46 protein-coding genes are annotated in these 47,400 nt (G+C 72.2%); 21 read left to right on the top strand and 25 right to left on the bottom strand.

Annotation, left to right across the window (positions count from 1 at the left end; genetic code table 11):
* Both KBX34_RS25755 and KBX34_RS25750 read right to left on the bottom strand, forming a co-directional pair.
* Positions 1 to 559: lytic polysaccharide monooxygenase auxiliary activity family 9 protein (locus KBX34_RS25755; RefSeq protein ID WP_210927424.1), on the bottom strand; the 559-nt coding region annotated here is incomplete at its 3' end.
* A 108-nt stretch (positions 560 to 667) separates the two neighbouring features.
* On the bottom strand, positions 668 to 943 hold the full coding sequence (locus KBX34_RS25750; RefSeq protein WP_088946839.1) for an isoamylase early set domain-containing protein: 276 nt from the start codon (positions 941 to 943) through the stop codon (positions 668 to 670).
* Between the two features lie 154 nt (positions 944 to 1,097).
* On the opposite strand from KBX34_RS25750, the gene KBX34_RS25745 reads away from it, so the two are divergent.
* The 4 genes from KBX34_RS25745 (at position 1,098) to KBX34_RS25730 (ending at position 4,172) form a co-directional block, all read left to right on the top strand.
* On the top strand, positions 1,098 to 1,358 hold the full coding sequence (locus KBX34_RS25745; protein ID WP_099851461.1) for a Prokaryotic metallothionein: 261 nt from the start codon (positions 1,098 to 1,100) through the stop codon (positions 1,356 to 1,358).
* Positions 1,359 to 1,536: 178 nt separating this feature from the next.
* Complete coding sequence (locus tag KBX34_RS25740) at positions 1,537 to 2,478, top strand: DMT family transporter (protein WP_307871494.1); 942 nt, start codon at positions 1,537 to 1,539, stop codon at positions 2,476 to 2,478.
* 19 nt (positions 2,479 to 2,497) lie between these two features.
* Entirely contained in the window at positions 2,498 to 2,953 is a 456-nt protein-coding gene (locus tag KBX34_RS25735) for a GNAT family N-acetyltransferase (protein ID WP_210927422.1), read from the top strand.
* A gap of 118 nt (positions 2,954 to 3,071) precedes the next feature.
* Positions 3,072 to 4,172 (top strand): lytic polysaccharide monooxygenase, encoded by a 1,101-nt coding sequence (locus KBX34_RS25730; RefSeq protein WP_210927421.1) that lies wholly within the window; start codon positions 3,072 to 3,074, stop codon positions 4,170 to 4,172.
* Between the two features lie 92 nt (positions 4,173 to 4,264).
* Here the strand turns inward: KBX34_RS25730 and hemQ are convergent, their stop codons facing one another.
* Genes hemQ through hemE form a run of 3 tightly spaced genes read right to left on the bottom strand, consistent with a single transcriptional unit; the run spans position 4,265 to position 7,476 of the window.
* Positions 4,265 to 4,966, bottom strand: coding sequence for a hydrogen peroxide-dependent heme synthase (hemQ, locus tag KBX34_RS25725; RefSeq protein ID WP_088946835.1), 702 nt, complete (start codon positions 4,964 to 4,966; stop codon positions 4,265 to 4,267).
* Positions 4,963 to 6,372: a protoporphyrinogen oxidase gene (gene hemG, locus KBX34_RS25720; RefSeq protein ID WP_210927414.1), complete on the bottom strand. Its 1,410-nt coding sequence runs from the start codon at positions 6,370 to 6,372 to the stop codon at positions 4,963 to 4,965. The genes hemQ and hemG overlap by 4 nt, the downstream gene beginning before the upstream one ends.
* Positions 6,373 to 6,378: 6 nt before the next feature.
* A complete protein-coding gene (gene hemE, locus KBX34_RS25715; RefSeq protein WP_088946833.1) occupies positions 6,379 to 7,476 on the bottom strand; it encodes a uroporphyrinogen decarboxylase in 1,098 nt (365 codons plus the stop codon).
* A gap of 137 nt (positions 7,477 to 7,613) precedes the next feature.
* Between hemE and KBX34_RS25710 the strand changes: the two genes are divergently transcribed.
* Positions 7,614 to 8,186 carry a DUF3000 domain-containing protein gene (locus KBX34_RS25710; RefSeq protein ID WP_088946832.1) on the top strand — a complete coding sequence of 191 codons (573 nt, stop codon included), beginning with the start codon at positions 7,614 to 7,616 and terminating at the stop codon, positions 8,184 to 8,186.
* A gap of 21 nt (positions 8,187 to 8,207) precedes the next feature.
* Here the strand turns inward: KBX34_RS25710 and KBX34_RS25705 are convergent, their stop codons facing one another.
* Positions 8,208 to 9,071: a hypothetical protein gene (locus KBX34_RS25705; RefSeq protein ID WP_210927409.1), complete on the bottom strand. Its 864-nt coding sequence runs from the start codon at positions 9,069 to 9,071 to the stop codon at positions 8,208 to 8,210.
* 151 nt (positions 9,072 to 9,222) lie between these two features.
* Positions 9,223 to 10,467 (bottom strand): trypsin-like peptidase domain-containing protein, encoded by a 1,245-nt coding sequence (locus KBX34_RS25700; RefSeq protein WP_210927407.1) that lies wholly within the window; start codon positions 10,465 to 10,467, stop codon positions 9,223 to 9,225.
* 198 nt (positions 10,468 to 10,665) lie between these two features.
* On the opposite strand from KBX34_RS25700, the gene KBX34_RS25695 reads away from it, so the two are divergent.
* The 7 genes from KBX34_RS25695 to KBX34_RS25665 all read left to right on the top strand — a co-directional run bounded on the left by KBX34_RS25695 (position 10,666) and on the right by KBX34_RS25665 (position 17,907).
* Positions 10,666 to 11,985, top strand: coding sequence for a ribonuclease D (locus KBX34_RS25695; RefSeq protein WP_099851451.1), 1,320 nt, complete (start codon positions 10,666 to 10,668; stop codon positions 11,983 to 11,985).
* Between the two features lie 193 nt (positions 11,986 to 12,178).
* Entirely contained in the window at positions 12,179 to 13,375 is a 1,197-nt protein-coding gene (locus KBX34_RS25690; protein ID WP_088946829.1) for a thiolase family protein, read from the top strand.
* Positions 13,372 to 15,441, top strand: coding sequence for a 3-hydroxyacyl-CoA dehydrogenase NAD-binding domain-containing protein (locus KBX34_RS25685; RefSeq protein ID WP_210927406.1), 2,070 nt, complete (start codon positions 13,372 to 13,374; stop codon positions 15,439 to 15,441). Before KBX34_RS25690 ends, KBX34_RS25685 begins: the two co-directional genes overlap by 4 nt.
* 128 nt (positions 15,442 to 15,569) lie before the next feature.
* Positions 15,570 to 16,340, top strand: a complete 771-nt coding sequence (locus tag KBX34_RS25680) for a hypothetical protein (RefSeq protein ID WP_210792346.1) — start codon at positions 15,570 to 15,572, stop codon at positions 16,338 to 16,340.
* Positions 16,341 to 16,472: 132 nt separating this feature from the next.
* Positions 16,473 to 16,811, top strand: a complete 339-nt coding sequence (locus KBX34_RS25675; protein ID WP_210927404.1) for a helix-turn-helix transcriptional regulator — start codon at positions 16,473 to 16,475, stop codon at positions 16,809 to 16,811.
* The gene (locus KBX34_RS25670) at positions 16,808 to 17,284 is read left to right on the top strand and encodes an SRPBCC domain-containing protein (RefSeq protein ID WP_210792342.1); all 477 of its coding nucleotides are present in this window, start codon (positions 16,808 to 16,810) and stop codon (positions 17,282 to 17,284) included. The genes KBX34_RS25675 and KBX34_RS25670 overlap by 4 nt, the downstream gene beginning before the upstream one ends.
* A complete protein-coding gene (locus KBX34_RS25665) occupies positions 17,281 to 17,907 on the top strand; it encodes a dihydrofolate reductase family protein (protein WP_210792334.1) in 627 nt (208 codons plus the stop codon). Before KBX34_RS25670 ends, KBX34_RS25665 begins: the two co-directional genes overlap by 4 nt.
* Before the next feature lie 117 nt (positions 17,908 to 18,024).
* Here the strand turns inward: KBX34_RS25665 and KBX34_RS25660 are convergent, their stop codons facing one another.
* The 4 genes from KBX34_RS25660 to KBX34_RS25645 form a co-directional block, all read right to left on the bottom strand.
* The gene (locus KBX34_RS25660) at positions 18,025 to 18,444 is read right to left on the bottom strand and encodes a VOC family protein (RefSeq protein WP_210927402.1); all 420 of its coding nucleotides are present in this window, start codon (positions 18,442 to 18,444) and stop codon (positions 18,025 to 18,027) included.
* A complete protein-coding gene (locus KBX34_RS25655) occupies positions 18,441 to 18,848 on the bottom strand; it encodes a VOC family protein (RefSeq protein ID WP_307871493.1) in 408 nt (135 codons plus the stop codon). Before KBX34_RS25655 ends, KBX34_RS25660 begins: the two co-directional genes overlap by 4 nt.
* A 160-nt stretch (positions 18,849 to 19,008) precedes the next feature.
* Complete coding sequence (locus KBX34_RS25650) at positions 19,009 to 20,184, bottom strand: cell wall metabolism sensor histidine kinase WalK (RefSeq protein WP_210927399.1); 1,176 nt, start codon at positions 20,182 to 20,184, stop codon at positions 19,009 to 19,011.
* A complete protein-coding gene (locus KBX34_RS25645; RefSeq protein WP_088951539.1) occupies positions 20,181 to 20,849 on the bottom strand; it encodes a response regulator transcription factor in 669 nt (222 codons plus the stop codon). The genes KBX34_RS25650 and KBX34_RS25645 overlap by 4 nt, the downstream gene beginning before the upstream one ends.
* Before the next feature lie 142 nt (positions 20,850 to 20,991).
* Here KBX34_RS25645 and KBX34_RS25640 point away from each other — a divergent pair, with 142 nt between their 5' ends.
* Positions 20,992 to 22,140: a peptidase C39 family protein gene (locus KBX34_RS25640; protein ID WP_210927397.1), complete on the top strand. Its 1,149-nt coding sequence runs from the start codon at positions 20,992 to 20,994 to the stop codon at positions 22,138 to 22,140.
* Here the strand turns inward: KBX34_RS25640 and KBX34_RS25635 are convergent, their stop codons facing one another.
* Positions 22,141 to 23,424 (bottom strand): PQQ-binding-like beta-propeller repeat protein, encoded by a 1,284-nt coding sequence (locus KBX34_RS25635; RefSeq protein WP_210927392.1) that lies wholly within the window; start codon positions 23,422 to 23,424, stop codon positions 22,141 to 22,143. It lies immediately after the preceding gene.
* Positions 23,421 to 24,701: a PQQ-binding-like beta-propeller repeat protein gene (locus tag KBX34_RS25630; protein WP_210927391.1), complete on the bottom strand. Its 1,281-nt coding sequence runs from the start codon at positions 24,699 to 24,701 to the stop codon at positions 23,421 to 23,423. Before KBX34_RS25630 ends, KBX34_RS25635 begins: the two co-directional genes overlap by 4 nt.
* Positions 24,702 to 24,827: 126 nt before the next feature.
* On the opposite strand from KBX34_RS25630, the gene KBX34_RS25625 reads away from it, so the two are divergent.
* Entirely contained in the window at positions 24,828 to 26,717 is a 1,890-nt protein-coding gene (locus tag KBX34_RS25625; RefSeq protein ID WP_210927428.1) for a hypothetical protein, read from the top strand.
* Here the strand turns inward: KBX34_RS25625 and KBX34_RS25620 are convergent, their stop codons facing one another.
* Positions 26,718 to 28,520, bottom strand: a complete 1,803-nt coding sequence (locus KBX34_RS25620; protein ID WP_210927389.1) for a hypothetical protein — start codon at positions 28,518 to 28,520, stop codon at positions 26,718 to 26,720. It lies immediately after the preceding gene.
* The gene (locus KBX34_RS25615) at positions 28,520 to 30,535 is read right to left on the bottom strand and encodes a hypothetical protein (RefSeq protein ID WP_374223722.1); all 2,016 of its coding nucleotides are present in this window, start codon (positions 30,533 to 30,535) and stop codon (positions 28,520 to 28,522) included. The genes KBX34_RS25620 and KBX34_RS25615 overlap by 1 nt, the downstream gene beginning before the upstream one ends.
* Positions 30,536 to 30,690: 155 nt before the next feature.
* Here KBX34_RS25615 and KBX34_RS25610 point away from each other — a divergent pair, with 155 nt between their 5' ends.
* Positions 30,691 to 31,887, top strand: coding sequence for a hypothetical protein (locus KBX34_RS25610; protein ID WP_210927388.1), 1,197 nt, complete (start codon positions 30,691 to 30,693; stop codon positions 31,885 to 31,887).
* A gap of 64 nt (positions 31,888 to 31,951) precedes the next feature.
* Here KBX34_RS25610 and dxs read toward each other — a convergent pair whose 3' ends face one another.
* The 3 genes from dxs to KBX34_RS25595 form a co-directional block, all read right to left on the bottom strand.
* Entirely contained in the window at positions 31,952 to 33,898 is a 1,947-nt protein-coding gene (gene dxs, locus KBX34_RS25605; RefSeq protein ID WP_088946814.1) for a 1-deoxy-D-xylulose-5-phosphate synthase, read from the bottom strand.
* 81 nt (positions 33,899 to 33,979) lie between these two features.
* Positions 33,980 to 35,215, bottom strand: coding sequence for a class I SAM-dependent RNA methyltransferase (locus KBX34_RS25600; RefSeq protein WP_210927425.1), 1,236 nt, complete (start codon positions 35,213 to 35,215; stop codon positions 33,980 to 33,982).
* Between the two features lie 31 nt (positions 35,216 to 35,246).
* The gene (locus tag KBX34_RS25595; RefSeq protein ID WP_210927386.1) at positions 35,247 to 37,334 is read right to left on the bottom strand and encodes an APC family permease; all 2,088 of its coding nucleotides are present in this window, start codon (positions 37,332 to 37,334) and stop codon (positions 35,247 to 35,249) included.
* Positions 37,335 to 37,497: 163 nt separating this feature from the next.
* Here KBX34_RS25595 and KBX34_RS25590 point away from each other — a divergent pair, with 163 nt between their 5' ends.
* Both KBX34_RS25590 and KBX34_RS25585 read left to right on the top strand, forming a co-directional pair.
* The gene (locus KBX34_RS25590; protein WP_088946812.1) at positions 37,498 to 38,163 is read left to right on the top strand and encodes a TrkA family potassium uptake protein; all 666 of its coding nucleotides are present in this window, start codon (positions 37,498 to 37,500) and stop codon (positions 38,161 to 38,163) included.
* A 3-nt stretch (positions 38,164 to 38,166) separates the two neighbouring features.
* Positions 38,167 to 38,856, top strand: a complete 690-nt coding sequence (locus tag KBX34_RS25585) for a TrkA family potassium uptake protein (protein WP_210927385.1) — start codon at positions 38,167 to 38,169, stop codon at positions 38,854 to 38,856.
* A gap of 17 nt (positions 38,857 to 38,873) precedes the next feature.
* Here the strand turns inward: KBX34_RS25585 and KBX34_RS25580 are convergent, their stop codons facing one another.
* The 4 genes from KBX34_RS25580 to dut all read right to left on the bottom strand — a co-directional run bounded on the left by KBX34_RS25580 (position 38,874) and on the right by dut (position 41,302).
* Complete coding sequence (locus KBX34_RS25580; protein WP_210927383.1) at positions 38,874 to 39,557, bottom strand: DUF3159 domain-containing protein; 684 nt, start codon at positions 39,555 to 39,557, stop codon at positions 38,874 to 38,876.
* Positions 39,558 to 39,582: 25 nt separating this feature from the next.
* Positions 39,583 to 39,963 (bottom strand): OB-fold nucleic acid binding domain-containing protein, encoded by a 381-nt coding sequence (locus tag KBX34_RS25575; protein WP_088951536.1) that lies wholly within the window; start codon positions 39,961 to 39,963, stop codon positions 39,583 to 39,585.
* Between the two features lie 114 nt (positions 39,964 to 40,077).
* Positions 40,078 to 40,740 (bottom strand): DUF3710 domain-containing protein, encoded by a 663-nt coding sequence (locus tag KBX34_RS25570; RefSeq protein WP_210792317.1) that lies wholly within the window; start codon positions 40,738 to 40,740, stop codon positions 40,078 to 40,080.
* 25 nt (positions 40,741 to 40,765) lie between these two features.
* A complete protein-coding gene (gene dut / locus KBX34_RS25565) occupies positions 40,766 to 41,302 on the bottom strand; it encodes a dUTP diphosphatase (RefSeq protein ID WP_210792315.1) in 537 nt (178 codons plus the stop codon).
* 90 nt (positions 41,303 to 41,392) lie between these two features.
* On the opposite strand from dut, the gene KBX34_RS25560 reads away from it, so the two are divergent.
* A complete protein-coding gene (locus KBX34_RS25560) occupies positions 41,393 to 41,920 on the top strand; it encodes a DUF3093 domain-containing protein (RefSeq protein ID WP_210927381.1) in 528 nt (175 codons plus the stop codon).
* A 19-nt stretch (positions 41,921 to 41,939) separates the two neighbouring features.
* On the opposite strand, the gene KBX34_RS25555 is transcribed toward KBX34_RS25560, so the two are convergent.
* Positions 41,940 to 42,764 carry a hypothetical protein gene (locus KBX34_RS25555; RefSeq protein ID WP_088946806.1) on the bottom strand — a complete coding sequence of 275 codons (825 nt, stop codon included), beginning with the start codon at positions 42,762 to 42,764 and terminating at the stop codon, positions 41,940 to 41,942.
* Positions 42,765 to 42,880: 116 nt separating this feature from the next.
* Entirely contained in the window at positions 42,881 to 43,177 is a 297-nt protein-coding gene (locus KBX34_RS25550; RefSeq protein WP_007075406.1) for a DUF4193 domain-containing protein, read from the bottom strand.
* Between the two features lie 433 nt (positions 43,178 to 43,610).
* Between KBX34_RS25550 and KBX34_RS25545 the strand changes: the two genes are divergently transcribed.
* Positions 43,611 to 44,126: a LytR C-terminal domain-containing protein gene (locus KBX34_RS25545; RefSeq protein WP_210792392.1), complete on the top strand. Its 516-nt coding sequence runs from the start codon at positions 43,611 to 43,613 to the stop codon at positions 44,124 to 44,126.
* A gap of 24 nt (positions 44,127 to 44,150) precedes the next feature.
* On the opposite strand, the gene KBX34_RS25540 is transcribed toward KBX34_RS25545, so the two are convergent.
* Entirely contained in the window at positions 44,151 to 44,972 is an 822-nt protein-coding gene (locus KBX34_RS25540; RefSeq protein WP_088946804.1) for an inositol monophosphatase family protein, read from the bottom strand.
* A 288-nt stretch (positions 44,973 to 45,260) separates the two neighbouring features.
* On the opposite strand from KBX34_RS25540, the gene KBX34_RS25535 reads away from it, so the two are divergent.
* Both KBX34_RS25535 and KBX34_RS25530 read left to right on the top strand, forming a co-directional pair.
* On the top strand, positions 45,261 to 46,850 hold the full coding sequence (locus KBX34_RS25535) for an RNA polymerase sigma factor (protein ID WP_141908338.1): 1,590 nt from the start codon (positions 45,261 to 45,263) through the stop codon (positions 46,848 to 46,850).
* A gap of 245 nt (positions 46,851 to 47,095) precedes the next feature.
* Positions 47,096 to 47,329, top strand: coding sequence for a hypothetical protein (locus KBX34_RS25530; RefSeq protein WP_030489368.1), 234 nt, complete (start codon positions 47,096 to 47,098; stop codon positions 47,327 to 47,329).
* Positions 47,330 to 47,400: the final 71 nt, after the last annotated feature.

Genomic DNA, 47,400 nt, shown 5'->3' with positions numbered 1-47,400 from the left:
GCCGTGGGGTGGGGGTGGGGGTCGGGGTGGGGGTCGGGTTCGACCCGCCGCCGCCGATCTGCACGTCGATGCAGGAGTAGAAGGCGTTCGCCGTGTCGGAGATGTTCCACACCGCGAGGATCTTCTGCCGGCCGGAGAAGCCGCCGAGGTTGACGTTGTGCGAGACGGTGGCGCCCGGCTGCTGGTTGTTGCCGTTGACCACGCCGACACGGGTGTTGCCGATCCAGTACTCCCAGTTGCTGGTGGCGTGCCGGGCGGTGTTCACCCAGGTGAAGGTCAGCGAGCTGCCCACCGAGGTGGCCGGCCAGCCCCGGCTGTCGTCGTTGAGGACGGCGAACTGGGCGATTCCGGCGTTGCAGCTGCGCAGGCCCTTGGGGCCCTCGACGCTCTGCGGCTCGTACTTGATCTGCCCGCAGTCGGGCACCCGGCCCTGCGCGCAGAGCGCCTGCCGGCTGGGCGGGGCGGAGACGTAGCCGTGCGCCTGCGCGGGGGCGGCGACGGTGAGGGTGGCGGCGACAGCACCCGCCGCCACCAGCGGAATGGTCATTCTTCGACGCATCGGGGCAGCTCCTTCTTCAGGTACGGTGGGTGCCCCTCAAGGTAATTTAAACTTTGTTAACAGTAAAGACTCCCATCGATAAATCCATCGATGGTGGCGAGTTTTCCCTCAGATCCGGAGCAGGCTCCCCCGGTCGTCGACCTGGTCGGCTGACTCGTCGTCCAGCCAGACGCCGCCGGTGGCGAGGTAGCGGAACCGGTATTCACCCGGGGGAAGCTTCACGGTCACCGTTCGGGTGCCGTCGCGGCGGGTCACCATCTCGTGCCGGCCCGGCTCCCACCCGTTGAAGGAGCCGACCACGCTCACCGGGCCGGGCGGGGCGTCCCGGGGGAGGCAGAAGGTGACCCGGGTCTGGTTGCCGAAGAGCTTGTTGCGCTTGATCACTGTGATCCTCCGGGGTTGCGGCGGTTCACCCCACACAACGGACAACACGCCGACGCCGACACGCCGCCACGACTCCTGCACCTCGACATTTCGCCTCGCGAGCGGCCGAGCCGAGAGCAGTCTGTAGATACATGTCGTGATGTGGGAGGTTTCAGTGGCAACGTGCGAGGTCTGCGGCAACGACTACTGGATGGCGTTCGAGGTGCGCACCGTCAGCGGTGACGTGCATACCTTCGACTCGTTCGAGTGCGCGATCCACCGGTTGGCACCGATCTGCGAGCACTGTCAGATCAAGATCGTCGGGCACGGCGTCGAGGTCAACGGCCGCTTCTTCTGCTGCGGGCACTGCGCCCGTGCCGTCGAGGGCGACGTGGGCGCGGAGATCCGCGACGCCGTCGGCGCACGCCCGGCCTGACCGCGCCTGCGGTACGGTCGTCCCCATGCGGCCACTGCTGGGCGTCCTGCCCCCGCCGCGCTCCTGAGCGGAGCGCCGCGCCTCTCGCCGATCGGGTGACCTGACCCGACCCGGCTCGCCGCCGTACGCGCTCCGTCGACGTCGTCCCCGTCAACGGCTCATCCTTCGGAGCGCATCCGTGTCCGTTTCCCGTACCGTGCAACCGGCTGCCTCGGCGCCGGCCGTCGACCAGGCCCGCACCGGCCTGATCCAGATCACCGTCACCGGCGTGCTGTGGGGCACCACCGGTGTGGCGGTGCAACTCCTGCACGACAGCACCGGGCTCAGCCCGGTGAGCATCGGCTTCCACCGCCTCGCGATCGCCGCGCTCGTCCTGCTGGCGTGCACCGCCGCTCGGCTCGGCGCGATCCTGGCCACCCTGCGCGCGGCACCCGTACCCCTGCTGCTCACCGGCGTCGGCCTCGGCCTCTACCAGGCGCTCTACTTCGCGGCCGTGGCCTGGGCCGGCGTCAGCGTGGCCACCGTCGTCAGCCTGGGCCTGGCCCCGGTGCTCGCCGCGGCCTGGGAGTCGGCGCGCGCCCGACGGATCCCCGGCCCGCTGCGTCTCGCCACGCTGGTCGCGGCCGTGGTCGGTCTCGCCCTGATCACCGGGGCGACGGCGGACCCGACCGCCGCGGCGCCAGCGCCGCTGCTCGGCCTGCTCGCGGCTGCCGGCTCCGGCCTCGGGTACGCGGTGACGACCCTGATCAGCCGACAGGTGTCGCAGCGCGTCGCACCGATGACGCTGACCACCATCTCCACAGTTGTCGGAGCGCTGACTCTGGCGCCGTTCGCCGTGGTCGCCGGGGTGAGCGTGCCGGTACGCCCCGACACGGTGGCACTGCTGCTGCACCTCGGCGTGATCACCACCGCAGTGGCGTACGCGCTGTTCTACGCCGGGCTGCGCACCACCCCGGGCAGCGTCGCCGCCGTACTGACCCTGCTCGAACCGCTCACCGCCGCGGCGCTGGCGGTGGTGCTGCTGCACGAGCCGCTCCCGCTGCCGGTCGTCGCCGGCGGCGTCCTGCTGCTCACCGCCGTGGCCGCCACCTACCTGGCACCTCGACCGGGCACCAGGTGAGGCGGCCTACCATCGTCGAATGCCCTCGCAGACCACCGAGATCCGGACGGCCTCCTTCGCCGACCTGAACACCCGCACCTTCCACGACCTGCTCAAGCTGCGCATCGACGTGTTCGTGGTGGAGCAGAACTGCCCGTACCCGGAACTCGACGGGCGCGACGTCGAGCCGGGCACGTGGCACCTCTGGCTGACCGACGGCGGCGCGCCGCTGGCGTACCTGCGGATCCTGGCCGACCCGGACGGCACTGCCCGGATCGGTCGGGTGGTGGTGGCACCGGCGGCGCGCGGCGGCGGGCAGGCCGGCCGACTGATGACCGCGGCGCTGGAGGTGGTGGGCAACCGGCCCTGCGTGCTGGACGCCCAGTCGCACCTGGTCGCCTTCTACACCCGGCACGGCTTCGCGGTCAGCGGCCCGGAGTACGTCGAGGACGGCATCCCGCACACGCCGATGCGACGCGATGCCATTGACGTCTGACGATCGAGCTGGCATGGTGCCGGGTAGAGCCATCGCAGGAGCCAGCGAGTAGGCGCGGGAGTGGGCAACTCCCGTCGGTCCGGGTGTCGTCGTCCGACCTCATCCCCCCGGGGGCTCCATGTCCACTCTCATCCGATCACGACGCGTGTTCTGGTTGTTCGCCATCGCGACGGCCGCCGCGCTCCTGTTGACCACCGCGCTGACCACGATCCAGGCCAGGCCCGCCTCCGCGCACGGCTCGGTCGTCGACCCGGCCTCGCGCAACTACAGCTGTTGGCAGCGCTGGGGTGACGACTTCCAGAACCCTCGCATGGCCACCGAGGACCCGATGTGCTGGCAGGCCTGGCAGGCCGATCCGGCCGCCATGTGGAACTGGAACGGCCTGTTCCGTGAGGGCGTGGGCGGCAACCACCAGGGTGCCGTTCCCAACGGCCAGCTGTGCAGCGGCGGGCGCACCCAGAGCCCTCGTTACAACTCGCTGGACACCATCGGCGCCTGGAAGACCACCTCGGTGTCGAACAACTTCCGGCTCCGCTTCTTCGACCAGGCCAGTCACGGCGCCGACTACATCCGGGTGTACGTGACCAAGCAGGGCTTCAACGCGCTCACCGAGCCGCTCGGCTGGGACGACCTGGAGTTGGCCGGCCAGATCGGCAACACCCCGGCGTCGCAGTGGAACCCGGACACCGGTGGCGTCTCCATCCAGATCCCGGTCAACGCGTCGGGACGCACCGGGCGGCACATCGTCTACACCGTCTGGCAGGCCAGCCACCTGGACCAGTCGTACTACCTGTGCAGCGACGTCGACTTCGGCGGTGGGTCGACCACCCCGCCACCGACCACTCCCCCGCCGACGACCCCGCCGCCCACCACTCCCCCGCCCACCACCCCGCCGCCGACCACCCCGCCGCCGGCTGGGGCCTGCACGGCGACGTACCAGGTGACCGGTCAGTGGGCCGGTGGCTTCCAGGCCGACGTGAAGGTGACCGCGGGCGGTTCACCCACAAAGGGCTGGTCGGTGAGCTGGAACTACGGCAACGGCCAGCAGGTCACCTCGTCGTGGAACGCGACGGTCAGCGCCAACGGCACGCTGGTCACCGCACGTAACGCCAACCACAACGGCACCCTCGCCGCCGGAGCGAGCACCACGTTCGGGTTCCTCGGCTCGTGGAACGGCAGCAACCCGGTTCCGCTGGTCTCCTGCACGACGACCAGTTGACCCCCGTCCGGTGCCGCACCCGGGCGGGGGTGCGGCACCGGCCGGCGGGCCCGAAGCGTGCGTCCGGGCTCAGACCAGGCAGCGTCCCGGGCTCAGACCAGGCAGTTGACGATCTCGGCGACCGAGCGCCGGCGGCCGGTGTAGAAGGGGACCTCTTCCCGGACGTGCCGGCGGGCGCCGGACGCGCGCAGGTCCCGCATCAGGTCCACGATCCGGTGCAGTTCGTCGGCCTCGAAGGCGAGCATCCACTCGTAGTCCCCGAGCGCGAACGAGGCCACCGTGTTGGCCCGGACGTCCGGATAGCCGCGGGCCATCTTCCCGTGCTCGGCGAGCATCTCGCGCCGCTCGGCGTCGGGCAGCAGGTACCACTCGTAGGAGCGGACGAACGGGTACACGCAGATGTAGGGGCGGGCCTCCTCGCCGGCCAGGAAGGCCGGGATGTGGCTCTTGTTGAACTCCGCCGGCCGGTGCAGCGCCATCTGCGACCAGACCGGGGTCAACGCCCGCCCCAGCGTGGTGCGGCGGAACCGCAGGTACGCGTCCTGGAGCGCGTCGGGGGACGCGGAGTGCCACCAGATCATCACGTCCGCGTCGGCACGCAGACCAGCGACGTCGTACACGCCCCGGACCACCACGTCCTTGCCGGCCAGCTCGTCGAAGAGGGCCACGACCTCGCTGGTGACGTTGTCCCGCAGTGAGGGCAGCGGCGCGCTGGCCCGGAACACCGACCACATGGTGTAGCGGATGCTGTCGTTGAGCTCCCGCAGGCGGGCCGCGTTGGTCTGCTCGGTCATCTCGCCGATCCTCCCAGTGCTGTGACGATCTCCTCGGCCGCCGTCTCGCCGGAGCGGACGCAGACCGGGATGCCGACGCCGTCGTATCCGGCGCCGGCGAGGACCAGTGTGGGGTGCGCGGCCCGCAACGCCGTGCGCGCGGCGGCGACCCGGTCGGCGTGCCCGGGGGCGTACTGGGGCAGCGCCCCGCCCCACCGCTGCACGTGCCCGTCGACCGGGGCCGGCAGCGGGGTGCCGAGCACCGCCGAGAGCTCTCGATGCACGGTGGCCGCCAGGTCCGCGTCGGGGCGCTGGAGATACGCCTCCTCGCCGTACCGGCCCACCGAGGCGCGCACCAACGCCACGCCGTCCGGTCGGCGCAGGTGCCCCCACTTGGTGGTGAAGAAGGTGGCGGCCTTGATCAGCAGCCCTTCGGTGCTCGGCACCAGGAAGCCGGACAGCTCGGGCAGCTGCGGCTGCGGCACCGCGAGGGTGACCAACGCGACGCTCGCGTAGTCCAGCTCGCCGATGCCCGCTGCGGCTGCCGGGGCCGGGCCCGCGAGCAGCCGGGCCGCCGGTCGCGCCGGCACCGCCAGCACCACGGCGTCCACGTCGACCAGCTCAGGGTCACGGGTCGGGCCGACAGTGAGCCGCCAACCCGTGTCGGTCGGGGTCAACTCGCGCACGGCGGCGTCCCGTCGTACCGTCGCGCCGCTGGCCGTCACGGCGGCCTCGATCAGGGTGCTGAGCCCACCGATCAGGGTGCCGAAAACCGGGGTGCCGGGCGCGCGCGGCGCGGCGGCCTGCGCGGCCCGGACCGCACCGGTCAGGGTGTGCTCCACCCGGGCCGTGCGGGCCAGCGCCGGCATCGTCGTGACCAGGGAGAGGTCGTCGGCGCGGCCCGCGTACACGCCGCCCAGCATCGGGTCGACCAGCCGCTCGACCACCTCGTCACCGAAGCGGGACCGGACCAGCGCACCCACCGAGACGTCCGCGTCCGGCCCGATCAACGGCCGACCACCGTCGGTGTCGGCGCCCGCGAGGGGGCGGGCGACCGACGTCACCCGGTCCAGATCCCCGGGTACGCCCACCAGCGTGCCGCCCGGGATGGGGCGCAGCCCTCCGTCGACGACCAGCGCGGCCTGCCCCACCGTGGGGTGCACGATCTTCTCGGCGAGACCGAGCCGGCGGGCCAACGCCACCGCCACGCTCTCGGCGCCCGCCGGGTCGCGCATCAGGAACGACTCGGCGCCGAACTCCACCGGCTGGCCGGCCAGCTCACCGGTGCGCAGCTTGCCGCCCAGCGCGCCGGACTGCTCGTACACCGTGATCTCGGTGCCGGCCGGTGCGCGGTCGCGCAGGCGGACCGCGGCGGCCAGCCCGGCGATCCCGCCGCCGACCACCGCCACCCGCCAGGGCTGCCGCATCGCCGGTCAGCCCTGGTCGGCCCGGCGGCTGGACAGCTCGTGCACCAGCGCGACCACCCGGGTCAGCACATCCGGGTCGGTTTCCGGCAGCACCCCGTGACCGAGGTTGAACACGTGCCCGGGAGCCGCCCGGCCCTGCTCCAGAATCCGGCGCACCTCGGCCTCGACCACCGGCCACGGCGCGAGCAGCACGCACGGGTCCAGGTTGCCCTGCACCGCCTTGTCCGGGCCGATCCGGCCGGTGGCCACGTCCAGCGGGGTACGCCAGTCGACGCCGACAACGTCCGCGCCGGCCTCACCCATCGCGCCGAGCAACTCGGCGGTGCCCACCCCGAAGTGGATCCGCGGCACCCCGGCGTCAACAAGCCCGCTCAGCACGGCGGTCGAGTGCGGCAGCACGAAACGGCGGTAGTCGGCTTCGGAGAGCGCCCCGGCCCACGAGTCGAAGAGCTGCACGGCGGACACGCCGGCGTCGATCTGCACCCGCAGGAAGGCCAGCGTCACCTCGGCCAGCCGGCCGCAGAGCGCGTGCCACAGCTCCTCATCGCCGTACATCAGGGCCTTGGTCTTCGCGTGGGTCCGCGACGGCCCGCCCTCGACCAGGTAGCTGGCCAGGGTGAACGGCGCGCCGGCGAAACCGATCAGCGGGGTGTCACCCAGCTCGACCACCAACTGCCGGACGGCCTCGTCGACGTACCAGACGTCGTCGCGGGTGATCGGGCGGATCCGCTCCACGTCGGCGGCGGTGCGGATCGGCTCGGCGACGACCGGACCGGTGCCCGGCACGATGTCCAGGTCGACGCCGGCCGCGGCCACGGGCACCACGATGTCGCTGAACAGGATGGCCGCGTCCACCCCGTGCCGGCGCACCGGTTGGAGGGTGATCTCGGTGACCAGCTCCGGGCGGCGGCAGGACTCCAGCATCGGCACGGTCGCCCGGATCTCCCGGTATTCCGGCAGCGAGCGGCCGGCCTGGCGCATGAACCAGACCGGGGTGTGCGGGCCGGGCCGGCGTCGGCAGGCCCGAATGAAGGGCGAGTCGGCCGGTCCGCCGGGGCGGGATTCTCCGTCTCGGGCGACAGTGCCCGTGGTGTCCGTGGTCATCGCCGCAATCGTGCCACGCCCACCACCCCCACCCGGGTGGGGGTGAGATGAAGGGCACCGTTCCTTATGCCCGGCGCCCTTCATGAGCGTCGGCGCGCCGTCGAAGCGGGGGACGGGCGGCGGCATAGGCTGCCGACATGGCCCCCCCGATCGCGCTCCCGGAGACGTTCGCCCGCGCGGTCGCCGGGCTGCGGTCGGCGGCCCCCCGGCCGGAGATCACCCTGGAGGAGGTCGGCGCCCCCCAGCGGCTCGCCCCGTACGCGTTCGCGCTCTCGGCGGCCGTGCTGCGCGACGGCGACGAGGTGGCCACCGGCCGGCTGATCCTGCTGCACGACCCGGTCGGGCACGAGGCGTGGCAGGGCACCCTGCGGTTGGTCACCTACGTGACCGCCGAGTTGGAGGTCGACCTGGCCGCCGACCCGCTGCTGCCCGGGGTTGGCTGGACGTGGCTGACCGACGCGTTGGACGCCCAGGACGCCGGCCACCGGGCGATCGGCGGGACGGTGACGCAGACCATGTCGACCCGGTTCGGTGACCTCGCCGGCCCACCGACAGTCGGTGACATCGAGATCCGCGCCTCCTGGACGCCGGTCGACGACGACCTCAGCGCGCACCTGCTCGGCTGGTGTGCGCTGCTCGCCTCCACGGCCGGCCTCCCCCCACCCGGCGTGACGGCCCTGTCCGACCGCCGCCCCGCCGGCGCAGCCTGACCCGGCGAGGGGCGGCGGGGGCTACAGGTAGTTCTCCGCCTCGTTGCAGACCTTGTCGAGGCCCTTCATCGCCGCGTCGTAGGCGGCCTTGTTGCCGGCCGACGCCGCTCCCAGCGCGGTCGTCAGCTTGTCCAGGCAGCTCGCGATGACCGTCTTCTGCCGGGCCTGCTCGTCACGGTCGTTGCGGGTGCCGGTCAGGTCCTGCTCGGTGTTGTCGAGCTTCGCCTGCATCGTCCCCAGGTCGGCCTTCAGCCTCGTGATCTCGGTGGCGTTGGCGGCGATGGTGCCGTCGCGCTGGCTGACCTGACCGGTGAGACGCTTCTCGGTGCGGTTCAGCTCGTTGTTCTTCGTCACGAACAGCCCGGTCATCACGCCGCTGACGACGAAGAGCAGCGCGGCCACCAGGGCCAGCACCAGCACAGCGCGCCCCCGCCCGGCCGCCGGCGCACCGGGAGGGCCGTACGGCGGCCCGTACCCGGGGCCGGAGACCGGCGGCGCGGACATCGGCGGTCCGTACCCGGGGCCGGAGACCGGGGGCGCGGACATCGGCGGCGCGGACATCGGCTGGCCGGTGTACGGCGGGGCGCTGGCCGGGTAGCCCGGCGACCCCTGCGGCATGCCGTACTGGGGTGGCACGGGAGGGTTCGCGGGGTACTGCGGCGGGGCCTGTCCCGGCGCGTACGGCTGCGGGGCGGGCTGGGCGACCGGGTGCGGGACGGTCGGGTCGGCGTTGGTCGACTGCCAAACGGCCTGCTGTGGAACGGTCGGTTCAGCGCCGGACGGACCGGCCTGGGGACCTACGGCGTGCGCCACGGTCCGGTCGGGGTCGGGGAGCGTCGGAGAGGCCGGCGGGACAGCCTGCGACTCGGGCGATGGTTGGGACATCTTCATTCCTCCAGATGGGTGCGCCCGCCTCGGCAGGCGCGGTGACGTGCTGCGAAGAGATCGCCTGATGCCGGCTGATCAGCCGGGTCGGCGATGGGTCGGCAATGGCCGTGGGTGATGCGTGCGGCCGGCGGCGTCGCCGGTCACCGGTTCAGCAGATCTTGAAGCCGTCGCAGGCGACCTTGATCGGTACGGCCAGCCCGATGCCCTCGGCGTTGCGCGCCTTGGCGGTGGCGATGCCGACAACCTCCTTGCTGCCGTTGATCACCGGCCCGCCGGAGTTGCCCGGGTTGATCGGGGCGTCGAACTGGATCGCCGGGCCGGACCCGCCCTGGGCCGGCCGCAACGCGCTCACCACGCCGGTGGTCACGCTGTCCTCCAGGCCGAGCGGCGCGCCGACGACGACGATCTGCTGGCCGGACTTCGCCGCGGCGGGCGCGGTGACCAGGCCGCTGAACTTGCCGCTGGCACGCAGGTGCGCCACGTCGTTGGTCTTGTCGACCTTGACGATCGTCGCCGGGAAGCGCTGGCTGGTGCGCTCCAGGAACACTTCGCGGCCACCGCCGTCCCAGACCGCCTCGACCACGTGGAAGTTGGTGAACAGGTTCGTCCCGCCGCCGCTCGCCGGCTTGCCCACCGCGAACGCGGTGCCGGTGAACTCACCGGCCCGGACCCGGAACACGCTCGGCAGCACCGCGCTGGCCACCGCCTCCGGGTTGAACGCGGCACCCGCCTGCTTCTCCAACGTCTCTGCGCGCTTGTCCAGGCTGTCGAGGCGGGCGAGGTCGCCGTCCTGGGCCTGCGCCAGCCGGCGGTCGGTGTCGGCGAGCCGGTCGCCGACTCGGTCGAGCTGGTACGCCTGGAGCCCGGCCACCGCCGCGAGCACGACGACGGCCACCGTGGCGAGCACGGCCGGCCACCGACGACGGGTGGGCCGGTCGGCCGGCGGGGAGGCTGGCCAGTGCGCGGGGCCGCCGGGGTAACCGGCGGTCGTGGAGGGCCCAGTGCCGGCCGGACCGGACGGCGGATAACCGGCCACGCCCGGAAACCCGGGTGCGGCCGTCGGATAGGCGCAGGGGCCGGGGGCGGCCGGCGGATAGGCGCCGGGGCCGGGGGCGGCCGTCGGAGCGCCCGGGCCCTGGTGCCCGGCGCCGCCGAACGGGGTAGGCGGCGGGCCCCACTGCCCGGTGTTGGGCGGGACGGGACGCTCGGGGCGGGGTGCGGGGACGGGTCGGGCCTGGTCTGTGCCGCCCGAGGGGGGCGTGGACCAGGTCGAACCGGGTTGGGGCTCGATGCGCGGTGGCAGCGGACCGGGTCGGCCGGCCATCGACCCGCTCGCGTCGGCGGGTTCGGCACCCGCCGGTCGCCCGTCCCCCGAACCGAAGCCAGCCGTCATGATCGTCGTGCCTTTCCCGTGGTCTTCCCGCCGCCGTCGACTCGTCGTCCCGGCCGGCGGTTCGATGGAACGTACCTGTGCGATCGGGCTTTGTCTCCCCCGATGTCCGGCATCCGAAGGGACGCCTTGTGGACACCTGACCGACACACGCCGGACCGGCTGCACCCGCCGGATCATCGCGCGCACTAGGGTTGGCAGGTGACCGACGAACCACCCCTGCGCCGTCGGCCCACCGAAGACCTTCCGGGAAACGCACCCCAGCACCCGCCGTCGGCCCAGCCGCAGCTGGCAGGCGAGGGAGCCGACCCGGCCGACGGTGGGCCCGTTCCGCTGATCGCCCCGCGTGACGGCACCCCTGATCCGGTGGCCGCTCCGGCCGAGCTTGCCGAGGTCGTTGCCCGTTTCGCGGCGGGCACCGGCCCCGTCGCCCTGGACGCCGAGCGAGCCTCCGGTTACCGCTACAGCCAGCGCGCGTACCTGGTGCAACTGCGCCGGGCCGGTGCGGGTACGGCGCTGATCGACCCACTGCCGCTTCCGGACCTCAGCACGCTGGACGCGGCGATCGGCGAGGCCGAGTGGGTGCTGCACGCTGCCAGTCAGGATCTGCCCTGCCTGGCCGAGGTGGGGCTGCGCCCGCGCCGGTTGTTCGACACCGAACTGGCTGCTCGGCTGGCCGGATTCGAGCGGGTCGGGCTGGCCGCGCTGACCGAGCAGCTACTCGGGTTCACCCTGGAGAAGCACCACTCGGCGGCCGACTGGTCGAGCCGACCGTTGCCCGAGTCGTGGCTGACGTACGCCGCTCTCGACGTGGAGCTGCTCACCGACCTGCGCGACGCGCTCGACGCCGAGCTGACCCGGCAGGGCAAGTCGGCCTGGGCCGCGGAGGAGTTCGCCGCGCTGGTCCGCACCGGGGCGCGCCCACCGCGGGTCCGCGCCGAGCCCTGGCGGCGCACGTCCGGCATCCACCGGCTGCGGGGAGCGCGGGCTCAGGCCCGGGTCCGCTCCATGTGGTACGCCCGGGACCAGATCGCCTCCCGGCGGGACGCCGCGCCCGGTCGGGTGTTGCCCGACTCGGCGATCATCGCCGCGGCCGAGTTGGACCCGAAGGACGAGAAGACCCTGCTGACCCTGCCCGGTTTCGGCGGCCGGTCGGTGCGGCGGTTGGCTCGCACCTGGCTCGCCGCGCTCGACGACGCCCGGCAGCTCCCGGAGGACTCCCTGCCGGTCTCCCCGACCGTGGAGGGCCCGCCCCCGCCGCACCGCTGGGCCGAACGGGACCCGGTGGCGGCTGGTCGACTGGCCCGCTGCCGGGAGGTGGTGATCCGCATCGCCGGCGAGCACAACCTGCCGCCGGAAAACCTGATCACGCCGGATTCGGTCCGCCGGTTGGCCTGGACCCCGCCGGAGGAGCTGACCGAGGAGACGGTCGCGGAGACCCTGCGCGGTCTCAACGCCCGCGAGTGGCAGATCGGCCTCCTCACACCCGACCTGACCGAAGCCCTGGACCCCACCCCCTGACCCCACGCTCCCGCCCGGCGCTCGGGGGCGTGGGTCACCGGGCAGTGTGGGGTGGGCCACAGCGGGGGGTCGGGACGGGGTTGGTTACTGGCGAGTAGCATTTCGGGGGAACCTGCCCGTGTCGGCGACCCTTGGTTCAGTCCGCAGCGCCGCTCGGCGCGAAAGCCGGATCATGGTCGAATAGGAGGCTCAAGTGCCCCGTGAAGTTCGGGATGTCGTCTTCGTCGATGGCGTCCGTACCCCGTTCGGCAAGGCGGGTGGCATGTACGCCAACACCCGCGCCGACGATCTGGTGATCCGCTGCATCCGTGAGCTGCTGCGCCGCAACCCGCAGCTGCCCCCGGAGCGGGTCGAGGAGGTCGCCATCGCGGCCACCACCCAGATCGGTGACCAGGGCCTCACCATCGGCCGTACCGCCGCGCTGCTGGCGGGTCTGCCCAAGACCGTTCCCGGCTTCGCCATCGACCGCATGTGCGCCGGCGCGATGACCGCGGTGACCACCGTGGCCAGCGGCATCGCGATTGGCGCGTACGACATCGCCATCGCGGGTGGCGTCGAGCACATGGGCCGTCACCCGATGGGTGAGGGCGTCGACCCCAACCCGCGCATCATCGCGGAGAAGCTGGTCGACCCGTCCGCGCTGGTCATGGGCTCCACCGCGGAGAACCTGCACGACCTGGTCCCGCACATCACCAAGGCACGCACCGACGCGTTCGCGCTGGCCTCGCAGCAGAAGACCGCCAAGGCGTACGCCAACGGCAAGCTCCAGGACGACCTGGTGCCGATGTCGATCCGCGACGCGGAGGGCGGCTGGGGTCTGGCCACCGTGGACGAAGCCCCACGGGACACCTCGCTGGAGAAGCTCGCCACCCTGAAGACCCCGTTCCGCCCGCACGGCAAGGTCACCGCGGGCAACGCGGCCGGCCTGAACGACGGCGCCACCGCGAGCCTGCTCGCCGACGAGGCCACCGCCCGTGAGCTGGGCCTGCCGATCGCCATGCGGTTGGTGTCGTTCGGTTTCGTCGGTGTGGAGCCGGAGGTGATGGGCGTCGGCCCGATCCCGTCGACGGAGAAGGCGCTGCGCCTGGCCGGGCTCAGCATCGACGACATCGGCCTGTTCGAGCTGAACGAGGCGTTCGCCGTGCAGGTGCTCGCGTTCCTCGACCACTTCGGCATCGCCGACGACGACGCGCGGGTCAACCCGTGGGGCGGCGCGATCGCCATCGGTCACCCACTGGCCTCCTCCGGCGTACGCCTGATGACCCAGTTGGCCCGCCAGTTCGCCGAGCACCCCGAGGTCCGTTACGGCGTGACGGCGATGTGCATCGGCATCGGCATGGGCGGCACGGTCATCTGGGAGAACCCGCACTGGACGGAGGGCAACAAGTGAGCGCGCTCGCCGCAACCAACGAGGTCGTCACCAAGGCGCTGCTGCGCCAGGTGAACGTGCCGGGGCTGGACCGTCCGGCCGCCCTGATCACGCTGGACAACGGCTTCGACCACACCAAGCCGAACACGTTCGGCCCCGGTGGTCTGGCCAGCCTGGACGAGGCGATCACCGCCGCGCTCGCCGCCGACCCGGCGTTCATCGCGGTGACCGGCAAGCCGTACATCTTCTGCGTGGGCGCGGACATCGTCGGCCTGCCGCAGCTCGCCGACCGCGCGCAGGCGCTGGAGATCGGCCGGCTGGGTCACCGGGTCTTCGCCCGGCTCAAGGACAGCACCGTCCCCACCTTCGCGTTCGTCAACGGCGCGGCGATGGGCGGCGGCCTGGAGCTGGCGCTGCACTGCCACTACCGGACGCTCTCCGGTGGTGCGGCGGCTCTGGCCCTGCCCGAGGTCTCCCTCGGCCTGGTGCCGGGCTGGGGCGGCACCCAGCTGCTGCCGAACCTGATCGGCATTCCCGCCGCCACCCAGGTGATCATCCAGAACCCGCTCATGCAGAACAAGATGCTCAAGCCGAAGCAGGCCGCCGAGCTGGGCATCGCTGACATCCTGCTGGAGCCGGCCGACTTCCTGGAGCGGTCCCTGGAGTGGGCCGCCGGGGTGGTCCGGGGTCAGGTCACCGTGACCCGGCCCGAGGTCGACAAGGACATGTGGGCGGGCGTGCTCTACTTCGCCCGGGAGACGCTGAACCAGCGGCTGCACGGCGCGGTCCCGGCCGCGTACAAGGCGCTCGACCTGCTGGAGACGGCGAAGGACGGCGACTTCGCCGCCGGCACCGCCGCCGAGGACGAGGCCCTCGCGGACCTGGTCTTCTCCGAGGAGCTGCGCAGCGGTCTGTACGCCTTCGACCTGGTGCAGCGGCGGGCCAAGCGGCCGGCCGGCGCGCCGGACAAGGGCCTGGCCCGCACGATCACCAAGGTCGGCATCGTCGGCGCCGGCCTGATGGCCAGCCAGTTGGCGCTGCTGTTCGCGCGCCGCCTCCAGGTGCCGGTGGTGATGTCCGACCTCGACCAGTCCCGGGTGGACAAGGGCGTCGGCTACGTGCACACCCAGATCGAGAAGGCCGTCACCAAGGGCCGAATGGACAAGAACACCGCCGCCAAGCTGTACGGCCTGGTCAGCGGCACTGTCGACAAGAGCTCCTTCGCGGACGCCGACTTCATCATCGAGGCGGTCTTCGAGGACCTGGGTGTCAAGAAGCAGGTCTGGGCCGAGTTGGAGAAGATCGTCTCCCCGGAGGCGGTCCTCGCCACCAACACCAGTTCGCTGTCGATCACCGAGATGGCCGCCGAGCTGGAGCACCCGGAGCGGGTGGTCGGCTTCCACTTCTTCAACCCGGTGGCGGTGCTGCCGCTGCTGGAGATCGTCCGGGGCGAGCGCACCGACGACGTCACGCTGGCCACCGCGTTCGCGGTCGGCAAGCAGCTCAAGAAGTCGAGCGTGCTGGTCAAGGACGCTCCGGCGTTCGTGGTGAACCGGCTGCTCACCCGCTTCCTGGGCACCGTCTTCGCCGCTGTCGACCAGGGCACCCCGCTGGACGTGGCCAACAGCGCACTGGACCCGCTGGGCCTGCCGATGCGCCCGTTGGCCCTGCTCCAGCTGGTCGGGCCGGCCGTCGCGTACCACGTGGGCGGCACTCTGCACGCCGCGTACCCGGACCGGTTCGGTGTCAGCGAGAACCTCAAGCGGATCGCCGACTCGGGCCAACCGATCGTGGTCGACGACCAGGTCAACGACGAGGTGGCCAAGCTACTCGTCGTCGGTGACCAGCCGCTGACCGCCGAGCAGGTGCGCCAGAACGCGCTCGACGCGCTCGCGCAGGAGATCCGGCTGATGCTGGACGAGGGCGTGGTCGCCGAGGCGCAGGACATCGACCTGTGCATGATCCTGGGCGCCGGTTGGCCGTTCCACCTGGGTGGGGTCACTCCATACCTGGACCGGACCGGCACGTCCGAGCGGGTCACCGGTCAGCGGTTCCTGCCGCGCGGGGCGGCGAGCCTGCCGGCCTGACCGATCGCAGCACCACCGCGACTGTTTGTGATCACATGGCGGCTGGCAGGGGCCTGTGCAGGGACAACGCCGAGGTCCTCGGCGGGTTAGGATCACGCGCTTTGCACCCCCAACTTGGAGCTGACTGAATGTCCCAGCCGCCGGCCAACCCTTACGGCCCGCCGCACGATTCCCCCACCCCGCCGCAGCAGCCCGGTCAGCCGGGCCAGCCGCAGCAGCCCGGTGGTTGGTCCCCGCCGCAGCAGCAGGGATTCCCGCCCGCGCAGCCGGGTCAGCCGTACGGCGATCCCAGCCTTCTCGGTCCCCCGCAGCCGGCGAAGAAGTCGAAAGCCGGCAAGATCGTGCTGATCGTGCTGGCCGTGGTGCTGGTGCTCTGCGTCGGCGGCGCGGTGATCACCTGGCTCGCGGTCAAGGGGCCGGTGGGCGACGCCGTCGATGCCAGCAAGACCCGGCTGGTCGCGCCAGCCACCCTCGCCGGCCGGCCGAAGGTCACCGACGCGGAGCTCCAGACGGCCGCCGACCAGCTGGTCCGCGAGATGAAGTCGTCGGTGCAGAACGAGACCAGCACGGTCGGCGCCTTCTACGGCGACCCGACCAAGCAGGACCTCGTCATGATCGCCGGCGCTTCCGGCCTGATGTCCGACCCGAAGAAAGAGATGGACGAAGCCATCAGCGGGCTCTCCACCGAGCTGACGGTGACCAACATGGTGGCCGTCGATCCCGGCCCACTCGGCGGTGAGGCGAGCTGCGGCGACGGCAAGGCGGAGAGCGTGCCGCTGGGCGTCTGCGTCTGGGCCGACAAGGGCAGCCTGGGCATGGTGGTCACGTACTTCAAGTCCGCCGAACAGGCCAAGGCCGAGTTCATCACGATCCGGGGCCAGGTCGAGCAGCGCTCCTGACAGTCAGCGACGGGGCCCCGGCCACCCTCGGGTGGTCGGGGCCCCGTGCCGTGTCTGCCGAGCGTCGGGTTGCCCATCCTGGTAAATACTTTGCCCTTGCGCTAAGTGTCGTCTCACGCAATACTTAGCCACATGGCACAGTTTTCGGCGCAACTCGACGGCGTGTTCGTCGCACTCGCCGACCCGACCCGGCGCCTGGTCATTCGACGCCTGGGCCACGGCCCGACGAGCGTCGGCGATCTCGCCCGCGAGTTCCCGATGACCCTCCCCTCGTTCATGAAGCACGTGCAGACGCTCGAGTCGAACGGCTTGATCCGGACGACCAAGAGCGGCCGGGTGCGCACCTGCGTGCTCAACCGCGAGCGCCTCGCCCTCGTCGACGACTGGCTCGCGGAGCAGCGCCGGATCTGGGAAGAGCGCACGGATCGCCTCGAACGCCTCGTCACCGATCAGCAGGAGGATCAGCAGTGAATCCCGACCTGGACCTGACCATGGCGCGGGTCATCCACGCCCCCCGTGCCGCCGTGTGGAGCGCCTGGACCGACCCGTCCCGCTTCGCGAAGTGGTGGATCCCGGCGCCGTCCCTGTGCCGCGTCGATCGCCTGGACGTGCGGCCCGGTGGCGCGCTGGTGACCCGACTGAGCGATGACGGGGTGGAGTTCGTCCCACACCTCGACGCGTGCTTCCTCGTCGTCGACGATCATGAACGGATCGTGTTCACGAACGTGATCGACAGCGCCTGGCGGCCTGCGAACCCCAGCCCGGTCCCGATGACCGCCGAGATCACCATGAAGGACCACCCGGACGGCACGGACTACCGGGTCGTCGTCCGCCACGGTGATCCCGCCGCTCGTGACCTGCACGAGAAGATCGGCTTCGCGGACGGCTGGGGCTCGGTCACCGAACAACTCGCCGGGGTCGCCGAGAGCCAGGGTGCGCCGTGAAGCTCGTCCTTACCGAGTTCGTCACTCTCGACGGCGTCAGCCAGGGTCCCGGCTCGCCGACCGAGGATCCGAGCGACGGCTTCACCCGCGGCGGCTGGCTCGTGCCCTACCTGGATGAGGCCTTCGTCCGCCGCACCTCTGACTGGTTGGGTCTCGCCGACGGTCTGCTCCTCGGGCGGCGGACCTACGAGGCGTTCGCTCGCGACTGGCCGCAGATCACCGACCCGGACGATCCGTACACCGAGCGGATGAACTCACTACCGAAGTACGTCGTGACCAACACCCTGACGGAGGGCGTCTGGCACCCGACGACGGTGCTCCACGGCGACCCGATCAAAAGCGTCGGAAACCTCAGGGGCCAGCCAGGACGGGAGCTCCAGATTCACGGCAGCGCGCGGCTCGGCAGGGCCCTGTTGTCGGCCGGCCTCGTCGACACCCTCCGACTCGTCGTCGCCCCCACCGTGGTCGGTTCCGGACGGCGGCTGCTCGACCACCCGAGCGCAGCCACCGGCCTTCGACTCGTCCACCACGACGCAACCGCGAACGGCCTGCTCCTGCTCGAGTACGAGCATGTCGGCGCCGCCCCGGTGGCGGAATACGAGGGCGTGACGAACTTCGTCTAGTCACCGCGCTACGACACGGCCACCGCCTGAATCTTGCTTGCAAGTCCTGCCCCAGCAGCGTGGCGTGGGGCCCCGGCCACCTGAGGGTGGTCGGGGCCCCGTGCCGTCCGTGGACGGTCAGGCCGGTTCGGCAACCGCTGCCGCGGCCCGTGCCGCCGCTGCCGCCGCCCGTTCGGCGGCGTTGCCGAGCACGCAGAACTCGTTGCCCTCCGGGTCGGCCAGCACCACCCAACCCCCGCCGGTCGGGCCGACGTGGTCGGCGACGAGCGTCGCGCCGATGCCGAGCAGCCGCTCGACCTCCTCGGCCCGGGTCCGGTCGGCGGGTTGCAGGTCCAGGTGCAGCCGGTTCTTCACCGTCTTGCCCTCGGGCACGGCGAGGAAGAGCACCTCCGGGCCGCCTGGCGGCAGGAGCATCGCCTCCGGGTCACCGGGGAAGTCGTCGGGATGCCGGGGGCAGTCGAAGACCTGCGCCCAGAAGCCGGCCAGGGCGTACGTGTCGTGACAGTCGATGCTGATGTTGTGGATCGTCGAACTCACAGCTGGTCCTCCAGGGTGGTGGTGGCGAGACGTTCCCCAGCGCTGCGGACCACGCAGAACTCGTTCCCCTCGGGGTCGGCGAGCACCGCCCAACCCGTGCCGTCGGCACGCCGACGGTCGGCGACCACTGTGGCACCGAGGCCGAGCACCCGCTCGACCTCCTCATCTCTGGTCCGGTCGACGGGTTCCAGGCAGATGTGGAGCCGGTTCTTGGTCACCTTCTCCTCCGGCACCTCTTGGAAGAACAGGTTCGGGGTGGCGTCGTCCGGCGGCAGCAGGGCCGCCTCCGGGTCACCGGGGGCGTCCTCGGAGTGCCGGGCGTACCCGAGCACGGCGGCCCAGAAGCCCGCCAGGGCGTACGTGTCGTGACAGTCAAAACTGATGTTGCGGATCCGTGGATACACGGGTGTTCCCTCCGTACGGGATGGGACGCTCCGCTTCCGGGAGTCAGCCGGCGCACACCCGGGGTGCGGAGTCATGATTGGTGGACATCGACGCACCCCCCTTCGCTTCCTGGCTGACGCCGTGATCTTGCCACCGGCCGAACGCCGCGCGCAACCCCCGTCAGCCCTGGCCGGGCACCGACCCGTTGACCGCCGGAGCGTCCGCCGACGGGAGGGTGACAGTCACCTCCAGACCACCACCCGACTGCGCGATCACCCGTACGGTGCCGCCGTGCGCCGTGCAGACCGCCCGGACGATGGACAGCCCCAGGCCGGAGCCGCGGGCCCCGGTCCGTTCCCGGCCACCGCGACGGAACGGCTCGAACAGCCCCGGCACGTCGGCCTGGTCCACCTCGAAGCCGGTGTTGCCCACCACCAGCCAGGACCGGTCGCCGTCGGTGCCGGTGCGCACCCAGAGCCGGCCGTGCAGGTGGTTGTAGCGGACCGCGTTCTCGATGAGGTTGCCGGCCAACCGGTCGAGCAGCCCCGGGTCGCCGACCACCGGAGCGGACTCCAGTGACGTCTGGACCCGTAGCCCGATCCGTTCCACCTCCCGGCGCATCGCGGACAGCGCGTTGGCAGTGCCGGCAGCGAGGTCACACTCGGTACGCCGGCCCAACTGCCGCCCGGCCTGGGCCTCGCTGCGGGCCAGCACCAGCAGCGCGTCCACCAGGCCGTTGGCCCGCTCCGAGGCGTCACGGACCACTGTCGCCATCCGGCGGTACTCGGCGGCGTCCGCGTCGTCGTCGCTGAGCGTCACGTCGATCTCGGTGCGCATCACGGCGAGCGGGGTACGCAGCTCGTGCGAGGCGTTGGCCACGAAGCGCTTCTGCGCCTCGAAGGCGGACGCGATCCGGTCCAGCATGGCGTCGAACGTCTTGGCCAGCTCGGCCACCTCGTCGTCGGCGCCCGAGTAGCCGATCCGCTGGTCCAGGGTCGCCTCGCCGAGCCGCTGGGCGGTCGCGGTGACCTGGTGCAGTGGGCGTAGCGCCCGCCCGGCCACCGCGTACGCGCCGGCCACCCCGACGACGCTGATCGCCAACAGCGCGACGAGGCCCTTGGCCAGCAACTCCCCGGAGGCGGCGTCGACGAGTTGCCGCTGCCACTGGGCGGCGTCCATCGACTCGCCGTCGGCCAGCAGCACGACCGTGCCGGGCAGCAACTCGTCGGTGGGTCGCAGCGCGTCACGGACCAGCAGCCAGGCCAGCAACACCAGGATCGCACCGGCCCCGATCAGCAGCACACCGTTGAGCACTGTCAGCCGCAACCGCAGGGTGGGCCGCAACCGGCGGCTCATGCGCCAACCTCGGCGGTGCGGTAACCCGCTCCGACCACCGTCTCGATCAGCGGCGGGTCGCCGAGCTTCTTGCGCAGCGTCATCACGGTGACCCGGACGATGGTGGTGAACGGGTCGGTGTTGGCGTCCCAGACCCGTTCCAGCAGCTCCTCGCTGGACACCACCGCGCCACGAGCCTTGAGCAGCTCGCTGAGCACCCCGAACTCCTTGTTGGTGAGGTCGACGGGCACGCCGGCGCGGGTGGCCACCCGACGGGCCGGGTCGAGCACCAGGTCGGCCAGTTCGAGCACCGGCGGCGCGGCCGGGGTCGCCCGCCGGCCCAGCGCCTGCACCCGGGCGACCAGCTCGTCGAACGCGAACGGTTTGGGCAGGTAGTCGTCCGCTCCGAGCTGCAGCCCCTCCACCCGGTCGGCCACCGTGCCGCTCGCGGTGAGCATCAGCACCCGGGTCAGCGCGCCGGAGGCGGCCAGGTCGGCGCAGATCTGGTCACCGTGCACGCCCGGCAGGTCCCGGTCGAGCACCACCACGTCGTACCGGGTGACGAACGCCGCCTCGTGGCCGGCGTCGCCGTCGTACGCCACGTCGACGGCCATCCCCCGCTTGCGCAATCCTCGCGCGATCGCGTCGGCGAGGTTGCGCTCGTCCTCCACCACCAGTACCCGCATCCCGGCCTCCTCGCTGCTGACCACCGACAACCTAGTGCCGGTCGGCAACCATCGTCCCTCGCCGCCCGCACCGGTCGGCGTTGCGGACCACCTCGGCGTACGCGATGCTGGCCCGCGGCACCGAGGGACGGACGGACCTGGCATGACCATCGCGGCACCACCCACCGGGCGGGACATCGCCTACCGGGGTTTCCACCTGCCGGCCGACACGACGGCCGGCAACGGCGACGGCCTGCTCGCCACCGGTCGAGGGCTGGCCCTCGACGGCGTGAACCAGCAGGGCACCTGGACGTCGCCGCCGGTGCGGGTCGGCTTCCCCGTCAGCGAGGTGGTGCCGTCCTGGACCGCCGACACCCCGGCCGGCTGCTGGATCGAGGTCGAGCTGCGCGGCTGGAACGACGACGCGCCGAGCACCGGCTGGTACCGGTTGGCCCGCTGGGCGGCAGACGACCTGGCGGTTGAACGCACGTCGGTGCCCGGGCAGCGCGACGGCGACGCCCGGGTCGACACCGACACCCTGATCGTGACCGGCGCGACGGTCACCGGTTGGCAGGCGCGGGTCACCCTGTGCCGGCCGGCGGAAAGCCCGACCGGCCCGGTGCTGCGCAGCGTCGGCGCGGTCGCCACCGGTCCCACGGGCACCGCCCAGGGGTACGCGCAGCCCGCCTCGTCCGCCGCCTGGGGCCGGGTGCTGGACGTGCCCCGCTACTCGCAGCGGCTGCACGCCGGCCAGTACCCGCAGTGGGGAGGCGGCGGCGACTCCTGGTGCAGCCCCACCTGCACCTCGATGGTGCTCGCCCACTGGGGTACCGAGCCGGCCCCGGAGCACTACGCCTGGGTGGAGCCACCCGGCCCGCGTCCGGTGGTGGTGCACGCCGCCCGACACTGCTACGACCACGCGTACGCCGGGGCGGGCAACTGGTCGTTCAACACCGCGTACGCCGGCCGGTACGGGGTGGACGCGTTCGTCACCCGGCTGCGGTCGCTGGTCGAGGCGGAGGCGTTCATCGCGGCCGGCATCCCCCTGATCGTCTCCGCCGCGTTCCGGGCCGACGAGGTGCCGGGGCTCGGGTACGACACGGCAGGGCACCTGATGGTGCTGGTCGGCTTCACCGTCGACGGCGACCCGGTGCTCAACGACCCGTACGCCCCGGACGACGACGCGGTCCGCCGTACCGTGCCCCGGCAGCGGTTCGAGGCGGTCTGGCAGCGCGGCAGCGGCGGTGTGGCGTACGTGCTGCGGCCCCCGTCGGTGCCGCTGCCCCCGCCGCCCGCTCAGGCGAACTGGTAGTCAGTCCGGCAACTCCCAGATCCGGTACGCGCCGGCCGGGGCGGCACCGCACACCAGGTGATCGGTCATCGCCTGACATTCGCCGATGGCCTGGGGCAGTACGTCCAGGACCTGCACCTTCCCGGCGCGGACGTCCACCTCGCCAACGACCACCCCTCCGTCGGGATGCCGTCGTGTGCCGATCAGCCGACCACCGAGACTGAGTTGGTAGAGGTCCCACCGGCCCAGGTCGGCCAACTCCCGCCCGGTCAGCGGATCGAGCACGACGAAGTGCTCCGGCCCGTCTTCGCTGCTCAACACGTTGACCATCAGCCGACCGTCGTACGGCCAGGCCCAACCCCACCGGGTGTTGCGCCAGCGCAACGCGCCGGTTGCGGTGTCGATCGCCTGGAGTTCGTTGTTGCCGGTGCGCACGCACAGGACGGGGCCACAGTCCAGGGCGAAGTCCACGTTGACACCCGCGCGGCTCCAGCGTTGGTCGAGCTTGTCCAGCCCGTACGCGGCGACCGTGCCGGACCCTCTGTCGATGGCCAGCAGCAGGTCCTTCGTCAGGTCCACTCTGATCGGACCACCGTCGGGCGGGCGCAGGTCGGCGCGGGCCAGCACCGCGCCGGTGACCGCGTCGCGTACCTCGACCGGCCCGTCCACCTGGTTGAGCACCACGCGGTCCACTCCGTGCCCGGTGTCCCGAACGTTGATCTCGGCGGTGGTGGGGGGCAGCTGCCAACGCACCGTGCCGCAACACGGATCGACCACGCGCAGACCGGACGGCTGGGTCTCGCCTCCGGTACGCAGCAGCAGGTTGCCGTCGGTCAGCTCGAAGACGCTGCCCGGCTGCTGCCACCGGTACGTCCCGGTCGCCCGGTCCAGAGCGACGGTGCGTGTCTCCCGGCCCTCGGGGCCGATCTCGTACCCGGTGACCAGCATCATCCCGGCCAGCGGAGTCATTCCCCAGTACCGCGCCTCCGCCGACAGCGGCGCCTGCCAGACCGGCTCGCCGCCGGGCAGACGATACGCGGCCAGCCGCCCCTGCCGCCCAGGGCTGGTCGGCTCCATGACCAGAACGAGGTCACCGTCGACCAGGACGTCGGCCCCGGGCTGGGTCGGCAGCGTCACCGGGGCCCGCCGGGGTGGCGCCACGGCGGAGGCAGCGAGCGTGACCAGCGCGAGGAGCAGGACCAGCGCGCAGCGCAGCTGCCGGCCGTCGGCGCGGGGTGGGCGGGGTAACGGCTCCGGGTCCGTGCCGTGCCGCAGCTCGCCGAGGTCGATCACCGAGTCACTCACCGCGTCAACCGCCACAACGCGGTCGCGCCGTCGACACGCTGGCAGAGCAGGACCGGCAGGGACGCCTGGCAGCTGCCGGCGATGACCCGGAGCACGTCGAGGATCCGCGCCTTACCTGCCACCAGGTCAAGCTCGGCGACGACCATCCGGCCGTCGGCCCCCTGGCGCAGGCCGACCAGAGGATCGTCCGGCCCGAGCACCGGCAGCAGGCCCCACGCGCCCAGCTCGGTCCTTACCTGCCCGGTCGCCGCGTCCCGCACCTCGTACCCCTGGCCGGGCCTGGCCATCAGCAACCGGCCGTACCGGACGTCGGCCAGGTTGTCCTGGCCCTGTTCGGACCAGCGCACCGCGCCGGTGGCGGGATCGAGCACCTGGAGGCCACCGGTCTGCGGTACCGCACAGAGCAGACCGCCGCAGTCGACCACATGCGACACCAGCGTCACCTCGGCCGTCCATCGTGGCTCCAGCTCGGTCAGCCCGTAGCTCACCAGCCGGGTGCTGCCGGGCGGGACGAGCAGCAGCAGGTCGTCGACGACCTGCACCCGCTGGTACGCCGACCGGTCACCGGGCAGTGTGTCGATGCTACGCAGCAGGCGGCCGGTGCCGGCGTCGTGCACCTGCACCTCGCCGGTCGGTTGCAGGAGCACGAACCGGTCGACCTGGCCCTCGGGAGTGAGGTGGTAGGACGGGTTGGCGGCCGGCGGGACCGACACCGACCAGAGCACCCGGCCGGTGTCGGGCTCGACCCCGCTCACCGCGCCCGACCCGTCCTCCCGGCCGTCGGTCACCAGCAGAGCGCCGCTGGCTGTCAGCTGGGGAGCACCAGGATGCTGCCAGCGTTGCCGGCCCGTGACGGTGTCGAAGGCGGTGGTCTGGAACACCCTGTTCGGGGCGCTGACCGCCATCGTCAACACCAACCCTCGCTCGACCCGGACGTCCAGGTAGTCACCGGTGCGGACCAGCGGCGTCTGCCACCGCCGCCGCACGACTGTTCCGGATGGTGCCGGCTGGGCGTAGGCGGTCAGGTAGCGGTCCCCGTCAGGTGTCGGCGGGTCGATGACGAAGATGCCGTCCCCGGCCAGGTATGCCGTGGCCGTGGGCGACGCCGGCACGATGCTCACCGTTCGCTGCGGTGACGGCGTGGCGCCGGCCAGCACCACCAGGCTGAGCACCAGCACCGCCGCGCTGCGCAGCGGGCGACCGGCGGCGCGCGGGCGGCGGACCGCAGGCGCCGACGCCGGCTCCTCCCGGATTTCGCCCAGCTCGATGATCGACAACGATCGTCCTTCCGTCACCACTCAGGCTGACCGACGGGTGACCGTCCGGCAAACCGACCGTGAGCGCACCGGGCCGGCAAAAGCGACGGAACCCCGCCTGTACGATGGCGCGTCGTGGCTGTGCCGGTGGTAGACCCTTCGCTGAATCCCCTGACCGACGCCGACCCGGCCGAGGCCGAGTCGACACGGCGGCCTCGACGCCGCCCGGCCCGAGCCGACCTGTTGGCCCTCGGAGCCTATGTCCTGCTGGGCGTCTTCGTCTGCCTCAACTACTGGGGTGACGTCACCGGCCGGGTCTCCTCGCACCTGCCCACCGACCACAGCTGGTTCGAGTGGCTGTTCGCGCACGGCGCGTACTCGGTGCGGCACCTGGAGAACCCGCTGTTCACGGCCCAGCAGAACGCCCCGGACGGGGTGAACATGATGGCCAACACCTCGCTGCTCGGGGTGACAGTGCCGCTGGCCCCGCTGACCATGCTGCTCGGCCCGCAGGTGATGTACGCGCTCTACCTCGGTGCGGCGCTGGCCGCCACCGCCGGCACCGGCTACTGGATGCTCTCCCGCCACCTGGTGCGCTCCCGGGCGGCGGCCTTCGTCGGCGGCGCGTTCCTCGGCTTCGCGCCGGGAATCATCCACCACGCCAACGGCCAGCCCAACTTCGTGTCCAACTTCCTGCTGCCGCTGATCGTGGTGCGGGTGCTGCGCCTCGGCGAGCCCGGCCGGTGGCGGCGCAACGGGTTGGTGCTCGGGGCGCTGGTGACGTACCAGATCTTCATCAACGAGGAGATGCTGCTGCTCACCGCGCTGGCCTGCCTGGTCGTCGTGCTGGCGTACGCCGTGCAGCGCCCGACGGCCACCCGGGCCGCCGCTGGCACGTTCCTGGCCGGGCTCGGCGTCGCTGGCGGGGTGGCCCTGGTGCTCGCCGCGTACCCGATCTGGTTCCAGTTCAACGGCCCGCAGTCCTACCGGGGCCTGCAGGGTGGCGTCTTCCACAACTGGGGCGAGGACCTGGTCGCCTTCGTCACCTTCGCCCGGGACACCTGGGCCGGCGACCCGGCAGTGGAGAAGACGATCGGGTTGACCGAGCAGAACACCTGGTTCGGCTGGCCCCTGGTGCTGCTCTCGGTGGTCGCCCTGGTGCTGCTCGTACGCCGATCGTTGCCGGCCCGGATCGCCGCCGTACTGATCGTCGTCTTCACAGTGGCGTCGATCGGGCCCCGGGTGCGGTTCAACGGCGTCGAGACCGGGGTGCGCGGCCCGTGGTCGTACGTGCCGGACGACCTGCCGCTGGTCGAGATGATGATGCCGACCCGGTTGACGCTGGTGGTGGCCGCCGCGGTGGGCGTACTGCTCGCGCTGACCTGGGACGCCGCGCACCGCCAGGGGCGCACGGTGGCCGACCAGCGGCGGGTGCCGGCCCAGCGCGTCGGGGAGGCGGCCCCGGCGACGTCCGACGAGCCGAACCCGCCCGCGCCGGTCGCGGCGCGCCGCCGGTGGCTGCGCCCGGTGGGGTACGCGGCTGTCGCCCTCGCCGTTCTGCCGCTCTTTCCCCGGCCGCTGCCCGCCCAGCAGATCGACCCGCCACCGCACTTCATCAGCGCGGGCGGGTGGCGGCCGTACGTGCCGGAGGGTCGAACCCTGGTGCCGGTGCCGATCCCGAGCAACGTGCACGGCCTGCCGACGCTGCGGTGGAGTGCGCTGACCGGGCAGGAGTTCCCCGTCCCGGGCGGTTACTTCATCGGGCCGAACGAGCTGGGCGAGGGTGTCTTCGGCGCGCCGAACCGGCCCACCAGCACCCTCATCTACTCCACGATGGACGCTGGCGCGGTCCCGGTGCTCACCGACGAGAACCGCCGCCAGGCCGTCGAGGACCTGCGGTTCTGGCGGGCGTCGGTGGTGGTACTCGGGGCGCATCCCCGCGAGGCGGTGCTGCGTGAGCTGGTCACCGGCCTGATCGGGCCGCCCCAGCGGGTCGACGACGTCTGGATGTGGGACGTCCGCACCCTGGTGAGCTGATCAGTCGACCTGGTTCCGGACGTCCCACATCCAGCCGCCGTCGACCGGGCGGCCCGGGCCGAGCAGGTCGTCGACGGTCCGACGGACCGGGTCGCCGTTGGTCAGCTGGCCGAGCACCACCACGGCGGCCCGCCAGTGCCGCAGGTCCTCGACGGCCTGGCGGCGGTCGGCGTCGGTGAGCACCGGCGCCGTGCCGGTCTCGGCGACCCGCCGCAGCAGCACCGACGTGGGCCGGTCGGGCGCGCCCCAGCGGGCCGCCGGGTCGTCCGGGCCGCTCGGCCCGATGAAGTAACCGCCCGGCGTGGGAAACGCCAGACCGGTACGGGCGGACCAGAACATCGCCGGGCTCTGCGCCGCGCCGGTGACCGGCGGAACGGCGACCACCGTCCGGCCGGGCGGCACCAGCGGACGCCACCCGCCGTGGGCGACGAACCCCGGCACCGGCGTGACCGGCACCACCCGGATCGGCGTCGGGACCAGCGGCAGCAACGCGGCGGCCACCGCGCCGGCCCAGAGCAGCCGCACCGGCAGCCCGGGTGCGGTCGACAGCCGGCGCGCCGCCCGCACCCGGTCCAGGGAGAGCGCCACCAGCACACCCAGCACCGGTACGCAGACCAGCGCGAACCGGGCCGGCACCGCGAGGTCGAGCAGGGGCAGCCCGGCGACCAGCCGGTACGGCCCCGGAATGCCGGTGGCGGTGCCGTCGACCCGCAGCTCGGTGCCGAGGGAGAGCAGCGCGAACAGCAGCCCACAGCCGGCCAGCGCGCGGACCAGCGGCCGTCGCCACAGCCAGATCACGATCACCACGGCGAGCACCAGCAGCCCCGGGCCGAAGAAGGAGTTCTCCTCGGTCGGGTTCGGCGCGAGCAGGCCCGGCAGCCAGTCGTCGCCGAGCACGGTCTGCCGGGCCGACGCGGTGAACGACGCGGCGTCCAACTGGAAGGCGTGCGTGGCGAACGCCATCCCGGAGTAGTGCTGCGGGCCGTGGAACTGGAACCACAGCGGGTATGCCAGCGGCACCGCCGCCACCCCGGCCGCCACCGCCAGCCGGCCGAGGAGGGCCGGGGCGAGTTGCCGGGCGGCCACCCGGTCGGCGAGCGCGTAGCCCAGCGCGAACACCCCCGCCGCGAGCGCCAGGAAGACCAGCACCTCCTCACCGATGAAGACCTGCCAGACCAGCAGCAGCCCGAGGACGATGCCGGGCCGCCACACGCCGACGAGCCGGTGCGCCGGGTCCACGGCGGGCCGGAACACCAGGGCGAGGATCGGGGGCACCAGGAACTGCGCGGCGATGTGCAGGTGCGCGCCCGCCTGGGCGATCATTCCCGGGGCGAAGCCGCAGATCAGCCCACCGACCGCGGCGGCGGAACGAGTGGTGACCAGCCGGCGGCGCAGCAGCGCGTACCAGGCGGCGGCCGTGCCGGCGAGGCAGCAGACGACCGCCACGCAGAACGCCACCTGCGAGCCGAGGAGCAGGGTGACCGGGGTCAACGGGACACCCAGGCCGAGCACCGAGGTGTTCGCCATCAGGTTGACCCCGTCGGGCGCGTTCAACCCGGCACTGTGGAGGGGGTTGTCCCCCGCGACCACGGCGTGCGCCGCGTGGGCCAGCATCCACTCGAAGAGGATCTGGTCGCCCGCCTGGTGGAACAGCCGCCCCGGCTGGCCCCACTGGGCGCTGGTCAGCACCGCGGCCAGGCCCAGATAGCCGACCACCACCAGCAGGTCCCGCAGCCAGACCGGACGGGACGTCGGCACCACCGCCGAGGGCGAGGTGGCCGGGGACGTCGTCCCGGTGGTCATCAGACCGAACGGTCGGTCAGCGCCCGGACGTCCCACACCCAGACGTCCAGCTCCTGGCGGCCGGGGCCGACCAGGTCCTCGACGGTACGCCGCAACGGCTCGGCGTTCTGCTGACGGAGCGGCAGCACAAGGATCGCGGCCCGCCAGTGACGCAGTTCGTCGGCGAAGCGGCGGCGTTGCCGGTCGTCGAGCTTCGGCATCCGCCCGGTGGTCGCCACCTCCTCCAGCATCTGACCCACCCCGCTGGGTCGGCCACCGAACCGACCCGCGTCACCGGTGTTGCCGTTGCGCGGGGCGAGGAAGTAACCGCCGGGGATCTTGAAGTCGAGGTTGGTGGTCGCCGCCCAGCGCATGCCGTGCGTGTTACCCATACTGGGCACCGGGATCGGCACCAGCGTCTGGTCCGGCCCGACGTACGCCCGCCAGCGGTCGGCCGTGATGAAGTCCGGCACCGGCGGTCGGGAGACCATCCGCAGCGGCATCGGAGCGATCGGCAGCAGCGCGAACGCCAGGCCCGCCGCGGTGAGCGTCCGCACGGTGCGCCGGTCGGCCGGTCGCAACGCCCAGGCCCGCTCGACGGCGAGCGCGAGCAGCAGACCGATCACCACACTGGTGATCAGACCGAACCGGGTCGGCACCACCGCGTCCAGCAACGGCAGGTGGACCAGCAACTGCCACGGCCCGCTGACCAGCTCACGGTCCCACCAGGAGACCCGCTCACCGAGCGACAGGACGGCGAAGAACAGGCCGGTCACCGCGAGCGCCCGGACGATCAGCTCCCGGCGCAGCCAGACCACGATGCCGATGGCGAGCATGGACAGGCTCCAGCCGAAGAACGCGTTCTCCTCCGAGTAGTTCGGCGCCAGGTTGATGTTGGCTCGCTGGTTGCCGCCCAGGGTGGGCGAGCCGGGGGCGAAGAAGGCGGCGATGTCGTTGCCGTAGTCCTTCACGGCGTCGCTGAGCCCGTGGTAGGCCATCGGCCCGGCGAACTGCACATACAGGGGGTACGCCAGCAGCGCCCCGGCCAGCAGCGCGCAGGTCACCACGCCGATTCCGAGCGGTCGCCAGGCCGCCGACCAGCGGGCGGGTTCCTGCGCGAGCACGGCCAGCAGGAACACCCCGCAGGCCAGCGCAGTGAAGAGCAGGATCTCCTCATTGATGAACGCCTGCACGGTGACCAGCAGGGCGAGCAGCGCCCCGTCCCGGACCGGCCGACGGGACCGGGTGAGCACCAGCACCCGCCAGACGATGAACGGCAGCAGGAACTGGCTGATGATGTTCGGGTGCCAGCTGGCATGCGACAGCATCGCGGGTGAGAAGCCGCAGAACCAGCCGCCGACCGCCGCCGCCAGCGGCGTACGCACCAGGTGGCGGGAGAGCATGAGGTACCAGGCCATGGCGGTGCCGGCGAGGCCCAGTGTCACCAGCACCACGAAGGAGACCGCCGGCCCGAAGAGCAGCGTCACCGGGACCATCGGGATGCCCAGCGCCAGCACGGCCGTGTTGGCCATCAGGTTGACGCCGTCGGGGTAGTTGAACTGCTCGGTGTAGAACGGGTACTCGCCGTGCAGCACCACGCGCACCGAGTGGGCGAGGAAGAACTGCACCTGGGCCGGGTCACCGGTGTAGAGCGAGGCCACCCGACCGGACGGGTCCAGCCAGATCCGACTGGTCACCCAGAGCGCGGCGAGCAGGAACAGGCCACCCACCGCGAGGTGTTGCCGACGCCGGGTCCAGCGACGCCACCGCGCCCGCGTCGGTACGACCTCCGCGCCGTCGGCCACCGCCACGTCCTCCGCCGGCGCGTGCGGGGCCGCTGGCGCTGCGGGCTCGGACGGCGTCGCGGGCTCGGACGGCGCGTCCGGGTCCGTCGGTGCTTCGGGCTCGGCCGGGGCTTCGGCGGGGGCGGTGGCGGCGAAGAGGCCGCCCGGTGTGCGGTAGCTCACCATCTCGTCGGGGCCGGTTGCGGCCTCCGGGTGCGGCGCGGGCAGGGCGCGGGACTCGGCAGGCGTCACAGTCGGCGGAGTCTACCTGAGCAACGAAAACGCACTAAAGCCCCGGTGACGTCCATTGTGGTGGGCCTGACGGCGACCACCTGGGGTCCCGCACCGGACATCTCGTACTATGGCGCTTTCCGACAGCGACGGCGAGGCGATCGGGGGCGGACCAGGTGACTCCAGGCCGTCGGCACGGCAGGGCGCTTCCCGTCCTGCTCACCGGGCTGCTGGCCGCCACGGCCTGCGGTCCGGTGGCCGAGAGGAAGCCGCAGGATCTGCGGGTCGGCTACGACAGCCTGGACGGCGCGTTGGTCGTGTGGCCGCCCCGGGGCGACCTCTCGGGGGACGCCACGGCGACGGCAGCGGTCACCAGGACGGTCCGCGACTGGCGGTCACCGGCCGATGACCGCGCGCACCTGCCCTCGTCCGGCATCCTCTTCTCCGGCCGGGTCGACGGCGCGCCGGTGGCACTCGTGGCCGCCGACGTGCCCGGCGAGAGCGCCTCCTGGCTGCTGCAACTCACCCGTGACGGCGACCGGTACGCGGTGACCCGCGCCACCGAGTACACCGACCCGGGCTACCTCGTCTACTCCGACGTTCTGCCGGTGCAGACCGCCGCCGGCCGCCGCTACCTGGTCTCGGCGCGGGTGCAGACGCTGGTCGGGCCACAGGATCGGACGTTGCCCGTCACGGACGGCCTCAGCGCGCCGGTCGACGTGCCGTCCTGCACGGCGGTCGGAGTGACAGCGACCCTGCGGACCACCGAGTCGCTGCCCCGCGGGCGGGCCGCGGACCGGCTGCTCGACCTGGGCACCGGCACCGTCGACCCGCGCTATCCGCTGGTCCGCGACGAGTCCGGCACCGGCCGGAGGGCGCTCACCGGGCTGGACACCTGCGTGCTGGGCGGTGACCGGGGCCCGTTCGGCAGCATCCCCCGCCGGATCGGCGACCGGGACGCACCGCGCTCGGTGCCGACGTCCTGGCCGATGGCGAAACTAACCGTCCGCTCGCTCGGCGAGGTCGCCCTCGGCGGTGGTGAGGCAGCCGAGTTGCAGCAGCTCAGCTGGGACACCGACGCCGGCGCGATGACCGCTGTGGTCTACCGACCGGCCGACGGCAGCGCGCCCGTCGTCTCACCCGCCGACCGGGCCACCCCGTTGCAGGCGTACCAGTTGCCGGTGCCCGGCCAGCCGCTCGTGGTGCTGAGCTGGCGAGCCACCCGGGACAGCTCCCTGTCCGTTCCGCCGGGCACTCCCCTGCTGGTCGAACGCCCCGGCCTCGCGGTCATCCCCGGCCCGTCCCGTTCCCAGACCTACAGCCTCGCCAACACCGACAAGACCCACTACCGCTCGGTGAAGCCAACCAACTGACCCCGCTCGTGCGAACGACGACGGCGGGCGTCCCCGGGAGGGGGTGCCCGCCGTCCTCGTTTCGTCAGTTCTGCGCGGCCGCGTCGCTGGGGGTGAGGCGGTCCGGGGTGGCGTCCAGGCCGGAGATCCAGCCAGTCACGTTGCGCGCCACGTCCTGGGCGGTCAGGCCCAGGTCCGCAAGGATCTGCGCGCGGGTGCCGTGCGGGTGCCACTCGGCCGGTACGCCCAGGTCCTTGAGCGGCACCCGGACGTCGGCGTCGCGCATGGCCTGGGCGAGCGCGTCGCCCACCCCGCCGACCCGGACGCCGTCCTCGACGCTGACCACGAGCCGGTGGCGGGCGGCCAGGTCGACCAGCTCCGCCGGGACCGGACGCACCCAGCGGGGGTCGACGACGGTGACGCCGTAGCCCTGCTCGGCGACCCGGGCGGCCACCTCCATGCCCAGCTGGCCGAACGAGCCGACAGCGACCAGCAGCACGTCGGTACGCGCCGACTCGGCCAACACGTCGACCGGGCCCACCCGGCGCAGCGCCGGCAGGTCCGCGGCGACCGCGCCGGTCGGGAAGCGCACCACGGTGGGGCCGTCGTCGACGGCCACCGCCTCGCGCAGCTCCTCCCGCAGCGTGGCGGCGTCACGGGGAGCGGCGATCCGCAGCCCGGGCACCACCCCGAAGACCGACATGTCCCAGATGCCGTAGTGGCTGGGGCCGTCCGGGCCGGTGATGCCCGCCCGGTCCAACACGAAGGTCACCGGCAGTTTGTGCATCGCCACGTCCAGCAGGACCTGGTCGAAGGCGCGGTTGAGGAAGGTGGCGTAGACCGCGACCACCGGGTGCAGACCGCCGAGCGCCAACCCGGCCGCCGAGGTGGCGGCGTGCTGCTCGGCGATGCCCACGTCGTACACCCGCTCGGGGTACTTGCGAGCCAGCTTGGCGATGCCGGTCGGCTCGGCCATCGCGGCGGTGATGCCCACCACGTCCGGCCGCTCGTCGGCGACGGCCAGCAGCTCGTCGGCGAAGACGTGCGTCCACTTCACCGACGGGGCGGCCAGCAGCGCGCCGGTCTCGACGTCGAAGGCGCTGCTCGGGCCGTGCAGGCAGTCCGCCTCGTCCTCCTCGGCCGGGCGGTAGCCGTAGCCCTTGCGGGTGACCGCGTGCACGATCACCGGGCCGCCGAAGTTCTTCGCCGCGCGCAGCGCCGCCTCGACGGCTGCCACGTCGTGCCCGTCCACCGGACCCACGTACTTGATGCCCAGGTCCTCGAACATGGCCTGCGGGGCGACCGCGTCCTTGATGCCCTTCTTGACCGCGTGCAGCACCTCGTACATCGGCTTGCCGACCAGCGGCGTGGAGCCGAGGGCGTCCTTGACGGTGTCGAGGACCTTCTCGTAGCCGGGGTTGAGCCGCAGCGAGGAGAGGTGGTCGGCCAGCCCGCCGATGGTCGGCGAGTAGGACCGGCCGTTGTCGTTGACCACGATCACGAGGGAGTTGCCGGCGGTGGCGATGTTGTTCAGCGCCTCCCAGCACATGCCACCGGTGAGCGCGCCGTCGCCGACCACGGCCACGACGCTGCGGGCCTCACCACGCAGCGCGTACGCCTTGGCGAGGCCGTCGGCGTAGGAGAGCGCGGTGGAGGCGTGCGAGTTCTCGATGAGGTCGTGCTCGCTCTCCGCCTGGCTGGGGTAGCCGGAGAGGCCACCGCGCTGACGGAGCTTGTCGAAGCCGGCCTGGCGCCCGGTGAGGATCTTGTGCACGTACGCCTGGTGGCCGGTGTCGAACAGGAGCCGGTCCCGGGGCGAGTCGAAGACGCGGTGCATGGCCAGCGTCAGCTCGACCACACCGAGGTTGGGCCCGACGTGCCCGCCGGTGCGGGAGACCTTGGCGATCAGGAAGTCCCGGATCTCGGCGGCGAGGACGTCCAGCTCCTCGCCCGACATCCGCTTGACGTCCTGCGGACCGCGTACCGTCCCCAGCAGCCGGCCGTGGTTGGCCGTGTCCTCTTCAACACTCATGACCGGAGAGTCTATCGGCCGCCCGGTACTCCGCAGCCTGGGCCGAGAGGCCCGGGCCGTGCGGGTCGGCTGAGCCCCTGGTCAGAGCGCGATCCGCGGCGGGAGCAGCAGCCCCACCTGCTCGACGTGCTGTGTCATCGGGAACAGGTCGAAGCCCCGCAGCGCCGCCAGCCGCCAACCGAGCTCGGTGAAGGTGCGTACGTCCCGGGCGAAGGCCGCCGGGTCACAGGCCACGTACGCGACCGCTCGCGGGCCGGCGGCGACGATGTCACGCACCACCTGGGCGCCCGCGCCGGAGCGCGGCGGGTCGAGCACCACCACGTCGACCGGGCCGGTGATCCGTCGGCGGGTCAGCGCGGTCTCCACCCGGGCGGCGACCACCTCGACCTGGGGCAGGTCGGCCAGGTTGGCCCGGGCCGCGTCCACCCCGTCCCGGCTCGACTCGACCAGGGTGATCCGGGCGTCGCCGACCCGTCCGGCGAGGGCCGCGGCGAACAGCCCAGCGCCGCCGTAGAGGTCCCATCCGGTCTCGCCCGGCTGTGGATCCAGCAGGTCCAGCACCGCCGCGCAGAGGGTGTCCGCCGCGGCCGGGTGCACCTGCCAGAACGCGGACGCGGGCAGCGCCCAGTCCCGTCCGGCGGCCACCTCGCGGACCTCGGTCGGCCCGCTCACCAGGGTGGGCACCCCGTCGCGGATCTCCGTGACGGTCACGTCCCCGCCGGTGCTGGCGATCGTCTCGACCGCCTCGGCGGCCGGCCAGCGCTCGGTGAGCACCGGCAGCTGCTGGATGGCCGGGTGGGCGATCCGGCAGCGGTCGATCGGCACCACCTCGTGCGACCGGTGCTTGAGCAGACCGGCCCGGTCCGCGGCGTCCACGGCGTACCGGACCCGGGAGCGCCAGCCGAGCAGCCCGCCGGGCAGCGCCTCGACCCGGACGCCGAGCTTGTCCAGCTCGGCGTCGGTCAGCCCGCCGAGGCGGACTAGCTGCTCGCGCACCACTGAGGTCTTCCAGGCCAGTTGCGCGTCCGGGGCGACGTGTTGCAGGTCGCAGCCGCCACACGCGCCCGGCCTGGCGTACGGGCAGGGCGGCTCGACCCGGTCCGGTGAGGGGTCCAGCACCGTCACCGCGTCGGCCCGGACGAACCCCCGGTGCACCTCGGTGACCTCGGCGATGACCCGTTCACCGGGCAGCGCGTGCCGGACGAAGACGACCTGCCCGTCCACCCGTGCCACGCAGTGCCCGCCGGGGGCGACCGCGTCGACGGTCAGCTCGACCCGTTCCGCCTCGGCCAGCCCACGCTCGGGTGCCGGTGGCACCGGGGTTGTCGCGGTTAGCTGCCCGCCCGACTCAGTCACGGCCGTTTCCTTCCGTTGCGCGGTCCGCCGGGCCGCCCTCACCGGGCGGCGGCGGAGAAACCACCGGCGGTGCGGAGACCAGCGGCGGCACGGTGCCGCGCGGCCCCCGTGCCGGTGTCCGGGACAGTGTGGCGTCCAGCCGGTCCAGGTTCTTGCTCGCTGTCGACGCGAGCTGCCACGGCACGCTGACCACCATCACCCCCGGTTCGAAGAGCAGTCGGCCCTTGAGGCGCAGGGCGCTCTGGTTGTGCAGCAGGTTCTCCCACCAGCGGCCGACCACGTACTCCGGGATGAAGACGGTGACCACGTCGCGGGGTGACTTGCGGCGGGTGGAGGCGACGAAGTCCAGGATCGGGCGGGTGATCTCCCGGTACGGCGAGTCGATCACGGTGAGCGGGATGGCCATTTCCCGCCGCTCCCAGTCGGCCTGCAGATCCCGGGTGTCCTTGTCGTCCACGTTGACGGTCACTGCGGTCAGCGTGTCCGGCCGGGTGGCCCGGGCGTAGGCGATGGCCCGCAGTGTCGGCTGGTGCAGTTTGCTGACCAGCACGATCGCGTGGTTGCGGGCGGGCAGCGTGGCCCGGCCCTCGTCCGGCGGGGTCAGCTCGACGGCGATACGGTCGTAGTGCCGGCGGATGGCCAGCATCAGCACGTAGATCACCGCCATCGCGGCGATCGCGATCCAGGCGCCGAGCAGGAACTTCGTGACCAGGACGATCACCAGCACCGTGCCGGTCAGGCCCATGCCGAACGTGTTGATCGCCCGGGACCGGTACATCTTGCGGCGTGCCTCCGGGTCCCGCTCGGTCCGCAGGTGCCGGTTCCAGTGCCGGATCATGCCGGCCTGGGAGACGGTGAACGAGACGAAGACCCCGACGATGTAGAGCTGGATCAGCTTCGTCACCTCGGCCTGGAAGCCGACGATCAGCACGATCGCGAAGAGGGCCAGGAAGGTGATGCCGTTGGAGAACGCCAGCCGGTCGCCGCGGGTGTGGAACTGGCGGGGCAGGTAGCGGTCCTGCGCGAGGATCGAGCCGAGCACCGGGAACCCGTTGAACGCGGTGTTCGCGGCCAGGAACAGGATCAGGGCGGTCACCCCGGCCAGCACGTAGAGCAGGATCGACCCGGAACCGAAGACCGTCTCACCGAGCTGGGTGGTGACGGTCTTCTGCACGTACCCCTCAGGGCCGGAGACGATCTGCAGGGCCGGGTCCTCGACAAACTGCAGGTGGGTCAGCCGGGCCAGCCAGATGATCCCGACCAGCATGCTCACCGAGATGGCGCCGAGCAGCAACAGGGTGGTGGCGGCATTGCGGCTCTTCGGGGCCTTGAACGCCGGCACACCGTTGGAGATCGCCTCCACGCCGGTGAGCGCGGCGGCGCCCGAGCTGAACGTCCGCAGCAGCAGGAAGATGAGCGCGAACCCGGTCACGCTGTGCTCGGCCTGGATCACCAGGTCGGCGCTCGGTGCACGGAGGTCGTCGCCCAGCACGAAGACCCGGAACAGCCCGGTGAGCAGCATCCCGAGCATCACGATCACGAAACCGTAGGTGGGGATGGCGAACGCCGTGCCCGACTCGCGCAGCCCGCGCAGGTTGACAGCGGTCAGCAGCACCACCGCGATCACCGCGATCAGGACCTTGTGGGTGGCCACGAACGGCACCACCGAGCCGAGGTTGGCCACCCCGGAGGAGACCGACACCGCCACCGTGAGCACGTAGTCGACCAGCAGCGCACTGGCCACCCCGACGCCGAACTTCGGGCCCAGGTTGACAGTGGCCACCTCGTAGTCGCCACCGCCGGACGGGTAGGCGTACACGTTCTGCCGGTAGCTGGCCACCACGGTGAGCATCACCACGACCACTGCCAGCGCGATCCATGGAGAGAACAGGAACGCCGAGGCGCCGGCGATGGAGAGGGTGAGCAGGATCTCGTCGGGCGCGTACGCGACGCTGGACAGCGCGTCGGACGCGAACACGGGCAGCGCGATGCGCTTCGGCAGGAGGGTGTGCTGAAGCCGGTCGGACCGGAACGGTCGACCGAGGAGGAGCCGCTTCAGCAGCGAGGTGGGACTGGCCACGAACGCCAAGGGTACGACCACCACGGCGGGGGCGCGGGGGTGGGCGATCACGGCTGCTCACGACGACGGGGTACGGTCGGTCCCCGCTTCCCACCCGGACGTGGCAGGCTCGCACTCGGAGGCCACCGGAAGCGGGGGCGGTACGCACCTTGGGAGGGACAGCGTGCACGTCGTGATCATGGGATGTGGCCGGGTCGGGTCGACCCTCGCCCACAGCCTGGAGTCCCGAGGACACTCGGTGGCGGTGATCGACCAGGACGCCGACGCGTTCCGCCGGCTCGGCCCCGACTTCGCCGGGATCACGGTGACCGGGGCCGGCTTCGACGGCGAAGTTCTCCGACAGGCCGGCATCGAGCGCGCGGACGCCTTCGCGGCGGTGTCGAGCGGCGACAACTCCAACATCATTTCGGCGCGGCTGGCCCGCGAGACGTTCGGCGTGTCCCGGGTCGCCGCCCGCATCTACGACCAGCGCCGGGCGCAGGTCTACGAGCGGCTGGGCATCCCCACCGTCGCGACAGTGCGCTGGACTGCCGACCGGATGCTGCGGCACCTGGTGCCGGAGGGCAACGTGGAGATCTTCCGCGACCCCACGAGCACCGTGTCGATCGTCGAGGTGCCGGTCCACAAGGACTGGATCGGCCGGTCGTTGCGCACACTGGAGGAGGCGTCCGGCGCACGGGTCGCCTACCTGATCCGCTTCGGCATCGGCACGCTGCCCACCGGCTCCACCGTCGTACAGGAGGGTGACCAGGTGTTCATGCTGGTCAGCGATGACATCGTGGCGACGGTCACGTCGGTGGCGGCGGCGCCGCCGGAAGGGGGGCACTGAGCCATGCGGGTCGCCATCGCGGGCGCGGGCAACGTGGGCCGCTCGATCGCCCAGGAGCTGATCGACAACGGCCACCAGGTGATGCTGATCGAACGCCAACCCAAGATGCTGCGCCCGGACCGGGTGCCGGCGGCCGAGTGGGTGCTCGCCGACGCGTGCGAGGTGGCCAGCCTGGAGGAGGCCAACATCGCCGGGTGCGACGTGGTGGTCGCGGCGACCGGCGACGACAAGACCAACCTGGTGCTGTCGCTGCTGGCCAAGACCGAGTTCGCGGTGCCGCGCGTGGTGGCCCGGGTCAACCGGGCCGAGAACGAGTGGCTGTTCACCGAACAGTGGGGCGTCGACGTCGCGGTGAGCAAGCCGCGGGTGATGGCCGCGCTGGTCGAGGAGGCCGTCACCGTCGGCGACCTGGTCCGGCTGATGACCTTCCGCCAGGGTGAGGCGAACCTGGTCGAGATCACCCTGCCGCCGACCGCGCCCTACGTCGGTCAGCCGATCCACGCCGTGCCGCTGCCCCGCGACTCCGCGCTGGTGGCGATCCTGCGCGGCAAGCGGGTCCTGGTGCCCAGCCCGGACGACCCGATCGAGGCCGGCGACGAGCTGATCTTCGTCTGCACCGCCGAGGTGGAGGACCAGGTCCGTGCGGTGATCCTCGGGCCGGACAGCGTCGAGCGGACCCGCAGCTCACGCTGAGCCGACGGACCGTTCGGTCAGCCGCCGGGCAGCGGGGTCGGCGACGACTCCCGGGTGACCCGGCGCACCGTCCAGACCGTGATCAGCAGCAGCAGCGCGTACGGCGGGTAGCCCAGCGCCAGCCGGGCCACGCCCAGCGCGGTGTCCTGGTGGGCCAGGTAGAGCCCGGCCTGCACGCCCACCTTGGCCAGCCAGACCACGCCCCACAGCACGGTGAGCTGGGTGAAGGTGCGCACCAGCTTCGGGTCGGTGCGCCATTCCGAGCGGCCCTTGGCGACCAGCACCGACCAGATCCAGCCCACCAGCGGCTGCCGGATCGCCGCCGAGATCAGCAGGGCGACACCGTACCCAATGCCGTAGAGGATGCCGGGAAGGTAGAAATCGCGCTCGTCGCCGGTGCGCCAGGCGATGGCCGCGCCGACGCCGACGCCGAACAGCCCGTTGATGGCATGCCGGATCGGCCGACGCTGGGCCAGCCGCAGCCCGGCGATCAGCAGCGCGACGGAGACCGAGGCGATCACCGCCGGTCGCAGCTCGCCGATGACGTTGGCGAGAACGAAGACCACGACCGGGATGCTCGACTCGACCAGGCCCCGCCAGCCGCCGAGCTGGTCGGCCATCTGCTCGGCGATCGTCGGCAGCGGCTCCTCCTCCGGAGGGCCGGTGTCCGGCTGCGCCGCCCGGTGCTGTCCCGTCGTCATCGCCGGCCTTCCGTCCGCAACGCCGTCACTTCGGCGAGTCCAGCTCGTAGTAGGGGTTGTAGATCACCTTGCGCTCGTCGCGCACCGCCACCCGGCCACGGGCGGTCAGGTGCCGGCCCGGCTCGATCCCGGCGATGTGCCGTCGACCCAACCAGACCAGGGTGACCACGTCGCTGCCGTCATACAGGTCGGCCTCCAGGGTGGGCAGGTTGGTGCGCGGCGTATAGACCACCGTGCGCAGCCGACCGGCGACCGACACCAGCTGACCCCGGGAGCACTGCTGTGCCGGGATCCCGCCGCACTGGGCGCTCTCGCGCCGCAGCTCCTGCGCGTCTATCTCGGCCTCGCTGGCGGTGAACCGTTGCAGGATGCGCCGCAGCGACACCCGGCCCTCGTCGGTCGTCATGACCTCCGCGTCACCCTCTCCACGCTCGCCGTCCCCGGCCGGCACCGGCGGCGCCGGAACCGTGCCGCCAGCGTACGCCGACGGGGCTGGTTCCGGCGGGCCGGTGCGCGCGGGTCAGACCTGGCGCGGCTCGGCGGCGGCGGCGCCCGCCTCGGCCTCGGCCTGGTCGGCGATCTCGCGGGGCAGCCGCAGCGGCAGCGGCTCACGGACCGGCTTGGCCTCCTGGCCACGGTCGACCACCAGGCCGTCCAGGCACTCCACCAGCGGCCCGGCCACGGCCGGGTTGGTGGCCACCGGGCCCTGGAACACGCCGCGGACCATCCAGCGCGGCCCGTCGATGCCGACGAACCGCAGGTTCGTCGGGCCGTCCGGGGTGTTCACCTGGGCGTGCAGCTCCGGGCCGTACTCGCCCTCGACCTCCTGAGCGCTCGCGCCGTCGCGCAGCAGGGACTGCCGGATCTCCTCGCGCACCTCGCCCCAGATCCCCTCGGACCGGGGGGCGGCGAAGACGCCCAGCTGGAGTGCGTTGTCGCCATGCACCAGCACCACCTGCTGGACCACACCCTGCGGGTCGGCCTGCACCCGCACCTCGACGTCGGCGATCGCCGGGATGTGCAGGCTGCCCAGGTCGAGTCGCTGCACGTCGTCGTAGCTCTCGGAGATGTCGTACGGGCCGCGCTCCAACGTCGGCGCCGCATCGCCCTGGTCGGGGACCTGGGTGGCCCGCTCGTCACGGGTCTGCCGCTCGGCGTCGGCCCGCTTTCGGGAGAAGATCACTGCGCCTGCCCTCCGCTGTTCACACTCACCCTGCCACCTCTTCCGTCTGCCCGCGGCCCGGCTCATCTGGCCGCCGCTCGACCCGGTCCTGGCCCGTCGGCGACGGCACCAGCCCGGCGTGCCCGCCGGTCGACCCGTGCCCGCCGACCCCACGCCGGGACGTGGGCAGCTCGACCACCGGCTCGAACCGCACCCGTGCGACCTGCTGGACCACGAGCTGCGCGATCCGGTCGCCGCGGGAGATCTTCGCCGGCACATCCCGATCATGATTGATCAGGTTGACCAGGATCTCACCCCGGTAGCCGGCGTCGACCGTACCGGGCGCGTTGAGCACCGTCACGCCGAGCCTGGCCGCCAGACCGGAACGGGGATGGACCAGACCCACGTACCCCTCCGGCAGCGCGATGGCCACGCCGGTGGGCACCAGGGCACGGCCACCGGGCGGAAGTTCCACGTCCGCGGCCGCCACCAGGTCGGCCCCGGCGTCGCCGGGATGGGCGTACGTGGGCAGCGGCAGCTCGGAGTCGAGCAGCTGCACGGGCACGGGTACGACGTCGGTCACGGGTCCCCTCTTCCGTCCGGTTCTCGGGGTGACCCTGCCATCCTGCCGGTTCGCCGAGCCGCCGTGCGCCGTACCCTCGCAGGAGTGAGCATGTCGCCCTCTCCCTCCGCCGATCAGCCGCCGGTCGACGCCCGCCCGGCGTACGCCGAACGGTTGGATCTGCCCTGGTGGTTGTGGCTGGGCGGGCTGGTGGCCGCCGCGCTGCTGGCCGTCGAGATCTGGATGGGCGCCGCCGGCGTGCGCGCCTGGCTGCCGTTCGTCGTGCTGCTGCCCCTCACCGCGGCAGGGTTGTGGTGGCTCGGCCGGATCCGGATCGGGGTCGCCGACTCCGAGCTGCGGGTGGACGACGCCCGCCTGCCGGTCCGCTTCGTGGCCGACGTGGTGCCGCTGGACGTGGCCGGCCGCCGTGAGGTGCTCGGGGTCGGCGCGGACCCGCTCGCCTTCGTGGTGCAGCGGCCGTGGATCGGCGGCGCCGTGCAGGTGGTGCTCGACGACCCGGCCGATCCGACCCCGTTCTGGGTGGTGAGCACGCGGCACCCCGTCGAGCTGGCGGAGGCGGTGCTGGCCGAGCGGGACGCTCTGGCGCTCTCCCGACCCACCACGGGTGAGCAGGGCTGATCCGACGCCGCCGACCCGGTCAGGTGCCGGTCGGTGGGCCGGGCAATGCCGCCGGTGGCGCGGGTCGGGCGATGCCCCGCCGGCGCAGGTCCACCTGAAGCTGCTCGGCCATCTGCTGGGTGGCCCGGCGGTTGAGGAAGCTGGCCACAGCCGCGCCGGTCAGGAACGGCCCGAGCGTGGTGAGGTTGCGACCGAAACGCCGCAGCAGCATGTCCCGCAGTTCCTTGCGGGCCGCGGTGCCGAGCACCGCGCCCACCCCCACGCCGGGCACCATCGGGTTGACCCCACGCTGGGTGGCCCAGGAGTGCACCAGGGCGACCGCCCGTTGGCTGCCGCCCTCCGGTAGCGCCACGCCGTGGACCTCGTGCAGCTCACCGACCAGTTTCAGTTCCACCGACACCACGGCGACGGTCTCGGCGGCGAGCAGCACCGGCGCGGAGAGCAGGGTCGGGGCGACCGTCCACTCGACGGCGGCGACTCCCCCGCCGGCCGCGCCGATCGCGGCGGTGGCCCGGGACGCGTTGCGGATGAGCCGGTCGGCCAGCGCGGCGTCGTCCAGGCCGGGGAAATGGCGGCGCAGGGTGGCCAGGTCCCGCACCGGGATGTGCGGGGCGACCTCGGTGACGGTGTCGACCATCCAGCGCACGGCGGCACGGGGCTTGAACAGGTCGGAGATGCCCCGGGCGCGGGCCTGCCCGACCATCCGGGTCAGCAGTTGGCGGCGACGGGCCGGAGCGAGGTCGTCCGCGGTCAACGCCGCGACGGTGGCGCCGAGGTCGTCCGTGCCGCCGGTGGCACCAACGCTGCCCGTGCCATCGTCGGTGGTGCCGCCTCGATCGCTCATCGGACCTCCCGGTGCTGTGGCTACCCGCTACGAGTCAAGCAGGTACCCACTACCGGCGCACGCCTACACCAGCAGCGGCGGCCCCGTTCAGGAGGCCGCCGCCGGTGTCGTGGTTGTCAGACGCACTCGCGGCAGATCAACTCGCCGTTACGCTCGACTGCCAGCTGGCTACGGTGATGTACCAGGAAGCAGCGGGCGCACCGGAACTCGTCCTGCTGCATCGGAAGCACCTTGACCGTGAGCTCCTCGTCGGCCAGATCGGCACCGGGCAGCTCGAAGCTCTCGGCCACCTCGGCCTCGTCGACGTCCACCGCGCCCGACTGTGAGTCGACGCGCCGTGCCTTGAGCTCTTCCAGGCTGTCCTCGCCGAGGTCGACCTCGTCGCGACGCGGGGCGTCGTAGTCGGTGGCCATCGGTTTCACTCTCCCATATCGATGTTGTCGCTTCCGGTTGTAACGCCGGACGACGCTGTTTCGGTTCCGCTGGCCGGCCACCACTTGTGTCGGGCACCCGACCCGAGGACCGAACGGGTCGAGCTCGCTGGGGCGACTCCCCTGCGAGCGCGGAACCTTACCCCCCCTTGGGCGAGGCATGTATACCGCCCTTGCGGCTGAGATGTACGCCCCCGCACGCGAAGTTGTTCCCAATGTGATTCAGGCGACACGAAGATAGGGGTAGTAGTACCCGGTTCGCGGTCGGCGCGCCGGCATGTCGGGCTGTTTCCACGCGACGGCCGGACAACCGTTAACCTCAGCGGCGTATTCGACGGCCGGCGGCCAGTCTGATCGTTGCCGGCTGCCGCCACCCACCTGAGGTCCCGGGAGTGCCCAGATGAGTTTTGCGCGAGTGCGAGCACTCGTCGTCGTCGGCCTGCTCGGGGTGCTGGCCCTGGCGTTCGTGGTCACCGCGATCATCCGGGACACCCAGGGGAAGGCGGGCACGGCCGAGGGCTGCCCGGAGGGTTGGCCGCTGGCCGACGTGACACTGCACGAGCCCAAGGACGTCAAGATCAACGTGTTCAACACGACCGAAGAGCCCGGCCGGGCCGGCAGCGTCGCGGACGACTTCCGCAACCGCAAGTTCCAGGTGAAGAAGGTCGGCAACGACCCCAAGGAGATCGACGACGTGGCAGTGCTGCGCTACGGCCCGAAGGGCGTCGGCTCCGCGCACCTGCTGCAGGCGTACTTCCTCAACAACGCCGTGCCGGGCTACGACCCGAAGCGCACCGACGACGTCGTGGACGTGGTGCTGGGCAACGGCTTCCAGCAGCTCGCCACCACGACCGAGGTCAACCAGTCCCTCGGCGACATCGGCGCGCCACGGGCACCCAAGGGCTCCTGCCCGTCCCCCGTCGCCAAGTGACGGCCTGACCGCCCTGACGGCCGCTCAGGGCCCGCCAGCGGCATCCAGCTCGGCCAGCCGGTCGTGCAGCGGCCCGAAGAGCGCGGGCGGGGCCGCGACCACCAGATCGGGCCCCGGCGGCCCACCGGCCAGGCCGGCGACACGCACGCCCGCCTCGGCGGCCACCAGCCCGCCGGCCGCCAGGTCCCAGGCCGCGAGGCCCTTCTCGAAGTACGCGTCGAGCCGACCCTCCGCGACCAGGCAGAGATCCAGCGCGGCGGCACCGAGCCGACGGATGTCCCGGACGTGTGCGATCAGCCCAGCCACCACCTGGGCCTGGTGCGTGCGGCGTCCGGCGTCGTAGCCGAAGCCGGTGCCGACCAACGCCTGCCCCAGGTCAGTCTCGCCGGAGCAGCGCAACCGGACACCGTCGCGCCAGGCCCCGCCCCCGACCGTGGCCGTCCACTCCTCGCCGGTGCTCACGTTGCGCACCACGCCGGCGACCACCACCCCGTCCACCTCGGCGGCCAGCGACACCGCGCTGTACGGCAGCCCGTAGAGGTAGTTGACGGTGCCGTCGATCGGGTCGATGATCCAGCGCACCCCGCCCGGCGCGACCGGCCCGGTGTCCCGAATGCCGTATTCTTCGCCGAGCACCGCGTCGTCCGGCCGCAACTGCTTCAGCGCGTCGAGCACCTGCCGTTCGACCGCCCGGTCCGCCGCGGTGACCACGTCGGTGACAGTGCTCTTGGTCGCCGCCACCGAGACACCCTCGACCCGCATCCGGTACGCGGTGGCCGCCGCGTCGCGCGCGACGCCCAGCGCGACCGCCAAAAGTTCCCGAGGTGACGGCGCCGAACGGTCCATCCCAACGTCCCCTTCCACGCGACCGGGGCGTTCCGCGCCCCGCGCGAGTATCATCCTTACAAAGTCCACATCAGCGCCGAATCGGCGGTCCCACCGCCGTTAAGCAGTGCGGCGCAGGAAGATCGCGGCAGACGGCGTTACAATTCACCCCTGCCCACGCGCCACGGACCGCCGACCATCGGCCGGTCCGGGACACGGGGGTCCCTCAACCACACTGCCCGGCCCGGTTGCCCCACGCTGTGCCGGACAACCCGGCCGTGCCCGCTCTTCGCCTCCGGAAGGTCATTCGTGACAGAACCCCGCCAGACCGGCGCCGACGTTCGCTCGCTCACCGACACCCTGATCGCCCACGCGCAGAGCGCCGGTGGTCAGCTCACGTCGGCCCAGCTCGCGCGCACCGTCGAGTCCGCCGAGGTGACTCCGGCCCAGGCCAAGAAGATTCTGCGGGCGCTCTCCGAGGCGGGAGTGACCGTGGTGGTGGACGGCTCGGCGAGCACCCGCCGCCGCGTCGCCGCGGCCCGTTCGACCACGCCGGCGTCCCGGGCCACCACTGCCAAGACCACCAAGAAGGCCGCGGCGCCCGCCCCGAAGCAGGCGCCCGCCTCCGACGACGCGCCGTCCGCGCCTGCCCCGCGCAAGGTGGCCGCCCGCAAGGCCACCCCCGCCGAGGGCGGTGCGACGCCGGCGAAGGCCACCAAGTCGACCCGGGCCACCAAGGCCACGGTCGCCGCCGCTGGCGCCAAGGCCGGCACCAAGGCCAAGGGCGAGGGCGCCGAGGGTGAGATCGACCCGGAGGAGCTGGCCGCCGCCATCGAGGACGTGGTGGTCGAGGAGCCGGCCGAGCTGGCCCAGGCCGCCGAGACCGACGCCGCCGCCTCGGCGACCGACAACGACTTCGAGTGGGACGACGAGGAGTCCGAGGCCCTCAAGCAGGCCCGGCGCGACGCCGAGCTGACCGCCTCGGCCGACTCGGTCCGTGCATACCTGAAGCAGATCGGCAAGGTTCCGCTGCTCAACGCCGAGCAGGAGGTGGAGCTGGCCAAGCGGATCGAGGCCGGGCTCTACGCCGCCGAGCGGCTGCGCGCGGCCGACGAGGGCGAGGAGAAGCTCGTCCGGGACATGGTCCGTGACCTGGGCTGGATCTCCCGCGACGGCGAGCGGGCCAAGAACCACCTCCTGGAGGCAAACCTCCGACTGGTGGTGTCGCTGGCCAAGAGGTACACGGGCCGTGGCATGGCGTTCCTCGACCTGATCCAGGAGGGCAACCTCGGCCTGATCCGCGCGGTGGAGAAGTTCGACTACACCAAGGGCTACAAGTTCTCCACGTACGCCACCTGGTGGATCCGGCAGGCGATCACCCGCGCGATGGCCGACCAGGCCCGCACCATCCGCATCCCGGTGCACATGGTCGAGGTCATCAACAAGCTTGGCCGCATACAGCGTGAGCTGCTCCAGGACCTGGGCCGCGAGCCCACTCCGGAGGAGCTGGCCAAGGAGATGGACATCACACCCGAGAAGGTGCTGGAGATCCAGCAGTACGCTCGGGAGCCCATCTCACTGGACCAGACCATCGGCGACGAGGGCGACAGCCAACTCGGTGACTTCATCGAGGACTCCGAGGCCGTGGTCGCGGTGGACGCGGTTTCGTTCTCGCTCCTGCAGGACCAGCTCCAGCAGGTGCTGCAGACGCTCTCCGAGCGTGAGGCGGGTGTGGTACGCCTGCGCTTCGGCCTGACCGACGGTCAGCCGCGGACGCTGGACGAGATCGGCCAGGTCTACGGGGTGACCCGGGAGCGGATCCGGCAGATCGAGTCCAAGACGATGTCCAAACTGCGTCACCCGTCCCGGTCGCAGGTCCTCCGGGATTACCTGGACTGAGCGGGTTTCGTCAACCGAACGTGTCGTTTTGACCACCTGGTGTGCAACACCAGATGGTGATCGTCCGGATGCACGAATGTGATCGTTGACGTGGCACCCTGGGTGCACGGCACACTGTCCCTGCCAGGTGTGACCTCGGTCCCCCGCGGGCACACAGGGAAGGCAGTGCCTAGTAAGGGTGTTGCACCATAGGTGAGCAACGACCGAAGAGATTGTTCATCGGTGACGACCAGAGGAGGAAGGCGATGACCCCGACCCTCACGCCGCCGCCCGTGACGGCGGCTCCCCCAGCCGCCGATGAACGGTGCGACCGCTGCAATGCTGCCGGGAAGCTCCGGATCACCCTGACGGGTGGGAGCGAGCTGGTGTTCTGCGGGCACCATGCGAACAAGTACGCGGAGGATCTCGTGAAGATCACCGAGCGGTTCGCGACGGAGCCCGATTTCAGCTGGCGTGGCGCCGATCTGATGGCGAACTAAATCCGCAAACCGACATAGCCGGCCGGAGGCACCCCGAGGGTGTCTCCGGCCGGCTTTTCGCTACCGAAACC

It is taken from the genome of Micromonospora sp. M61 (assembly GCF_018070245.1).
GTDB classification, from domain to species: domain Bacteria; phylum Actinomycetota; class Actinomycetes; order Mycobacteriales; family Micromonosporaceae; genus Micromonospora; species Micromonospora zamorensis.
The sequence above is the reverse complement of the archived record's forward strand: the minus strand, read 5'-3'. Positions and strand labels throughout refer to the sequence as shown.

What these genes read in the sequence shown, in the direction of transcription:
- KBX34_RS25680 (WP_210792346.1), top strand. Translation starts at nt 15,570, where the DNA reads ATGTCCCAGCCGCCGGCCAACCCTTACGGCCCGCCGCACGATTCCCCC.
- KBX34_RS25730 (WP_210927421.1), top strand. Translation starts at nt 3,072, where the DNA reads ATGTCCACTCTCATCCGATCACGACGCGTGTTCTGGTTGTTCGCCATC.
- KBX34_RS25540 (WP_088946804.1), bottom strand. Translation starts at nt 44,972, where the DNA reads ATGGACCGTTCGGCGCCGTCACCTCGGGAACTTTTGGCGGTCGCGCTG.
- KBX34_RS25555 (WP_088946806.1), bottom strand. Translation starts at nt 42,764, where the DNA reads ATGAGCGATCGAGGCGGCACCACCGACGATGGCACGGGCAGCGTTGGT.
- KBX34_RS25580 (WP_210927383.1), bottom strand. Translation starts at nt 39,557, where the DNA reads ATGACGACGGGACAGCACCGGGCGGCGCAGCCGGACACCGGCCCTCCG.
- KBX34_RS25675 (WP_210927404.1), top strand. Translation starts at nt 16,473, where the DNA reads ATGGCACAGTTTTCGGCGCAACTCGACGGCGTGTTCGTCGCACTCGCC.
- hemE (WP_088946833.1), bottom strand. Translation starts at nt 7,476, where the DNA reads ATGACCACGGACACCACGGGCACTGTCGCCCGAGACGGAGAATCCCGC.
- KBX34_RS25705 (WP_210927409.1), bottom strand. Translation starts at nt 9,071, where the DNA reads ATGTCCCAACCATCGCCCGAGTCGCAGGCTGTCCCGCCGGCCTCTCCG.
- KBX34_RS25550 (WP_007075406.1), bottom strand. Translation starts at nt 43,177, where the DNA reads ATGGCCACCGACTACGACGCCCCGCGTCGCGACGAGGTCGACCTCGGC.
- KBX34_RS25585 (WP_210927385.1), top strand. Translation starts at nt 38,167, where the DNA reads ATGCGGGTCGCCATCGCGGGCGCGGGCAACGTGGGCCGCTCGATCGCC.
- dxs (WP_088946814.1), bottom strand. Translation starts at nt 33,898, where the DNA reads ATGAGTGTTGAAGAGGACACGGCCAACCACGGCCGGCTGCTGGGGACG.
- KBX34_RS25530 (WP_030489368.1), top strand. Translation starts at nt 47,096, where the DNA reads ATGACCCCGACCCTCACGCCGCCGCCCGTGACGGCGGCTCCCCCAGCC.
- KBX34_RS25575 (WP_088951536.1), bottom strand. Translation starts at nt 39,963, where the DNA reads ATGACGACCGACGAGGGCCGGGTGTCGCTGCGGCGCATCCTGCAACGG.
- KBX34_RS25640 (WP_210927397.1), top strand. Translation starts at nt 20,992, where the DNA reads ATGACCATCGCGGCACCACCCACCGGGCGGGACATCGCCTACCGGGGT.
- hemG (WP_210927414.1), bottom strand. Translation starts at nt 6,372, where the DNA reads ATGCGGCAGCCCTGGCGGGTGGCGGTGGTCGGCGGCGGGATCGCCGGG.
- hemQ (WP_088946835.1), bottom strand. Translation starts at nt 4,966, where the DNA reads ATGACCGAGCAGACCAACGCGGCCCGCCTGCGGGAGCTCAACGACAGC.
- KBX34_RS25560 (WP_210927381.1), top strand. Translation starts at nt 41,393, where the DNA reads ATGTCGCCCTCTCCCTCCGCCGATCAGCCGCCGGTCGACGCCCGCCCG.
- KBX34_RS25620 (WP_210927389.1), bottom strand. Translation starts at nt 28,520, where the DNA reads ATGACCACCGGGACGACGTCCCCGGCCACCTCGCCCTCGGCGGTGGTG.
- KBX34_RS25650 (WP_210927399.1), bottom strand. Translation starts at nt 20,184, where the DNA reads ATGAGCCGCCGGTTGCGGCCCACCCTGCGGTTGCGGCTGACAGTGCTC.
- KBX34_RS25735 (WP_210927422.1), top strand. Translation starts at nt 2,498, where the DNA reads ATGCCCTCGCAGACCACCGAGATCCGGACGGCCTCCTTCGCCGACCTG.
- KBX34_RS25700 (WP_210927407.1), bottom strand. Translation starts at nt 10,467, where the DNA reads ATGACGGCTGGCTTCGGTTCGGGGGACGGGCGACCGGCGGGTGCCGAA.
- KBX34_RS25710 (WP_088946832.1), top strand. Translation starts at nt 7,614, where the DNA reads ATGGCCCCCCCGATCGCGCTCCCGGAGACGTTCGCCCGCGCGGTCGCC.
- KBX34_RS25645 (WP_088951539.1), bottom strand. Translation starts at nt 20,849, where the DNA reads ATGCGGGTACTGGTGGTGGAGGACGAGCGCAACCTCGCCGACGCGATC.